Raw genomic sequence first — 56027 nt, 5'->3', positions numbered from 1 at the left:
TCAGAGGTGACATACGAGTACAACTACTGGTGTTGCCCCACCCGCAAGCATGGCCCGTCGATGCGGGCCGAGGAAATCGAACCCCTAGCGGAACAGACATTCTACACCGTGTTCGCACTGGTTCCCGTTCGAGAGCGCATCATTCTGCCTCCGAGCAATCATGCGAACGAAATCGCCAAGCTCGAACGAGAATATGCGCGACTAATGGCCGGAGTAGCCAAAGCTCGCACTCCGGACGAACGACACCGGGTTATGCGCGACGGCGATCAAATCCTGCGAGACATTGACATCCTTCGAGCTCTCCCGGCAGACCCTGGCGGAGTCCGGTGGGTTCCCACCGACCGGACGTGGAACGAAGAACTTGCAGATCTTTCACCAGAGGAACGACGGCTGCGCTGGATCGAGCTAGGATTTCAGTTTGCCGTAAGCAAGAATGCCGACGGCTCTCTGAGGGGAGGTTTCCGATTGCCGGATGGATGGGAAGAAGCAATGCCTGAACTCTTGAGCTACCGGAATCGGATCACAGGAAACGCGATCGTGCCACACACCTATACAACACCGAGCTAAACCGAGCATTGGATAGAATTTCAGACCTCAACAGGGAACCCCTCCGCAAGCGACGGAGGGGTTCCCTGTGTCTACGCAGACTTCTTCGGTTTCCTAATGATCAGCGCTTCACATGCTTCTTCGATCTTCTCGGCCAGTTGGCGGGAATCAACACCTTCAACTGTGACCCACAATGAGCCATCTGATCCCTGCTTGAGCATCAAAGCAATCTGCTTGTTCTCGCCTACTTGAATACTGTCGGTTCGGAGTCCATCAGGAGAATGATCAGACGCCGTGGGGATCACCCCCACGCTCCCCAGGGAGGGAGTTCCGGCCCGCGTCCCCCGATGGCGGTTCCGGGAAGGTTCCTGGGGTCGCCGAGCAACTGCGCGTCTGCCTCCCTGACGATAGTTTGGCCAGGTCAGAGCGGGGAGCCTGGGGCAGGGAGGGGACAGGGAAAGGTCCCTGACTCCCTACCGACTCCCTGTCCTGCTCCCTGCGGTCGCGGCGGGTGAGGGCGTCGGCGATGTCCTCGGCACGGACGACCATCGCCCCGTCGGACTTGCGCGCCCGGATTCCGTGTTGCCCCAAGACTGCGCGCAGGTCTCGCGCAGTCCAGGGCTCGTATTCTGTCGGGTTGAGCGCGACCAAGCGGGCGATGACAACCTGAGTGCGGACACGGGATTCTCCATTGGTAACACGTTGAATGTCGGACAGGTGATCGACCGGCGCAGCCTCGATTTTCAGGGCAGTTCCGGTGATAGTGGCCGCATGTGCGGTCGCGGTGCGCAACGCCAGAGCGCGGGCAACGACTGGCGTAATATCGTCGCGTCCATCCTCGAAGGGAAGGTAGAAGGTCCGCACGAGATCAAACAGGTTATCGGTCACCCCGACCGCGACGCAGGTTCCCCGGTCAGTTCCCATGCGGAGTTCGGTTGCCCGGATTCCGGCCCGATACTTGCCCGAGCCAAGCAGTCCGTCATTGGCGATGTGGTCGGCCACAGCAAATGCCGCCCCGCACGAGACATTGCGAGTGACCTCTTTCGGGATGCTGTCCTTTGTCGGCGACTGTGTAGCCAAGAGCAAGATTATTCCGTACTTGCGGCTACGTTTAATCAGCCGCACGGCCAACTCTTCGGCCTTCTTGCCGAAACGGGGATGCTGGAACAGTTCGTGGCATTCATCAATGGCCATGAGTAGCGGGTGAAGCCCCAACTCTGGCCGGTCCGCCAAACGACGCGAGACCTTCGGCGGTCGCCCGGGTTGGGCACCCAAGACCTTGCCGCGCCGCTCCATCTCGCTCAGCAACGCCTCTAGGGCTGCTACGGCGTCGGCGGCCACCGCATCGTCCAGCCCGACCCGGTAGCGGCTCAGACGCGGCGCTAGGGGCTCGAAATCAGGGCTCTCGCCCATCACGAACACCCACAGCTCGGCCGTAGGGTCCAGTGCCGCGCCCAACAGCAACACGCGCAGTGCGTTGGACTTGCCTTGCCCTGGTCGGCCACCGATCAACCAGGTGGATGCGATCAACGGCGCATTGATCACCAGTCCGCGCTGCGAGAGCCCGAACGGCACCCCGTCGAACACGTCAGCGCCGCCCTCGTGCAACAACGGCCAATCCCCGGCACCACCGGAGAGGGTGCCCTTGTCGGCCACCCACAGGTCCAACACCCCATCCTCAGCCCCGGTGGTCGGCCACGTCTCCAGCGCCGCGCGACCGAGATTGGCGGCAAGCACCTTGCGGCGGTCGGTGACCATCGCGGCCGTCACCCCGAGAGGTAGCCGGACTTGCGCGTACGTGCCGTCGCCGTCCTTGCGGGCAGGCACGGTGTAGACCAACTCGCCGCCGCGCTTGACAAAGGCATTGAGCGGAGCGATCCCGAGATTGGTCAACGCGCGGGAGATCATCCGTTCGTCCACCCACGAATCGGCGTCGTCACGGTCCGGGCGGGTCAACCACCCCGCACCCGGGGTCCGGTCCCGCCCCTCCCACACCGCAGCCACGGCCAACCCGACGCTTGCGACGGCAGGCAGCCACGCCCACGCGACCAGCGCCGCATCCGCCACGGCATCGCGGAGCGCGTAAACGGCTCGCAGCCACCCCGGCAGGTTCTCCCGGTCGGCGAACATGTCGACCAGAGCCAGCAGCAGCAACACCACCACGACTGCTGCCACCGTGACCACCGTGCGCCGCAGCGCAATGCCCAGCTTCGACCATCGCGCGCGGGCATCAGCGCGGATCAACTCCTGCGCCGTGCGCCTGGCGGCCGTGTCCCCGGCCAAGCGCGCGGCGCGGGCATCGGCGCGCAGATCGGCATAGGACAACCAGCGCCAAGCCTTGCCGATCCACCGGCTCACACCGCGCGTCAGGAACCAGAGCAACCGCACCAGATCACGCGGTGCCTTCCGCAGCCGGTACCCGGCCACCGACCGCGCCCGAACGACCCATTCAAGATCAAGTATGGGCCGTCCCGCGGCGGAGGCCCGTCGCGCCCATCGTGACCGCTCTTTCTCCTGCACCACAACGGTTTCAGAATCGACCAGCTCGGCATCAAAGACGTGGGGGACGAGCATCCGCCCATCCTGTTCGTGTCCGTCCTGATCGGTCATCGGCGACCACCGCCTGAACGGCTCCGGCGGGTGTCAATCGTGGTGACCGTCAGCACCCGCACCAGCGTTCCGGCCGCTAACAGCGCGGGCAGCAGCAACGCCCCTGCCTTTACCGCCCAAGAGCTGGACGGATGCGTCAATGCCAACCACTGAACCCCACAGATCATCAGCGCCGACACCAGCGTCCGTCCGGCGAGGGAGAAGAGTCGCGCCCCGGCGCGTACCGACTCAGCCGCTGCTCGCCGCCGCCGCGCCGACACCCGGCACAGCCACAACACGACCACTGCGACGGCCAAGCCGGCTACCGCCTGACCCGGGGTGAGCTGCCACCCATCCATCAAGCATCACCACCCCGGCAGTCATCGCGCCGGTCAAGCCAGGCGAGGAAGACCCCGGCTCGGTCGTCGGAGTCCAGTGGACCCCACACCCCGGATGCCTCCGGTCCGTGGCTGCGCAGGTCCCACTCCAGGCACTCCCGTGCCACTGGGCACCCACCGCAGATCGACGCTGCACGCGCCCGATCTGCGCGAGGGTTCCCCGTCCACTTCGGGACTTCACCGCAGGTGTAAAGCCACCCGCACGTCCCGCGCGAACGCACCTCTCCCACCAATGCCTCATCCGAGACCGACTCGCATACGTCAAGGTCGGCAGCAATCCGCCGCCACCGGTCAAGGTGACTCATCGCGCACCGCCGATGCCGAACTGGACCATGTGCGACAAGACGCCAAGCGGGACCAGCATCCGGCCGCGCCGGTGCACGACGGGCAAAACGCCAAGACGAATAGCGCGGCGCACCTGGCACTCGGTCCGACCAGTAGCAAAAGCCACTTGCCGAACAGAGAGAAAACATGAACGCGAGAACTTCATTGCTGTCACCTCTTGCTTGAGTTGCCCCCGCATGTCTGCGGGCTGTGCCTCAAGTAAGCGGGTGACGAGCGCTTAACTTCTATATCAAGTTTGGAATGTCCTATATCTGCCGAGAAATACCCCAGGTCAGCCCTCTGGCAGATAGATCAACATCCCGAGATTGAATACTCAGGCCACCGGATATTCTCCTGCGGAATACTTGATCTTCCCCACCTCCGACGGCACCTCACCCATGTGCTGCATGCTTCCTGCGCAGGGGTTCGGACAAGCCTGCCATCAACCCTCAAGCGAGTGAACGCCGACGCAACCTTACCCACCGCTGGCAGGGAGTATCCGCCAGATGCATGCCCCATGCCGATCCTGATATAGACACCTTCCGATGGTTGGGGCAAAGATCAATCAGGTCAACCCAGCGGCCGTCCGATCTTGCGGCAGGGTGGAGTGATCATCACGGCATCGCTAACCAGTGGAATCGCACATGTAGCACGCGGGAGGAAGGAGTGCGAGCGCCTAATCGATGTCGTTCTTAATCTAGAGCATGTCGACTGGGAGACAGTGCTGGCGATTGGCGACGTTGAGTACCACCAAACAGCAGATGGCCCGTTTCCAAATCAGCAACTTCGGATAAGCGTAAGTCCATCCAGAGGGATAGCGGCCATTAGCTTCACCGACCACCAAGACCCGGACATGACTGTCGCCAACTCGCACAATCCGAGCCGAACACTCGAAGAGCACCTACTCATCTTCAATGGCGCATCCGGTACCACCTTCCCGGCCGATGCGTGCATCTCTATTCCGACTGCTCGCCGCGCACTTCGAGAATGGCTGGAAACACGAAAGCGTCCCTCATGCATTAGATGGCGTCCAGCGTGAAGGGAAGCAAGCCCGCACAAACTCGCCGACATCGGAGACCCCGTGGAATCTCTACTGTGGATCTTGGGCACTCTCGCCGGGTATGCCGTTCTGAACGCGCTAGCGGTCAACCCGATCTGCAACTGGTACGCCAAGCGTAAAGCGGAATCCGAACGCCAACGGGTCGCCGTCGCGTTCCTACGCCTTTACAGCGGCGTTCCACCGAGGCGGGGGCGATGAACGAGGGTATAGCCGCGCTGGTGGCACTAACTCGACAGGGCTGGACATTCGTCTACCCCACCGACGAGAACGGGGAGATCACTAAGGGTCTCGGCGCTCGATTCTACCCCGGCGCCTGGTGGGACGGCCTAGTCATCTTCGATGAAGACGAGTGCGAGGCAATTCGCGTTAATCCAGACGATGAAGTGACATGGAAGCGCTGCGGGAATGTTCTCGACATGGCACAGGAAGTATCGACCTTGCCTCCCCCGGGCAACCGCTTGGCTCCCAATCTCTCCCAAGGCTGGCACATGCGCGAGGGTCTGTGGAGATTGCAGCGCTAGCAGCGGTTCGCCCGCATAGGTTATTCAACGTGGCCAAGTCAAGCAGAGAGGTTCCGCCGCGCCCGTGCCTATGATGCCCGCGAGGAAGCGCGGCGGCCACGGCCCAGACTCCGTATCCGTCGCCGAACTAGTCGAACGCGAAGCCAACCACGGGCACCCCTTAAGGCTAAACTGGCCCGCCCAATGTCTTGACGCACTCGGAACCGTCCGAGACTGGCAGGGTGACGAGTGGCCAACCGGGGAGTTGCCCGTTTGCACCCCCGAGCTGCCGACACAGCTTGGCGCTCAGCAGGGAAACAGCAACAACGGCAGAAACCAGCGGACCCATCTTGCCCAACCGGCAAGCGCTAAAGTTCCAGCCACACGGCGCTACCAATGGCGGCCGGATTCCGCGATGTTGGAAAGACTCCTGAACGGACTCCGCAACCTCTAAGTTCCTGCGGCTGATCAAGGATCAAAATGAGCAGTTCCACCCCTCTCCCCTTCCACGAAACCGCCACCGGCATTGCGGTGATTGCGGCTTGGCGCGCACGTGGCTGGTCGGTGATCGACACCGACTATGACCTTTGCTTTCTGTCCTACCCACCGACGTTGGGCGGGGCCTTCGACCCCATGCCGTATCGGTTGAAAGACCTCGGCATCGTCAACCTTGAATGCACGTTGAGCGCCCATGACGCCGGGTATCGTGCGGTGATCGAGTTGTTCGGCGTGGACGGAGGTTGCGACCGCCACCGTTCATCGACGGTCACCGAAGACGTGAGCGTCGACAGCATGCCCGAAATCATCGCCCAAGCCGAGAGCACCGCACGCGAGACCGACCGAGATGAATTGTCTTCCTGCTTCTTGTTCGGCGACTGCGCAATCCGCCTCGCACAATAATCCTCCAAGGAACCCCAACAGTGCAAACGTACAGGACGAATCTGCGCCCCCGAATACAGGCATGGTGCCTAGAGGTCCGATTGGCGAAGGTACCCGCCCCTATGGCTCCGAGAGGGTATTGATTCGAGATGGGTGGCAGTATCCGGCCGCCGGAGGTCCGGGATCGAGTGTTGGGCGTACTCCTGCGAGCGGCTCGGACTAAGGCGGGGCTTACACTCGGAGATGCAGAGAGGACCACCGGACTCTCCCTTACCACGTTGAGTCGTATCGAGACCGGAAAGCGGAAGATTGCCGGTGACGAGCTCGGTATCCTGCTGGCACTTTATGGAGTTCCGCACCGAGACCGTGCGCGAATGATCGCCGCGTCCCGTGTGGGCTCCTTGACGGTGTGGTGGCAGGATTGGGGCGACCCAGGGTGGCAGGCTGAAGTTTGGGCGGAGCATCAAGCGCAAGCGGCACAAATAACCGAGTGGTCGATCCTTGCGGTCCCAACGTGGTTGCAGACTCGCGGCTATGCATTGGGAATGCTTGCGGCTAGCGGGATGCCAATTCAGAGGTGTCATGACATCTGGGAGATGCGGCAGCGGCAACAACGGGCCGTAGGTCCGACGGATTACACGGCCTATATCCATCAGAACGCATTGAGATTTTCGTTCGGCGGTGTAGAAGCTTTTATTGAGCAAGTACGCCATCTGCTGGAGATGTCAGACCGGGTTGGGGAATTCGGGTCGTACATTCGGATGCAGCGGCAAGCTTTCTGGCACACTCGTGGGTCTTGCTTCATTTCGAGCGCGAATTGCCGCTTGTCCACGTGCCCCTGCGCGACGAAATTGGAATATTCTTTCAAGCACGCGAAGCGCATGCCTACCTAAAAGAAGCACGTCGACTAAGGGCGGCGGCATGCTCACGGGAGCGAACCCGCGAACTGCTGATAGGTGCCCTGAACGACGCACAACTACGGGGTCGACCTCCATCATGGGCCGCTCGACACCGCTAAGAATTACCTACCCAGGCTGATCTTCGCCAACTCGGCCCATTCGTAACGCTTCGCATCCCGGTTGAGGTCGATTAGCGAGATGGCGTCGATCTCCAGATCGACGCTCATCGAAGGATAGTCGTTAAGCGCGCGGACAAGTTCGGTGGCAGGCCACGCGCTATTGCTGTACGCCAGGGTCACGTGCGGGCGAAAGCCATCAGCCTTCTCTGGAACGTTCTCAGGACCCCATACTTGAGCTATCGCTTTCCTGACTGCTACCCGTACAGCAGCAAGCTGCTCCAGAGGAACAACAGGCATCTGTACGGTCTCAGAATCCGCGTGCGCGGGACCGACCGTGACAGAGATGGGTTGCAAGTTCGCCAATACCGGGCGAACCTCTTCTACAATTCGGTCGACCTCGTTCCGTGAGACCTCATCAACAAACCCCAATCCTTGCACAGTCAGGTGAAGTCCCTCAACGCCCACCTGATCAAGTTGCCCAAAACGATCTAGCAGCGGTCGATAGTGGTCAACAAGCGCGTGAGCGTTTGGCTTAGATTCGAAAGTGAAGTGCCACGTGTAGAATGACCGACCTACTTTCCAGCCTGGCCGCCACCACCAGTGGTCAAGCATTTCCAACGTGTCGGTCACGCTTCCTCCGTCTTCTGTGATTCAATCTCTCGCACGCCGGAATCAGCCTTGAAACTGCGGATTGCCTCTCCTATCTCTAGAGCGCGAGGCTCATTCCCGTTCGGCAACGCAGCGGACATATCGGCAATCTCGGAGACCCGTCGCAGCAGCGGCTTTACTCGGTTCTCGGGTTCCGTTTGCAGAACGGGCCCTAGAGCCTCTTGCGCGCCGTCCAACTCACCGTGGGAGAGATACGCCTTCACCACCTGGCACCGCGCCATTCGTTCCGACCCAAAGTTGCGCAACTGGAGCGGCGCGGTGTCGAACAGCCGAACAGCCTCGGCAGATAGCGCCAATGCGGACTTCGAATCCCCGATCGCTAGATATGTGTCAGACCAGAAGCTTGTCGCTCTAGCTACTGAACAAGTGAAAGGTCCACCCAGAGAGTCGTTGCCGAGAATCAACGCATCGGCATTTCGCTTGGCCTCTTGCAGAGCGGGCGACCAAGAGCCGTGGTCGCCCAGCCGAGCGATGTCCAGCGCAAGTGCACTTGAGAGAAACAGCTTTGCCGATCCTGTCGTCGCATACTTGAGTCCGTCCTCTGCCGCGCGCTTGGCCTGGGCAAAATCTCCAGACCAGAACGACGCCGTGTGCTGACATGCGCGTACCCACGCCTTAAGCTCGTCGGCCTCTGCATTTTCGGCGCATGCCCATGCGGTTCGGAAGTGACTCTTTGCGGCCTGCGATGCCCCCATATCTGTCGACATCCATCCAAGGAGCGACAAACTCCACCCTGCGGCCGTGTACAACTCCACCAATCGGGATGGCTTGCGGCAACCCTCGATCATTTGAAACAAGCGATCGCGCAGCAGCCTTATTCGGTTGAACAGCGGTCCCGTAGGTGCGATCAGATAGTTGTTCGATATCCACCGGATCTCGTCTGAAACCTCTTCAATAGTCAAGTCGCCGACCGCATCGGACTCTGCCCAAGAAAGTAGGCGTGCGGACTCGTTCGCGGCTTCCATGACGGCATCCTCGATTGCGTCGGCGACTCGGATGACGCGGCGGCTTCCCGGCAGATCAAACCATAGTTTGTCGGCGGGAAGGTGCATGATCCTCGCGTACCTGATGAGCGTTCTTAGGTTCTGCTCAGGTTCGCCGTTTTCCAGCCTGCTCACTTGCGCCTGAGTGAGACCACCCAGCCATCGGCCGAGTAGCGCCTGACTCAGCGCCTTGCCGAAAATTCGTAGGTGGCGGGGGTGGTGCCGGTAAGCCTTCAAAACCCGGCCGATGTGCCGACTGTCGAACGCAGCAGTAAATTCGTCGGTCTCAAAGAATTCGCGGTCCAAGTTCGCGGGTGGCGATGACATCTGATCACTGAGTTCGCGGTGGCAACGTCCGCACATGCTTGCGGTGTTGTCGTCAGCCAGCGACGCACTGCACCTCGCGCAACGGCGACGGCCCACCCGACTCGTCTCGCCCATCTCCCGTCCCCACTCAGGCAACAGAGACACCACCCGTTACCAGCGTACATAGACGCAGCGTGGCCGTGCCATCGCAGCAGCCGTGGTGGGAATCAGAACGGTCGGCACCCCTGCTGCTCGGTCAGCTACACTGTTGTGAGTTGACGCGCCTGGTGGTCATCCCAGGTGAGGAACCAGGGCTTGGCGGCGTGCAGGGCGCGCAGGTCCGGGTCGGTCTTGTAGAGGGCGTGCCGCTGCCGGTAGTCGGCGAGGGTCAGCATCTCGTGCGCGGGCACGTGCGGGCGGATCGTGACGCCGCGCGCGCCGTAGCCGCCGACCGGGTACTCGTAGAGGTAGTCGCCGACGTGCAGGACGCCGTCGAGGTCGGCGCGGGCGGCGAGGTGCCGGTAGGCGGCGAAGTGGCCCGCCTGCCAGTTGGAGCAGGACACCAGGCCCAGCTTGAGCCCGGCGACATCGGCGTCGGCGGCGGGCGCGGTGGCGGTGCGCCCGGTCGCGGAGGCGACGCCGTCGACGAGGAAGCGGTAGTGGTAGGCGGTCGCGGGGTCCAGCCCGCCCGCGTCGACCTTGACGGTGTGGTCGCGCTCGGGGCCGGTGGTGACCGCGCCCGCGGAGACGACGGCGGTGAAGGCGGCGTCCAGCGCCACCTCCCAGCGGACCTCGACGGTCGGGCCGAGCCCGGAGCCGGGGGTCGCCTCGGGCGTCGGCGTCACCCGGGTCCAGAGCAGGACCCGGTCGGGCAGCGGGTCGCCCGAGGCGACCCCGTGGGCGAACTGCGGGACCTCGGCCGCGGCCCGGGCGGCCAGGGCGGCGGGGACCAGCAGGGCCCCACCGGCGACGGCGGACGTGCGGAGGAAGGTGCGGCGAGTGGTGGGAGTCACGCCTGCCAGTGGTACACGCGGAAGGTTTCTGTCACACCCGCTACTCGGGTGAAATACCGCCGAACACCGCGCGGCCCTACGGTTGACGCCATGACGGGCAAGTACCTCCTCATCACCACCTACCGCCGCAACGGCCGCGCGGTCCCGACCCCGGTCTGGTTCGCCCAGGACGGCGACGAGCTGGTGATCTGGACGGTGACCGACTCGGGCAAGGTCAAGCGCATCCGCGGCAACCCGCGTGTGGAGATCGCCCCCTGCGACTTTCGCGGCAACCCTCGCGGCGACGCGGTCCCCGCCACCGCCCGCCTGCTCGACGCGACGGAAACCAACCGCGTCCGCACGCTGCTGCGTCGCAAGTACGGCCTCATGGGCACGTTGACCATCCTCGGCAGCCGCCTGCGCCGAGGCGCGGCAGGCACCATCGGCATCGCCGTGCGCCCGGAGTCCCGCGAGGCGGCTCCCGCCGATCCGCCCGCAGGCGCTAGCTGACCGCGGCCAGGGCCTCGGGGAGGGTGAAGTTGCCGTTGTAGAGGGCCTTGCCGATGATCGCGCCCTCCAGGCCGTCGGCGGCGAGTTTGGCCAGGGTGCGCAGGTCGTCGAGGCTGGAGATGCCGCCGGAGGCGATCACGGGGGCGGTCGTGCGGGCGCAGACCTGAGCGAGCAGGTCGGTGTTCGGGCCGGTGAGGGTGCCGTCGCGGCTGACGTCGGTGACGACGTAGCGGGTGCAGCCCTGGGCGTCGAGGCGGGCGAGGGTCTCCCAGAGGTCGCCGCCGTCGGTGGTCCAGCCGCGGCCCGCGACCCGGATGCCCGCCTCGGAGATGCGCACGTCGAGGCCGACGGCGATCTTGTCGCCGTAGCGGTCGATGGCGGCGGCGCACCAGTCGGGGTTCTCGATGGCGGCGGTGCCCAGGTTGACCCGGGCGCAGCCGGTGGCCAGGGCGGCGGCGAGGGTGTCGTCGTCGCGCAGGCCGCCGGAGAGCTCCACGGCGATGTCGAGCCTGCCGACGACCTCGGCGATCAGCTCGCGGTTGTGGCCGCGGCCGAAGGCGGCGTCGAGGTCGACCAGGTGCAGCCACCGGGCGCCGTCGGCCTGCCAGGCCGCGGCGGCGTCCCACGGGGTGCCGTACTCGGTCTCGGTGCCCGCCTCGCCCCGGGTGAGGCGGACGGCCTTGCCGTCGACCACGTCGACGGCGGGCAGCAGCTCAAACGTCACCGCGCCACTATCCCACGCCCCACGCGCCACTAACCCAACCGCCGCTATCCGCGAACGCCACTATCCCGAACGGCACTACCCCAACGGCTATGCCACCGAGACGAGCCAGTTGCGCAGCAGCTGCGCGCCCGCGTCGCCGGACTTCTCCGGGTGGAACTGGGTCGCCGCCAGCGCGCCGTTCTCCGCGGCGGCGACGAACTCGCCGCCGTGGTCGGCCCAGGTCACCAGGGGGGCGACCATCGGCGGCTCGGGGTTGAGCTCCCAGGTGCGCGCGGCGTAGGAGTGCACGAAGTAGAAGCGGGCGCCGCCGAGGCCGTCGAAGAGCACCGACTTCTCCGGCGCGCGGACGGTGTTCCACCCCATGTGCGGCACGATCTCGGCCGCCAGCCGCTCGACCGCGCCGGGCCACTGCCCGCAGCCCTCGGTCTCGACGCCGTGCTCGATGCCGCGCTCGAACAGGATCTGCATGCCCACGCAGATGCCGAGCACGGGCCGACCGCCCGCCAGCCTGCGGCCGATGATCCGCTCGCCGCGGACCGCCCGCAGCCCGGCCATGCAGGCCGCGTAGGCGCCGACGCCGGGCACGACCAGGGCGTCGCACTCGACCGCGGCATGGAAGTCGGCGGTCACCTCGACCTCGGCGCCGACGCGGCGCAGCGCGCGTTCGGCCGAGCGGAGGTTGCCGGAGCCATAGTCGAGTACGACGACACGTGTCACGGGGCCAGCCTAGCCGGCGCTGGCCGTGATCGAACTGTGACCTTGGGCCTGCTTCGGCCGTCACCCGACCGGGTACGTGATCCGCGGGTGGTGGTGGCGATGCGCGATCGGCTGACGCGGTGGGCGCTGGCTTCGGTGCTGGTGGTCTCCGCGATGGTGAACGGCTACCTCGCGGCCAGCGAGGACGTCCTGTGGCCGGTCGCGCTCGCCCTGCTGTGGGTGGGCCTCGCCGCGGCGCTGCTGACGGCCGAGGCCCCGGTGCCCGCCGCGCCGCGGACGACGCGGCGGGCGCCGCAGCGCTCCCCCGCCGAGGTCTAGTCCGATTGAGCGGACTCGTCCCCATTCCGGTAACACCCCCCGCACACCCCGCGACGCAGCACGCGGGCGCCCTCCTTCCACTCCCCCAGCCGAAGGACGGCAGACATGCGTGTGCGGAACCCCCGAAGACGCGCGCTCGCGGCCGCGGCCTGCGCCGCCGCGGCCCTGCCGCTGGTCGCCACCCCGGCGGCCGCGGCCCCCGTGCCGGGCACCGACGTGCTCTACACCCGCGACGCGGACTTCGACCAAGGCGTCCTCCAGGACGTCAACCACGACGCGCCGAACAACGACCAGCTCCAGCTCGACCGGACCACCACGTTCTTCCCCTACGTCAACGTCGCCGCCTCCGCGCGCGGCACGATGGTGCGCATCGACGTCAACACCGGCGAGATCGTCGGCGAGTGGCGCTCGGCCCCCGACGGCCGCGGCCGCAACCCCTCGCGGACCACTGTGGACAGACTCGGCAACACCTGGCTGTCCAACCGGGACGAAGCCGATGGCGGCCAGGGCTCGGTGACCCGGGTCGGCGTCGTCGTCGGCGGGACGCGGGTCGACGGCGCCGGGACGCCCGACCCGGGCGGGGACCACCTCGCCGGTCCCTTCTCCTACAACACCTGCGTCGACCGCGACCTCGACGGCCTGATCGCCACCAGCCGCGGCCTCGGCGACATCCGGCCGTGGGCCAACGCGGGCGGCGTGGACAACGACGGCGGGGTCGACACCGCCGCCGACGAGTGCATCATCAACTACACGCGCGTGGCGGGGAACAACACCCGCACCGTCGCGGTCGACGCGCAGAACGACCTGTGGACTGGCGGGTCGGACACCCAGCACGAGAAGCTCGACGGCGTGACCGGCCAGGTCGTGCCCGGCACGCTGTTCTCCCTCGGGTGCGGCGGCTACGGCGGCCTGATCGACCCGGCAGGCACGCTCTGGTCGGCCCGCTACGGCGCCAACCTGCTGCGCTACGAGACCGGAACCGGCTCCGGGGCCTGCCTCGACACCAGCCACGGCGACTACGGCCTCGGCCTGGACCCCAACACCGGCGAGATCTGGCACACCAACCTCGGCGGCAACCGGATCGCCAAGCTGGCCCCGGACGGCACCCTGCTCGGCGCGTTCGCCCACGGCAACAACTTCGCGCAGGGCGTCGCGGTCGACGGCCACGGCAACGTGTGGGTGGCGCACTCGCTCAACGGCGCGACCACGGTCGGCCACCTGCGCACCGACGGCACCTACGTCGGCAACGTGCCGCTGCCCGGTGGCAACGGGCCGACCGGCGTGGCCGTGGACAGCAACGGCAAGGTGTGGGTCACCAACATCAACACCAACAACGCCCAGCGCATCGACCCCGCGGCGGGTCCGATCGGCGGCGGCGGGTTCCCGGTCGGCGCGGTGGACCTGACGGTCGACCTCGGCGCGGGCGCGGGGCCGTACAACTACTCCGACATGACCGGATCGGTGCTCGGCGAGGTCACCGCGCCGGTCGGCACGTGGTCGGTGGTGCAGGACGGCAGCTTCGCCGACCAGCGGTGGGGCACGGTCACCTGGAACACCGAGCCGCAGGGCAGCGAGCCGCCCGGCACGTCGATCACCGTCGAGGTGCGGGCGGCGAACACCGAGGCGGGGCTGGCGGCGCTGCCGTTCACCGCGGTCGGCAACGACGTGCCGTTCGCGGCGACCGGGCGGTTCATCGAGGTCCGGGCGACGCTGCGGGCGAACGCGGCCGGGGACAGCCCGGTGCTGTCGGACCTGCGGGTCAGGACGGCGCGGCGCAGCGGGGTGTTCTCCTGCCAGGCGACGGCGCTCAACCTGGCCGGGATCGTCGTGGCCAGGGCGAACCCGCCGGACGTGCCGTGCGCCGACGACCAGGCGAGCGTGGCGGATGTGAACCTCAACGCGGGCATCCTCAACGTCCGGGCGCACGCGCTGACCGCGACGACCACGCAGACCCCGGATGATCTGCTGGTGCCGCCCGCGGCTGGTGATGCGTCGACGGCCTCCGCCCGGGTGGAGTACACGCGGATCTCCACGCTGCTGGTGACGATCGAGGTGGGCGTGATCCGGTCGCAGGCGGCGGCGACCTGTGTGGACGGACCAAGTGGACTGGAACCGGTGTTCACCGGGTCGTCGCAGATCGCCAGTCTGCGGATCAACGGGGTCGCGGTGGCCGTCGGCAGCGCACCGCTGACCATCCCGCTGGTGATCGGCACGCTGAGCCTCAACAGCCAGACGATCTCGGGCGGCACGATCACCCAACGCGCGCTCGCGCTCGACACGCTGCTGACCGATGTGGTCATCGGCGAGGCGAAGGCGAACGTGGAGGGGACGCCGGAGACGCCGACCGGCAACCCGTGTAGGTAGGGGCGCGGCGGGGGCGGCGCCTGCCGCCCCCGCTTGCCCGCGGGTGGTCTACTGGGGGGCGAGATGGATGAGAAGACGATGATCCGCCGCTCGAAGCGGCTGGCGAAGCTGCTGCGCCACGACCCGCGCGGGCTGGGCATGGACCCCGCGGGCTGGGTGCCGGTGGCCGAGGTGCTGGCCGCGCTCGGGATGACCCGCGCCGAGCTGGACGAGGTGGTGGCGCGCAACGACAAGGCGCGCTTCGCCTACGACCCGGCAGGCGACCGCATCCGCGCCAGCCAGGGGCACTCGCTGCCGGTCGACCTCGGCCTGACCCCGGCCGTCCCGCCTGCGGTCCTCTACCACGGCACGACGGCGGCGGCCCTGGAGACGATCCGGGCGGAGGGCCTGCGGCCGATGCGCCGCACGCACGTCCACCTGTCCCCCGACGTGGCGACGGCCACCCGCGTCGGCGCCCGCCACGGCCGCCCGGTGGTCCTGGCGGTCGCGGCGGGGGCCATGCACGCGGATGGCCTGCCCCTCTACCGCAGCGCGAACGGGGTCTGGCTCGCCGACCACGTCCCGCCCGGCTACCTCAGCGCCTGACGCCCGCCCGCGCGGCGATCCACTGCGCGCCCGAGCCGCCGAGCGCCATCGCCAGGCCGATCGCGGGCATGATGGCGAAGAACAGCGGGAAGACCGTCGCGGCCGCCTTCATGTCGGCGACGAACTCGTAGCCGCCGTCGTCGGTGGCCAGGATGCTGATGAGGTAGTACAGGCAGATCACCAGCTCCAGCACGACGCCGATGAGGTACGGCGTGCGGGTGGCGCCCGCGGTCAGCTTCACGCCACCGAAGATCAGCAGCACGCAGCCCGCGATCTGGGCCAGGACGACGAGCAGCCCCAGCGCGACGCTCCCGCCCTCGTCCGCGGCCGCGCCGAGGCCCGCGATCAGCATGATGGACGTGATCAGGGTGATGCCCGCCTGCACGTAGCCGAGCACGGCGGCGGTCATGATGGTGCCCGGCCTGGTCAGCGGCGCGTGCTCGGGCGGCGCTGCGGGCATCGCGCCGTAGGGCGGCATGCCGCCGGGGGGCGTCTGGTAGTGCTGCGGGTCGCCTGGCTGGGTGCCGTACGGCTGCGTCATGACTTCTCCTCAATCCCCACCACCGGGTCGGGTGGGCCAGATAGTGGCACAATCGCCACCGCCGCCTCAGCGGTTACGCCAGATCGGAAACCCCGCGCGGGCACTTCGACCGACGTCGAGCCTTCGCCTAGCCTGGGGCGCGTGTCACCCACTCTGCCCGAGCAGCTCACCATCGGCGAGGTCGCCGACCGCAGCGGGATCCCGCACACCGCCCTGCGCTTCTACGAGGAGCGCGGCCTGATCGCCGCCCAGCGCAGCGCGGGCAACCAGCGCCGCTACCCCCGAGCCGTCCTCCGCCGCCTCGCCTTCATCCGCACCGCCCAGCGCGTCGGCCTCACCCTGGAGGAGATCCGCGACGCCCTGGCGACCCTCCCGGACGGCCGCACCCCCACCAAAGCCGACTGGGCCCGCCTGTCCAAGATGTGGCACGCGGAGATCGAGGCCCGCATCGACGCCCTCCAGCGCCTCCGCGACAACCTGACGGGCTGCATCGGCTGCGGCTGCCTGTCCCTGAAGTCCTGCACCTTGATCAACACCAACGACCACCTGGCCGCCTTCGGCCCGGGGGCGCCGCGGCTGAAGGCGTCGTCGGAGGGCGGGATCGGGTAACGCGCCGGCAGCACGAGCGGCACCCAGCCGGGCGGCACGGGTAGCCCTCGAACTCGGGCTGTTCTCAATGGCAGCAGGTGGCGACACCGGACACCAAGCGCTATCAACGTGGCGGTTGCCTACACCCGTTAAGGCGTTCCTACAATTGTTCCTCAACTGCTAACGTGATCAACTCCACTGTCGACACGTGGAGGTGCGCGGGCGGTGAAGATGAGGATGCTTTGCTTGGCGAACTCCCGGAAGCACAGTCACCGATGTGTTGCCGGAGTCGGTGAACCTCCCAGCTGGATTCGACCGATCGGCGACCGCGAGGGCCACGGGGTTACCGAGGAGGAAATCACCACCCAGGATGGGACGCAGCCCAGACCTCTCGACGTGGTGGAGTTCGGCGTAATCAGATATGCACCCAGTGGGCCCCATCGAGAAAATTGGCTCCTGGATTCCAGCACGCCTTGGCGGCGGGTGGGGCGGTGCACCTGGCAGCAGGCAGCAGGCTTGATAACGCGGCAGCCCCTGTGGGTCAACGGGCACCAGAGCCGTGGTGGCATCAACGACTACGTCCCCAACAGCCACGTGGGCCATCTGACGGATTCCCTTCGGCTTATCCTCGCGCGACCTACCATCCACGTGCAGCCAGCCTATGACACGTCCAAGGCGGCAGACGTGCGAGCTACTTTTCACCACGCAGGGCAAACCTACCGATTGAAGGTTACCGACCCCGCCGCAGAGGATAGGTTCCGCACCAAGGGGATCGGCGACTATCAGCTCGGCGATTCGCTCTTGACCATCAGCCTGGCCGAGGAGATGTGGAACGCATATTCGCAGCAGTGGCAGCATTACAAACTGGTGGCTGCCGTCTTAGAAGAAGCTGCTGTATAGTGAGGCCGCGATGAAGTGCGGGCAGCGTTTCCTGACGGTCGGTCACTCCACCCACGAAGGGGAGACCTTTGTGGATCTCCTGCGCGCTCACGGGGTCACCGCCGTGGCGGATGTGCGGTCGGTGCCGTTCAGTCGGCACACCCCGCACTTCAACCAGCGAAGCCTCGAACGCGGCCTAGCCCGGTCGGAGATCAAGTATGCCTTCCTCGGCAAGGAACTGGGGGCGCGTTCCACCGACATCGGCTGCTATCTCGACGGCAGGGTTCAGTACGCGAAACTAGCGGCAACCGCGGAGTTCGCGAGCGGGATCGAACGCCTGCAAGAGGGCGCGAGCAGGGAGCGCATCGCCATCATGTGCACCGAAGGTGAACCTTTGGACTGCCATCGCACGATCCTGGTGGCGCGGGTCCTCGTCGAGGCTGGCGCGGCAGTCGACCACATTCATCCCAAAGGGGACCTCGAGTCGCATGCGGATGCGATGACTCGCCTCATGGCGAAATTCGACCTGGCGGAAGAAGATCTGTTCCGCACCCACGCCGAACGGCTGGGCGAGGCGTTGCGACGCCAGGAGGAGCGCATCGCTTACGTGGACGAGCACTTGAAATCTGGCCAGGGGGACGAGGTATGAAAGTCTATACCCTCGGTTTCACGAAGAAGTCCGCGGCGAAGTTCTTCGGCCTGCTCCGCGCGGCCCGGGTTTCCACCCTCATCGACGTCCGCCTCAACAACGTGTCACAACTGGCGGGGTTCGCCAAGCGCGACGACCTGGAATTCTTCCTGACCGAGCTGTGCGGCATGGCGTATGCCCATCACCCTGAGCTGGCTCCGACCCAGGACATGCTCGACGACTACAGGAAACACGGCTGCGGATGGGCCGCGTACGAGGAGCGGTTTCTCGAGCTCATGGCAGAGCGCCGGATCCAGGACACCCTTGATCGCGACCTGGTGGACAACGCCGTCCTGTTGTGCAGCGAGGACAAACCGCACCAGTGCCACCGGCGGCTGGTCGCCGAATACCTGGCTGACCAGTGGGGCGACACAACTGTCGAACATCTTGTGTAGCGAGCACGGCCTCGCCCCCGGAAGCTAAGGGTTCACAGGGACAGGTACCAGGCCACCGCGCCTCCCAGGGCGAGGGCGGCTAGGAGGCCCAGTACGACTGCGGCGGCCTTGGTCGTCTTCCACATCGTGTAGGCGCCGCCGATGAGGATGCCTGCTAGGGCTACCAGGGCGATGCTGACGAGGGAGGACATCAGAGGATGCCCTTGGTCGAGGGGATTCCGGGGGTTCGGGGGTCGGGTTCGGCTGCGGTGCGGAGGGCTCGGGCGAAGGCCTTGTACTGGGCTTCGGTGATGTGGTGGGGGTCGCGGCCGTGGAGGACGCGGAGGTGGAGGGCGATCTGGGCGTGGAAGGCGATCGACTCGAAGACGTGGCGGTTGAGGACCGTGGGGTAGTTGCCGCCGACGGTGAAGCCGATCATCATGTCGGGTTCGCCGGTGTGGACGCAGTACGGGCGGCCGGAGACGTCGATCGCGGCGTGGGCCAGGGTCTCGTCCATCGGGATCCAGGCGTCGCCGAAGCGGCGGATGCCGGTCTTGTCGCCGAGGGCGGTGCGCAGGGCCTGGCCGAGGACGATGGCGACGTCCTCGACGGTGTGGTGGGCGTCGATGTGGGTGTCGCCGGTGGCCTGGACGGTCAGGTCGAGGGCGCCGTGGGCGCCGAAGGCGGTGAGCATGTGGTCGTAGAACGGGACGCCGGTGGCGATCTCGACCTTGCCGGAGCCGTCGAGGTCGAGTTCGACGACGACCGACGACTCCTTGGTCGTCCGCTCCACCCGGGCGGTGCGGTTGGTCATGGGATGATCTCCTTGCTGGCGGCCAGGAACGCATCGTTCTCGGCCGGGGTGCCGATGGTGGTCCTGAGGTGGCCGTCGATGCCGACGTCGCGCACCAGCACGCCGCGGTCCAAATAGGACTGCCAGGCGGCGGCGCGGTCGGGGAACGGGCCGAACAGGACGAAGTTGGCGTCGCTGGGCACCACGGACGCGCCCAGGCCCGCCAGCGCGGCGGCCACGCGGTCGCGTTCGGACGACAGCAGCCGCACCGAGGCCAGCGTCTCCGGCGCGTGCCGCAGGGCCGCCCGCGCGCCCGCCTGGGTCAGCGACGACAGGTGGTAGGGCAGGCGCACCAGCAGCAGCGCGTCCACCACGGCCGGGGCCGCCGCCAGGTACCCGAGCCGCCCGCCCGCGAACGCGAACGCCTTGCTCATCGTCCGGCTGACGATCACCTTGGTGGGGAACTCCGCGATCAGGTGCGCGGCGCTGTCGCGGGAGGAGAACTCCGCGTACGCCTCGTCGACGACCACCACGCCGGGCGCGGCGGCGACGAGCGCGCGCAGGTCGGCCAGCGGGATCGACTGCCCGGTCGGGTTGTTCGGGCTGGTCACGAACACCACGTCCGGCGCGCGCGAGGCCAGCACCGCGCAGGCGGCGTCGACGTCGAGGGAGAAGTCCGCCCGCCGCGGCGCGGGCACCCAGTCCGTGCGGGTGCCGGAGGCGATGATCGGGTGCATCGAGTACGACGGCTCGAACCCCAGCGCCGTGCGGCCGGGGCCGCCGAACGCCTGGAGGATCTGCTGGAGGATCTCGTTGGACCCGTTGGCCGCCCACAGGTTCGCCGCGGTCAGGCCGACACCGGTCGCCCCCGACAGGTAGGCGGCGAGGTCGGTGCGCAGCGCCACCGCGTCCCGGTCGGGGTAGCGGTTGAGCGTGCCCGCGATCTCCTCCACCGCCGCGGCGATGTCGGCCACCAGGCCCGGCGGCGGCGGGAACGGGTTCTCGTTGGTGTTGAGCCGGACGGGCACGTCCAGCTGCGGGGCGCCGTAGGGCGTGCGCCCGCGCAGGTCGTCGCGCAGCGGCAGGTCGTCGAGCCCCACCGAGGCGCCGGGCGCGGTCACGAGCGGCCCTCGAAGCGCGCGGTGACGGCCTCGCCGTGCGCGGGCAGGTCTTCGGCGGTGGCCAGCGCGACGACGTGCCCGGCGACCGACCGCAGCGCGTCCTCGGTGTACTCCACGACGTGGATGCCGCGCAGGAAGGTCTGCACCGACAGCCCCGAGGAGTGCCGGGCGCAGCCGCCGGTCGGCAGCACGTGGTTGGAGCCCGCGCAGTAGTCGCCCAGCGACACCGGCGACCACGGCCCGACGAACACCGCGCCCGCGTTGCGGACCCGGGCGGCGACCGCGGCGGCGTCGGCGGTCTGGATCTCCAGGTGCTCGGCGGCGTAGGCGTCGACCACGCGCAGCCCGTCGTCCACCGAGGACACCAGCACGCAGCCGGACTGCGGACCCGACAGCGCGGTGGTGATGCGCTCGCTGTGCTTGGTGGCCTTGACGCGCACGGCCAGTTCGGCGTCCACGGCGTCGGCCAGGGCCACCGAGTCGGTGACCAGCACGCTGGCGGCCAGCGGGTCGTGCTCGGCCTGGCTGATCAGGTCGGTGGCCACGTGCGCGGGGTCGGCCCCGGCGTCGGCCAGCACCGCGATCTCGGTCGGCCCGGCCTCGGAGTCGATGCCGATGAGGCCGCGCAGCAGCCGCTTGGCCGCGGTGACGTAGATGTTGCCGGGTCCGGTCACCATGTCGACCGGGTCCAGCGCGGACCCGTCGGTGTCGGTGCCGCCGTAGGCGAGCAGGGCGACGCCGTGCGCGCCGCCGACCCCCCACACCTCGGTGACGCCCAGCAGCGCGGCGGCGGCCAGGATCGCCGGGTGCGGCAGCCCGCCGAACTCGGCCTGCGCGGGCGAGCAGACCACCAGCGACTCGACGCCCGCGGTCTGGGCGGGGACGACGTTCATGACCACGCTGGACGGGTACACCGCCAGCCCGCCGGGCACGTACAGCCCGACCCTGGCCACCGGCACCCACTTCTCGGTGACCGTCCCGCCGGGCACGACCCGGGTGGTGGTGTCGGTGCGCCGCTGGTCGGCGTGCACGCGCCGGGCGCGCTCGATCGACTCCTCCAGCGCCGCCCGCACGGCCGGGTCCAGCTCGGACAGGGCCCGGTCCAGTTCGGCCGCGGGCACCCGGACCGCGGCCGGGCGCACGCCGTCGAAGCGCTCGGTGTAGTCCAGCGCCGCCTCGGCCCCGCGTTCGCGCACCGCTTCGACGATCGGCCGCACGTGATGCAGCACGGCGTCCACGTCGACCTGGGCCCGGGGCAGCGTGGTGCGCAGCTCGGCGGGCGTCGGGACGGCGGAGCGCAGGTCGATTCGGGTGAGCATGGCGTCCTTTCCGGCAGGCCCCACCAGCGTAGTGCGCCGCCGCCGTTCCGCTGCGTGCTGGTCGACCGACTTCACATGCCGCCGACCAGCTCCACCGCCCGGTCGATCTGCTCGTCGTCGACGAAGTAGTGCGGCGAGGCCCGGACGATGGTCTCCAGGCCGCGGCGGGTCATGTCGAAGCGGGTGGAGGCCCGGTCGCTGACGGTGACGGTGACGCCCACCTCGCGCAGCCGGTCGCGCAGCTCGGCGGCGGCGACGCCCGCCTTGCCGAAGGTGACGATGCCGCAGCGGCGCCTGCCCAGGTCGTGCACGGTCACCCCGGGCAGGGCCGACAGCCCGGCGCGCAGCCGCTCGGCGCGGGCGGCGACCTCGGCGGCCACGACGTCCACGCCCAGGTCGAGCAGGTAGCGGGCGGCGGCGTAGAGGCCGAGGCGGCCTGCGACCGAGCTCTCCCACAGCTCGAAGGCGCGGGCGTCGTCGCGCAGCTTGACCTGGTCGGCGTCGACCCACTCGCCGCCGCGCAGGTCGGGCAGGCGCGGGCGCAGCCGGTCGCGGGCGGCGGCGCGCACGACGAGGAAGCCGGTGCCGCGGGGGCCGCGCAGCCACTTGCGGCCCGCGCCGGTGATCACGTCGACGCCGGTCGCGGCGGCCGACACCGGCACCTGGCCAGCGGACTGGCAGGCGTCGAGGAAGACCAGCGCGCCGACCTCGTGGGCGGCGTCGACGACCTCGCGGACGGGGTTGACCAGGCCGCCGTTGGTGGGCACGTGCACCAGGGAGACCAGCTTGACCCGCTCGTCCAGCATCGCGCGCAGGGCGTCGACGTCGACCTCGCCGTCGGGGGTGGAGGGGATGACCTCGACCTTCGCGCCCGCGGTCAGCAGCGGGATGGCGGTGCCGCCGTACTCGGCCTCGGTGACCAGGACGCGGTCGTCGGGCCCGAGGTCGAGCCCGGCGAAGGCGAGCAGCCAGGAGCGGGTGGCCCCGTCGGTGAAGGCCACCTCGTCGGGCTCGCAGCCCAGCAGCTCGGCGAACAGCGGGTAGCCCTGGTCGAGGTCGGCCTCGGCGGCGGCGCGGTAGCCGCCCACCTCGGCCTCCCGGCGCAGGTGGCCGATCACGGTGTCGAGGACCGGCCGGGGCGGCAGGGAGGACCCGGCGCTGTCGAGGAAGACCTGGTCGTGGCAGCCGGGGGTGTCGGCGCGGGCGGCGGCGAGGTCGAAGGCCATGCCGCCACTCAACCACTCAGCGGGGTGCCCAGTCAGCCAGGTTCCACCACGCGCCCCAGGTGTGGTCGGCGGTGGGGCCGTCGACGACGGCCTGGTGGCCGTTCCAGGCGTCGCGGTGGACGTAGGTGTGGCCTGCCTGGGCGAGGATCACGGCGGCCGGGCTGGTCCGGTTGGCGCGCTGGGCGGCGTGCACGGCGACCACGGCGTCGACGGGCTCGGTCGCGGCGCGGGCCTGGTCGAGGGCCGCCGCGGTGGAGCCGCCCGCGTCGTGGAGCAGCGAGCGCAGGGCCGACTCCGGGTCGACGGGGTCGCCCACGACCCGGTAGCGGGCGGCCGACGCGCCGCCGGGCTGCGGGACGACCTCGATGCCGATCTCGGCGGCGGCCTGGGCGAACGCGGCGACCAGCTGGGCGGCTTCGTCGTCGCCCTCGGGGTAGCTGACGGCGAACTGGGCGCGCACGCCCTCGCGGGTGCGCGTGCCGTCGGGCCCTGCGACCCAGCCCGCCGAGGTGAGCACGGTGGCCGCGGTCGCGGGCTCGAAGGCGAACGCGGCGGCGGGCTCGGCGTGCTCGGCCTGCACGTCGGGCACCGGCACCGAGGTGGGCGCGCCGACGCCCGCGAGGACGCCGTCGAGCACGGCCTGCCGGTCGAGGGCGAGGTTGAGGGCCAGCCGGACCGCGGGGTCGCCGGTGACCGGGCCCGCGGGCAGGGTGATCGCGCGCAGGTCGGCGGCGCGGTGGGTGAAAGTGGTCATGCCGTCGGCGCCGTCGAACTCGGCGGCCAGGGCGGCGGGCAGCGGGGCGCCGTCGACGGTGCCGTCGCGCAGGCGGGCGGCGCGCTCGGCCGGGTCGGGCACGAACTGCACGGTGACCTCGGTGATGGCCGGGCGGTCGCGGAAGTAGCCGGGGTTGGCGGTGAGCACCAGGCGCTGGCCGGGCTCCCACGCCGAGACCCGGTAGGGGCCGGTGCCGACGGTGCGGTCGGTGCCCGCGGACTCGCTGGGCTCGATGCCCAGGGTCAGCAGGGCGGGCAGGTCGGGGTAGGGCCGGGCCAGCTCGAACTGGACGGTGGTGGGGTTGACCGGCTTGACCTGCTCGATCATCCAGAACCGGCCCTTGCCGATGACGGGCCGGTAGCTGGCGGCGACGTCGGTGGCGTCCAGGCCGGTGCCGTCGTGGAAGGAGACGTCGGTGCGCAGGCGGGCGGTCCAGGTCCGGCCGTCGGCGGAGGGGACGGGCAGGCTCGCGGCGAGGGCGGGCGCCAGGCCGGTGGGGGTGTGCTCGACGAGGCCGTCGTAGATCTGGGCCGCGCCGTAGGGGGCGTACCCGGCTTGCGGGTCGAGGCTCTTGGGAGCGGTGCCGACGGCGATCACCAGCGACGTCCCGTCCGGGTCGCCGGAGGCGGGGGGCGGCGGATCGCCCGTGCACGCCGCGAGGAGGAGGACGGCGAGCACAATTGACAGCCTGGAGAGCACGGGACCGAATCTATAGGGAGTGGCTGTGCGCGTTGCGCTGTGCCAGATCAGCAGCGGCGATGACCCGGCGGCGAACCTGGCCGCCGTCCGGGCGTGGACGGCCCGCGCGGCCGCGGAGGGCGCCGCGGTGGTGGTGTTCCCGGAGGCGACCCAGTGCCGCTTCGGCGTGCCGCTGGGACCGGTCGCCGAGCCGCTGGACGGGCCGTGGGCCGCGGGGGTGCGGGAGGTGGCGGACGCGCACGGGGTGGTCGTGGTGGCGGGGATGTTCACCCCGGACCCGTCGGGGCGGGTGCGCAACACGCTGCTGGTGACCGGGCGGGGCCAGCACCGCGGCTACGACAAGATCCACCTCTTCGACGCCTTCGGGTTCGCCGAGTCCCGGACGGTGGCGCCGGGCTCTGAGCTGCTGACCTTCGCGGTGGACGACGTGGTCTTCGGGGTGGCGACCTGCTACGACATCCGCTTCCCGGAGCTGTTCCGGGCGCTGGCGGCGTCGGGGGCGGTGGCGATGCTGGTGGGGGCGTCGTGGGGGGCCGGGGAGGGGAAGCTGGAGCAGTGGGAGCTGCTGTGCCGGGCCCGGGCCCTGGACTCGACGTCGTGGGTGCTGGCGTGCGGCCAGGCGTACTCGGGACTCGAAGGCCCGGCGCCGACGGGGATCGGCCACAGCACGGTGGTGGACCCGACGGGCAGCGTGGTCACCCATGCGGGCGCGGACCCGGAACTGGTGGTGGTCGACATCGACCCGTCGGTGGTGTCCAAGGTCCGCGAAACGATCCCCGTGCTGGCGAACCAGAGGCTGTGAGGGTTTGGGGGCGACCGGACCCGGTGCTGCGACCGGCAGGCGCACCGGGACCAGGCGGCGCTCCCGATCGCCGGCGCGGTCGTGCCGGTCCGGCCCTGGAAGGCCGCAAGACGCTCCCGCGAGCGGTATGGAAGGTCGGGGACTTGCGCGGGGCAGCCGGTGGTGCGGTCGGGCCGGGGTGGCTGGTCGGTGGTGGGGCGGGGTTCTCGGGGGCTAGCGCCTGGTCAGGAGGATTCGGGCGCCGCGTTCGGGGATCAGGGTGATGTTGCGGGGGCGGGCGTGTTCGCGGGGGCCGTCGGGGGTGATGGTGTAGCGGGTGAGGAGGGCGCGGAGGACGGTTGCGGCTTCCTGGAGGGAGAAGCCTGCGCCGATGCAGCGGCGGACGCCGCCGCCGAAGGGGATCCAGGTGCCGGATTCCGGGGATGCGCCGAGGAAGCGCTCCGGGCGGAAGGTGTCTGGGGCGGGGTGGTGGTCGGCGTCGGCGTGGACGAGGCCGATGCTGGGGGTGACGATGGTGCCCGCGGGCAGGAGGTGGCCCGCGATCTCGGTGGGCTCGGTCAGCTTGCGGGCGACGCTGTAGATCACCGGGCGCAGGCGCATCGCCTCCTTGGCGACGGCTTGCAGGTACTCGTCGTCGCCGTCGTCGGCGGCTTGGCGGGCGCGGGTCTGGACGTCGGGGTTGCGGGCGAGTTCGTGCAGGGCCCAGGCGAGGGCGGTGGCGGTGGTCTCGTGGCCTGCCAGCAGCAGGGTCATCATGTCGTCGCGGAGCTGGGTGGCCGGGGTGTCGGGGTCGGCGGCGAGCAGGCGGGACAGCACGTCCTGGCGGCCGTCGAGGTCCTGGCCGCGGCGCTCGGCGATCTCGGCGTTGAGCAGCGCGTCGGCCGCGGCGAGGTTGTCGCGCATGGCGCGCCACGGCGGCAGGTGCTGGAGCTTGGGGTAGGTCCAGCCGAAGATCTGGATCGGGCCGACGTCGGCGACCTTGCCGATGCGCGGGCGCAGCCGGGTCAGCCGCTCGCCGTCGGCCATGCCGAAGACCACGCGCAGGATGATCTCCAGCGTCACCGCGTTCATCGGGCCGTGGACGGGGAAGGGCCTGCCGACCGGGAGCCGCTCGGCGGTGTCGGCGGCGAGCTTGGCCATCATGTCGGCGTACCCGCGCAGGGCCGCGCCGTTGAACGCGGGCATCAGGCGCTTGCGGGAGCGCAGGTGGTCGTCCTCGTCGAGGATGAGCAGGGAGTTGCGGCCCATGACCGGGGCCAGGATGTCGTTGCCCTCGCCCGCGTGGAACACCGACGGCGGCCCGGCGAAGACGGCGCGGATGTCCTCCGGGCGCGTGACGACCACGACCGTGCGGCCCATCGCCAGGCGCAGGGTGAACACCGGCCCGTACCGCTGCCGCCACCGCGGGGCGACGCGGTGGCGGGAGTGCATGAACAGCGCCGTCTGCACGGCCCTGGGCAACCTGGGTCCAGCGGGCAGGGTGCTCATCCCCCGGTTTATACATCCGTATAGATCACCGGGTCAACTACGCTTCCCCGGGTGGGCCACCGAGACCAACTCCTCGCCGCGGCGCGGACCCTGCTGCAGCGCAAGGGCTACGCCCGCATCACCGCGCGCGACCTGGTGGCCGAGTCCGGCACGAACCTGGCCTCGATCGGCTACCACTTCGGGTCGAAGGCGGGCCTGCTGAACGCGGCCTTGGGCGAGGTGTTCGACGAGTGGATGGCCCAGCTGTCGGCGGTCGCCATGGCCGACCCGCACGCCTCCCCCGTCGAACGCGCCCACCTGACCTGGGCGACCCTGCTCACGCACCTGGACGACCAGCGCCCGCTGCTGCTGAGCTTCATCGAAGCCCTAGCTCAAGCCGACCGCGAGCCGAACCTCCGCGCCCAACTCGCCGACCTCCAACACCGCCTGCGCACCGGCATAGCCGCCCTGGTCTCCGCCTCCTGCGGCGGCGACCCCACCCCGGACGACCCCCGCTGCACGGCAGTCGCCTCCTTCGTCCTAGCCGCCTGCGACGGCTTGGCCCTCCAATGGGTCATCGACCCCGACCGCTCGCCGAACCCGGATGACCTGCTTCGGGGCCTGCGTGAGTTGTTGACGACTGCTCGGCAGCAGTAAGGGTCAGCGCAGGTCTAGGCCGAGGTCTAGGGACGGCGACGAGTGGGTTAGGGCGCCTACGGAGAGGTAGTGGACGCCGGTTTGGGCGTAGGTTCGGGCTACGGACAGGGTCAAGCCGCCCGAAGCCTCTAGGCGGGTGTTGGTGCCGCGGGCTCTGCGGACTGCCTCGACGCACTCCTCCGGGGTGAAGTTGTCCAGCAGGACCAGCTCCGCCTGCTCCGCCAAGGCTTCGTCCAGCTGGTCGAGGGTGTCGACCTCTACCTCGCAGGGCAGGTCGGGGGCGTGGGATCGGGCGGCGGCCAGCGCCTTGGCGACCGAGCCTGCCGCTACGACGTGGTTGTCCTTGATCAGCACGGCGTCGCCCAGGCCCAGGCGGTGGTTGACGCCGCCGCCGCAGCGGACGGCGTATTTCTCCAGGAGGCGGAGGCCGGGCAGGGTTTTGCGGGAGTCGCGGACGGCCGCGCCGGTGCCCTCCAGCGCCTCGACCCAGGCGGCGGTGGCGGTGGCGATGCCGGACAGGTGGCAGACGAGGTTCAGCGCCGTGCGCTCGGCCGTCAGCAGGCCGCGGGTGTTGCCGCGGATCACCAGCGCAGGCGATCCGGGGACCGCGCGGCTCCCATCCTCCACACTGGACACAACCTCCAGATCCGGCACCACCCGCTGGAACACCGCCAGCGCCACCGGGATGCCCGCGAGGACGCCCGGTTGGCGGGGGGTCAGCTCGGCGGTCGCCACCGCGTCGGCCGGGACGGTGGCTTCGGTGGTGACGTCGGGGCCGTAGCGGAGGTCTTCCTCCAGCGCGGTGGTGATGACCCGATCCAGGTCCAGGTTCATGCGGCGCCTCGCAGGGACAGGGGCCAGGCCAGGACCGGCTGGCCGGACGGGGTGGTGCGGATGAACAGGCGCCGGGCCACGTCATCGCGCTGCGGGTGGTCCGTGCGGACGTGGCAGCCGCGTGACTCGGTGCGGGCCGACGCGGAGGCGATCAGCGCCCGGGCGACCACCGTGAGGGCCGCGTCCTCCACCAGCTCCCGCGTCGCCAGCACTCGATCCACAGAGGACACATCCAGCACCGACCCGACGACCGCAAGACCCTCGGCGTCCCGGCCGATCCCGGCATACCGGCTCATCACCCGCTGCAAGGAATCCCGGGCGGCGACCGGCGCGACCGGCAGCTCCCCATCCACAGCCGGCCGAGCGAGAACACCGGCCGCGATGTCGGCCGTGACCGCCTCGGCCGCGCGAGCGCCGACGACCAGGCCCTCCAGCAAGCTGTTGGACGCCAACCGGTTCGCCCCGTGCAGGCCCGTGCTGGCGACCTCGCCCGCCGCGTACAACCCGACGACCGGGGTACGACCGTCCACAGTGGCCACAACACCGCCGCACGCGAAGTGCGCGGCCGGAGCCACGGGGATCGGCGACACCGACGGATCGATCCCCGCGGCCACGCACGCGGCGTGCACGGTCGGGAAGCGCGACTGGAAGGACTCCAGGCCGGTCGCGTCGAGGAACACGTGGTCGTCCACACCCCCCGGGGCGGACGCCACGTGCCGGGTGATCGCCGCGGCCACCACGTCGCGCGGGGCGAGGTCGGCCAGCGGGTGCACCCCCGCCATCACCCGGTTCCCCAGCGCGTCGACGAGCACCGCGCCCTCGCCGCGCACGGCCTCGGTCACCAGCGGGCAGCGCCCGCGCGCCCCCGCGCCGGTGTAGAGGACCGTGGGGTGGAACTGCACGAACTCGATGTCGGCGACCGGCGCCCCTGCCCGCAGCGCCAGCGCGACGCCGTCACCGGTGGCGACCTCCGGGTTGGACGTCGCCTGGTACAGCTGGCCCAGCCCCCCGGAGGCCAGCAGCACCGCCTGCGCGCCCAGCACCCCCGGCACGCCCGCGCCGTCGAGCACCACCAACCCCGCGACCGCGCCGGAGGTCGTCCGCACGGCGTCGACGGCCACATGCCCCTCCAGCACGGGGATGCGCCCGTCGCGGGTCGCCGCGAGCAGCGCCCGCTCGACCTCCGCGCCGGTCGCGTCGCCGCCTGCGTGCACGACGCGGAAGGCGCTGTGGCCGCCCTCGCGGGTGCGCGCCAGCCGCCCGTCCGGGCCGCTGTCGAACACCGCGCCGCGGGCGATCAGCCGCGCCACCGCGGCCGGGCCGCCTGCGACGATCGCGCGCACGGCGTCGGCGTCGCAGAGCCCCGCGCCCGCGGTCAGCGTGTCCTCGATGTGCTGGTCGACCGTGTCCCCGGTCCCGTCCGGCAGCACGACGGCGACGCCGCCCTGCGCCCAGCGGGTGTTGCCGTCCTCGGCGGCGGCCTTGGTGACGACCAGCACCCGCAACCCCAGTTCGCGGGCCCGCAGCGCCGCGGTCAGCCCGGCGACGCCGGTCCCGACCACGACGAGGTCGGCGCGGGCCGCCCAGCGCGGGCTCACTCGCCGCCGCCGGGCGTGCCGATCTCGATCATCCGCTGCACCGCGCCCCGTGCCCGGCGGGCGGTCTCGGCGTCGACGTGCACCTCGTCGGCGTTCTCGCGCAGGGCGCGCAGCACCGCGGCCGGGGTGATCATCTTCATGTAGCGGCAGGAGGCGCGGTCGTTGACGGCCTCGAAGGTGACCCCCGGCGCGGCCTTGCGCAACTGGTGCAGCATCCCGATCTCGGTGGCCACCAGCACGGTCTTGGCCTTGCTCGCCTTGGCCTGCCCCACCATGTCGCCGGTGGAGAGGATCTTGACCTGCGACTCGGGCACGATGCCCTCGCCCGCCAGGTACAGCGCGGAGGTCGCGCACCCGCACTCGGGGTGGATGTAGAGGTCGGCGTCGGGGTTGGCGGCGGCGCGCGCGGCCAGCTCCGGGCCGTTGATGCCCGCGTGCACGTGGCACTCCCCCGCCCAGATGTGCAGGTTCTCCCGCCCGGTGACGCGCTTGACGTGCGCGCCGAGGAACTGGTCGGGCAGGAACAGCACCTCGCGGTCGGCCGGGATCGACGCCACGACGTCGACGGCGTTGGAGGAGGTGCAGCAGATGTCGGTCTCGGCCTTCACCTCGGCGGTGGTGTTGACGTAGGACACCACGACCGCGCCGGGGTGCTCGGCCTTCCAGGCGCGCAGCTCGTCGGCGGTGATGGAGTCGGCGAGGGAGCAGCCCGCGCGCGCGTCCGGGATCAGGACGGTCTTGTCCGGGCTGAGGATCTTCGCGGTCTCGGCCATGAAGTGCACGCCGCAGAAGACGATGGTGGAGGCGTCGGAGCTGGCGGCGATGCGCGAGAGCGCGAGGGAGTCGCCGGTGTGGTCGGCGATGTCCTGGATCTCGGGCAGCTGGTAGTTGTGCGCCAGCAGCACCGCGTCGCGCTCGCGGACGAGCCTGCGCACCTCGTCGCGCCAGGCGGCGTCCGCCACGACCCCGCCGTAGGGGGTCGGGTCGAGCAGTTCGGCGGTCATCAGGTCCTCCATCCGTTCGGCAGTTTCCGTTCCCGAGGTTTTCGCCTTAGGATCGAAAACATGGCAGATGCTACCACCCCCGACAGCGCGTTGGCCCACGAAGTCCTTGCCGCGGTGCTCCAGGTGAGAGACGGATCACTGCGCGTGCTGCTCTGGGAACGCGCACGGGAACCGCACGCGCACCGGTGGTCACTGCCGGGCGGGCGGCTGGGCGCGGCGGAGGACGTGGAGACCTCGATCCTGCGCCAGCTCGCCGAGAAGGTCGACGTGCGCCAGGTCAGTCACGTTGAGCAACTGGCGGTCTTCAGCGCGCCCGACCGCGTGCCCGGCCCGCGCGTGCTCGCGACGGCCTTCCTCTGCCTGGTCCCATCGCACCTGGACCCCGAACTGCCGCCGGACACCGCGTGGCACGCGATAGACGCCTTGCCACGCACCGCGTTCGACCACGGTGCCATAGCGCTACGCGCCCGCAACCGGCTGCGGGCGAAGATGTCGTACACGAACATAGGTTTCGCGCTCGCGCCACCGGAGTTCACGATCTCGGCGTTGCGCGAGCTGTACTCGGCTGCGCTGGGTTACCGGGTTTCCGCCACGAACTTGCAGCGGGTGCTCGCCCGCCGCGGCCTGCTGGAGGCGACCGGCCAGACGACCAAGCCCGGCCGCAGCGGCGGCAGGCCCGCGGCGCAGTTCCGGTTTGCCGAGACGGCGATGGTCGTGACGGACCCGTTCGCGGTGCTGCGGCCGCCGTCAACCGGCAAAAGCGGCTGAATACCGGACAGCGGACCCGTGCGCTTCGTCGTAGCGTGGTCGCGTGCCCGAGTCGCTTCCGCTGTTCCCCCTGCAGGCGGTCCTGCTGCCGGGAGCGAGCCTGCCGCTGCACATCTTCGAGCCGCGGTACCGGCAGCTGACCGTCGACCTGGTCACCGGGGCGGTCCCGGGCCGGGAGTTCGGCGTGGTCGCCATGCGGCCCGCCAACGACCACGAGGTCACCGATGTCTCGCAGGTGCGCGAGATCGGCTGCACCGCGGCCCTGCGCCAGGCCAAGCGCCTGCCGGACGGCCGCTACGACATCATCACCACCGGCGGCCGCCGCTTCCGGCTGCTCGACCTCGACGCCACGAGCGCGCCCTACCTGCTGGGCACGGTCGAATGGCTGCCCGACACCGCCCTGCCCGACGGCTCCCCCGCCACCGTCACCGCCCTCGCCGACGCCGCCCGCGCCGCCCACCGCCGCTACTGCGAAGCCGCGTGGCAGGACGAGGACTGGTCCGAACCACCCCCGGACCTCGACGTCTGCGAACTCGCCCACGTGATCGCCGCGGACTGCCTGCTGACCCTGGAGGACCGCCAACACCTGCTGGAGGAAACCCGCCCCATCCACCGCCTCCGCTTGGTCCTGCGCCTGCTGAACCGAGAAACCGGCCTCCTCACCCGCTTGCGCGCCGTCCCCGCCCCGCCGTCGGAGTTCACGACGCCGATCAGCTTGAACTAGGGCGGGTTTGCGGGAGGGTGGTAGCGCGCTGATCAGCGCGTTGAACTGAGGTGGGTTTGCGGGAGGAGAGGTCGGCGGTCACGCGCCGCCCACCGCTGCGAACGAGGACGGTTGTGGGGCGCTTGCGGGAGGTGGTGACGCTCCGCGGTCAGCCCTGCTGGCGGTCCGCGCCAACCGCCGCTTGCTCGTGGAAGCTTCCCGCTTGAACAAGGGCGGGCTCGTGGGAAGCGCTTGCGGGACGTGCAACGGCCCCGGCCGATCAGCCTGGACGGCGGGTAATGCGCCGAGCACCGATCTAGGGCGGGTGGTGTGAGGAGGGGGCTGCCTCGCCGACCACCGCTCAACCGCTTGGGTGGTTCGGGGTGTGCTTGCGACACCCCGTTGGCTGCCTCGGTGGGTGGCCTCGCGTGGGTCGCCGCTGGGACTTGGGTGGGGTGCGGTGGACCGGGTGTTAGCCGAGGCGGCGGCTTAGGTCGGGGGTGCTGTTCCAGGCGGCGGCGAGGGTGTAGGTCAGGGCGGTGGTGAGGGGCCAGGCGATGATGGCCCAGGCTGACTCCAGGCGCGGGGCCAGGGCGATGACGTCGCCGACCTGCGGCGCGGTGGCCACGGCGTAGCGGGTTTCGGCCCAGGCTACGCCTACCTGGGTGGCCAGCCAGGCGGCCAGGGCTGAGCCGCCGGTGGCGGCGATGAGGATGACCGGGCCGCGGCGTTCGCGCAGGAGCCAGGTGGCGTAGCCGGTGATCACGCCTGCGGCCAGGGTCAGCAGCAGGAACAGGGCCAGGTCCTCGAAGCGGTGGTAGCTCTCCGCGCGCAGGGCGACGAACTTGCCGCCCTCGACCACCGCCGACATCTGCTCCGGCGCCAGCCTCGACCACGCCCACCCGATGAGCATGCCGAACAACGCCACCGTCGACAGCACGCTGACCGCGGGCAGCAGGTCGCGCTTGACCACCACGCGCGGGCGCGGCGGGGTGGGCCAGGGCAGGTACGCCGGGACCTCTCGGTGCTCCTGCTGCTGCGTCACGAACCCTCCGCACCCGTCACGAGATCGACGGGGAGAAGCCTACGCCGTGGGGTGCAGGTCGGAGAGCTCGCCGTGCCTGCTGCACCGGGCCGTCCAGCCCACGGGCGTCACCTGGACGACCATGCGGCGGGCGCACTCGGCGCAGTAGCGCGGCGGTTCCAGGGCGGTGCGGGGGGTGTGGCAGCCGGTGTGCCCGCCCTCGGCGACCGGCTGCCCGCAGTGCACGCAGAACACGGCTACAGGCTCTCGCTCAGCGCCTTGATCGGCATCTTCAGGTCGTTGAGCATGTCGAGGTCGCGCTGGGCGGGCCTGCCGAGGTTGGTCAGGTAGTTGCCCACGATGATCGCGTTGATCCCGCCCAGCATGCCCTTCTCCGCGCCGAGGTCGCCGAGGGTCAGCTCGCGGCCGCCCGCGAAGCGCAGCATCGTGCGCGGCAGGGCCAGGCGGAAGGCGGCGACGATCCGCAGGGCGTCGCGGCCCTCGATCGGCTCGTAGTCGGCGTACGGGGTGCCCGGCTGCGGGATGAGGAAGTTCATCGGCACCTCGTCGGGCTCCAGCTCGGCGAGCTGGACGGCGAACTCGGCGCGCTGCTCGTCGGTCTCCCCCATGCCGATGATGCCGCCGGAGCAGACCTCCATGCCCGCCGCGCGCACCATGCGCAGGGTGTCCCAGCGCTCCTCCCAGGTGTGCGTGGTGACGACCTTGGGGAAGTGCGAGCGGGCGGTCTCCAGGTTGTGGTTGTAGCGGTGCACGCCCATCTCGACCAGCTCGTCGACCTGCTCCTGGGTGAGCATGCCCAGCGAGCAGGCGATCTGGATGTCGTTGCCGGAGTCGCGGATGGCCTTGATGCCCTCGCGCACCTGCGAGAGCAGCCGGGCGTCGGGGCCGCGCACGGCGGCGACGATGCAGAACTCGGTCGCGCCGGTCGCGCGGGTCTGCTCGGCGGCCTTGACCAGGCCGGGGATGTCCAGCCACGCCGAGCGCACCGGGGTGGGGAAGCGGCCGGACTGGGAGCAGAAGTGGCAGTCCTCGGGGCAGCCGCCGGTCTTGAGCGAGATGATCCCCTCGACCTCGACCTCCGGGCCGCACCACTTCATCCGGACTTCGTGCGCCAGGCCGAGCAGCTCCTCGACGCGCTCGTCCGGCAGGCGCAGCACCTGCAGGACCTGGGCCTCGTCCAGGCCGACGCCGCGCTCCAGCACCTGCTCGCGGGCCACGGCGAGCACGTCGGTGGTCGTGCGCTCGGCGGCTGCCGTCACGGTGGTCCTCCTCGATCCGGGTACGGCCGTTCGAGGCGTCAGTCTGCCGCATTCCGCTGACACCGACAGGCGATGTTGCTCACGCCGGATGGCGGCCTGCGAACTCCTTGGCGTCGAACTCCCCGCCCAGGGCCGGGGCGAGGGCGCGGCGCGCGACCTGCGCGAACTCCTCCGGCGGCAGGGCGGCCGCGCCCGCGGGCAGCGCGCCTGCCAGCGGCGCGTGGGTCACCGAGGGCAGGTCCTCGACGTTGCAGCGGGCGGCGAGGTCGGGTGCGGCGGGCCAGGAGCCGATGACGATGCCCGCGCACGCCACGCCGCGGGTGCGCAGCGCCTCGGCGGTGAGGGCGGCGGCGTTGAGGGTGCCCAGGCCCGCGCTGGCGACGACGAGCACGGGGGCGCCCAGCGACCAGGCGACGTCGGCCAGCGTGCCGCCGTCGGGGTCCAGGCGCACGAGCAGGCCGCCCGCGCCTTCGACGAGCACCAGGTCGTGGGTCGCGGCCAGCTCGCCGACCGCGGCGGCGACCTCCGAGGGGCGCACCGGCGGCATCCCGACGCGGCGGGCGGCGGTGTCGGGGGCGAGGGGGTCGGGGAAGCGGCGCAGCTCCATGCCGGTGACCCCGCCCGCGAGCGCCCGGACGACGTCGACGTCCCCCGGCTCGTCGGCCGACACCCCGGTCTGCGCCGGTTTGAGCACCGCGACCCGCCTGCCCGCGGCCACCGCGAGTGCGGCGACGGCGGCGGTCACGACGGTCTTGCCGACCTCGGTTCCGGTCCCGCTGATCACGAGCACGCTCACGCCGAACTAGGCTAGACCTGGCAATTGGTATGGACCTAAACAGGGGATGGGCGATGGCCGAGGTGACCCTCTACGGAGCCGACTGGTGCGGCGACTGCCGCCGGGCCAAGGCGTGGCTGCGCCGAGCCGACGTCCCCTTCACCGAGATCGACGTCGAACACGACGCCGAGGCCCGCGCGAAGGCCGTCGAGCTGGCCGGTGGGCGGACGAACATCCCGGTCGTGATCCTCCCGAGCGGCGAGGTCCTGGTCGAGCCGACGAACGCCGACCTGGAGCGGGCGCTGGGCTAGGCCGCTGCCGCCGCCACCACTCCGGCGGCGATGGTGGCCACGTCGTCCGAGGTGCTGATGAACGGCGGCATCGTGTAGATGAGGTCGCGGAAGGGGCGGAGCCAGACGCCTGCGTCCACGGCTGCCCGGGTGGCCGTGGCCATGTCGACGGGGTGGTCGAGCTGGACGACGCCGATCGCGCCCAAGACCCGCACGTCGCGGACGCCGGGGAGGTCGCGGGCGGGTTTGAGGCCGCTGATCAGCTCCGCCTCGATCCGCTTGACCGTGCCGCGCCAGTCGGTCGAGAGCAGCAGGTCGATCGACGCCGAGGCGACCGCGGTGGCCAGGGGGTTGCCCATGAAGGTGGGGCCGTGGGCGAGGACGGGCAGTTCGCCGCGGGAGATGCCGTCGGCGACGCGCGGGGTGCACAGGGTGGCGGCGAGGCTGAGGTAGCCGCCGGTGAGGGCCTTGCCGACGCACATGACGTCCGGGCTGATGCCTGCGTGGTCGGCGGCGAAGAGCTCGCCGGTGCGGCCGAAGCCGGTGGCGATCTCGTCGAAGATCAGCAGGATGTCGTTGGCGAGGGTCAGCTCGCGCAGGACGTGCAGGTAGCGGGGGTCGTGGAAGCGCATGCCGCCCGCGCCCTGCACGACCGGTTCCACGATGACCGCGGCCAGCTCGTCGGCGTGCTCCTCGATGACGCGCGCCAGGTGGGCGACGTAGTCGTGGTCGAAGGCGGCGGGCGGGGGGTCGGCGAAGACCTGGACCGGGAGGACGCCGCGCCACAGCGAGTGCATGCCGCCCTCGGGGTCGCAGACGCTCATCGGCTGGAAGGTGTCGCCGTGGTAGCCGCCGCGCCAGGTGAGCAGGCGGGTCTTGCCGGGGCGGTCGGTGGAGCGCCAGTACTGCAGGCACATCTTGACCGCGACCTCGACCGACACCGAGCCGGAATCGCAGAGGAAGACGTGCCGCAGCGGGTCCGGGGTGATCTCGACGAGCCGGGTGGCCAGGCGGACGGCGGGCTCGTGGGTCAGGCCGCCGAACATGACGTGGCTCATCCGGCCGAGCTGGTCGGTGATGGCGGCGTCGAGGACCGGGTTGCGGTAGCCGTGGATGGCCGCCCACCAGGAGGACATGCCGTCGACCAGCTCGCGGCCGTCGGCGAGGGTCAGGCGCACCCCGTCGGCCGAGCGCACGACCAGGGGGTCCTGGGTGCCGGGCATCGGCGAGTACGGGTGCCAGACGTGCGCGCGGTCGGCGGCCAGCAGCTCATCGGGGGTCACGCCGAGTGAGGCTAGTCGACCCCGGCCAGCGCCTTGCGCCGCGCGACGAGGCGGGCGATCTCGCGGCCGTGGTCGGTGGGCACTATCCACTCCCCCGGCGGCACGGTGATGCGCACGGCGGGACCGGGGGTGACCGTCACCCGGACCTCGCCGACCCCGGGCACGGGCAAGGTGGCGCGCCGGGCGACCATCACCTGCTCGACGCTCCCGACCCCCGACAACGCCACCGCGGGCCGCACCGTCTTGAACCGCCCCCCGGCCAACGAGATCCGATCGGTCCCCACGACCAGCTCCAACCCCCGAGCCCCCCGCGCCTGCCACGGCACCTCGACCGGCGAGTCGGCCAGCTCCGGGGTGTAGGGCTCCAGCACGATCGCGCGGGCCTTGTCGGCGACCCACCAGCCGCCCGCCCCCAGCGCTAACGCCGCGGCGACCCCGATGAGCCAGCTCCCGCAACCGACCCCGATGACCGCGCCTGCCGCCACCCCGAGCACCGCCGCCCGCACGGGCCACCGCCGCGGCCGGAACCGGATGGCCCTGAACCACGCCACGCCGACCAGGGCGAGCACCACGGGCAGCACGACCAGCCGCCAGTCCCCGAGCAGTGAGACGACGATGCCTATCAACGGCCCCACCAACGCCACCGCCCCCAGGCGCCCCCACACCCGCCGCAGCCGCGCCGCCACCACCCCGGAACCCTCGTCCTGCCCCCGCACCCGTCGAACGCTACCCCGGCCCCCGACGGTTCGCGGGTCGCCACACCGGATGTCGAGCCTCAATCACCAATCACAGTCCCGGACGCCTGCCGTGCCGCTAGCCCGGAAGGACGGCTGCCTTCGCCGGGCCGGCCCAACGGCCCGTCCGGCGGCTTCCGGGCCTGGTCAGGAGCACGCTTCGCTGCGGGTGAGGGGTCGAGGCAGTGGTCCGGGGGAAGCGGTGCGTGGCGATGCCTGCCCGAGGCGTGCGCCAGGCGGCATGTGGGGCTGGCGGGCGGAGGCTGGCGCGGAGGTTCGGGGGCGGAGGGGGCGGGCTGCGGCCGCGGGCAGCGGCCTTGGCGGGCGCCCGCCTTGGTTAGGTGCGCTTCCGGGGGATGCGGCATGGAGGGGCGAGCGGTGGGCTCATGCCTCCCGGCGAGAGCAGGCACGGACCTGCGAGCAGCACGCGCGGGGTTGGGCAGCAGCGGCAGCGGGCGCGGCGAAGCGCGGCGGGGGCGGGCGCAGCGGGGGCGGGCGCAGCGAGGCGCGGCGGCAGCGAGCGCAGCGGGGGCTGGCACGGCAGCAGTGGGCGCGGCGAGGCGACGGCAGCGAGCGCAGCGGGGGCGGATGCGGCGGCAGCGGGCGCGGCCGGGTGCGGCGGGCGGGGCACGGGCGTGGGTGCGGCGGAACGCGGCACCAGCGGGCACGGCGGGAGTGGGCACGACGGCAGTGGGTGCGGATGGGGGGCACGGGAGCGGGTGCGACGGAACGCGGCGGCGGTGGGCGCAGCGGCAGCGGGCGCGGCAAGGCGCGGGTGCGGTGGCAGCGGGCGCAGCGGGGGCGCAGCGGCGGCGGGGTGGGGCGGCAGCGGGCCGGGTGCGGGTGCGGCGGGGTGCGGGTGTGGGGGTAGGGGGCGGGTGGTGCGCGGTGAGGGTTGGTGGGGTGGGCCACCGGGCCACCGCACCGCCGACGCGCTGGCGGTGCGGTGGCTGGGGGTCAGCGGACGCGGACGGGGAGGGATTCGAGGCCGCGGATGATGGCGCTGCTTCGGTAGCGGAGGGTGGTGGTCGGGGTGGTGGCGAGGGTGAGGGTGGGGAAGCGGCGGAGGAGTTCGCCTAGGGCTATTTCGGCTTCCATTCGGGCCAAGGGGGCGCCGACGCAGTAGTGGATGCCGTGGCCGAAGGCCAGGTGGGCGCCGGGGGCGCGGTGGACGTCGATGGTGTCGGGGTTGGGGAAGCGGGCCGGGTCGCGGTTGGCGGAGGTGAGGGAGAGGAGGACGAATTCGCCCTCGGGGATGGTGACGCCGCTGAGGGTCAGCGGGGCCGTCGTGTAGCGGAGGGTGGCGATGTTGATGGGGCCGTCGTGGCGGAGGAGTTCTTCGACGGCGCCGGGGAGGAGGGTGGGGTCGGCGGTGAGGGCGGCTCGCTGGTCGGGGGTGCGGAGGAGGGCGAGCATGCCGTTGCCGATGAGGTTGACCGTGGTCTCGTGGCCCGCGACCAGCAGCAGGAAGGCCATCGAGACCAGTTCGGTCTCGCTGAGGCGGTCGTTGTCCTCGCTGGCCTCGCAGAGGGCAGTCAGCAGGTCCTCGCCCGGGTTGGCGCGCTTGGCGGCGATGAGCTTGAGCAGGTACTCCAGCATCGACGCGCTCGCGGCCTGCATCTCCTCCGGGCCCGCCGAGGACAGCAGGACCCCGGTCCACCTGCGGAAGTCGTCGCGGTCGTCGTCCGGGACGCCCAGGACCTCGCAGATCACGGTCATGGGCAGGGGGAAGGCGAACGCGGTCAGCAGGTCGACCTCATCAGGCCCCTCAGCCATCGCGTCCAGCAGCGATGTGGTGATCTCGTGGACGCGCTCGCGCAGGCCCTCGACGCGGCGGGTGGTGAACGCGCGGTTCACCAGCTTGCGCAGGCGGGTGTGGTCGGGCGGGTCGGTGTTGAGCATGTGGCTGGCCAGCTCGGCGCCGAAGCCGTCCATCGGCACGTCGCCGTAGTGGCGCTTCACCAGCTCGACCATGCCCCGGTAGTCCTTGCTCAGGGTCGGGTCGGCCAGGGCGGCGCGGACGTCGGCGTAGCGGGTGACCAGCCAGCCCTGCATCTCGCCGGGCAGCTGGGCGCGGCGGACCGGAGCCGCCTCGCGCAGTTGGGCGTACAAGCCGTGCGGATCCTGGACGAACTCATCGCCCACGTTCAGCACGACATCGTGTTCCAATATGGACACCTGAAACCCCCTCAGGGACGATCCCGCCATCCCCAGGGTACCGAAATGATCAGGTGAGGCAGCCCGGTCCGAGCAATGCCTTCAAATCGCCCATCAGCGACGGTGACGGCGTCACGCTCAAACCGTCATCGAGCCGCAGCAGCGTCTGCCGGTGCCCGTTGATGAGCTTGAGGTGCACGACCGTGCGGCCCGGATGCGCGGTGAGCACGTCTTTCAGCTGCGTCACCATCTGCGGGGTGCATTTCGTCGCCGCCATGCTCAACCGGAATGGCGCGTCGGAAACGGTCAGATCGGGCACGGCCAAATCGTTGGCGATGAGCGAGGTGCGGTCCTCCCGCTTGGCCACCCTGGCCTTGACCAGCACAATCGCGTCTTCCAGCACGCTCATGCCGACCACGGCGTAGGTCTTGGGGAAGAATAGCACCTCGATGCCGCCGTTGAGGTCTTCCAGCTGCGCCGACGCCCACGGCTCGCCGTTCTTGTTCACCCTGCGGTTGACCGAGGCGAGGATGCCGCCGACGGTGACCTGCGCGCCGTCGGCGATGCCGCCTTCCAGGATCGCCGCGATCGGGGTGTCGGACTGGGCGGCGAGGATGTGCTCCACGCCGTCGAGCGGGTGGCCGGAGACGTAGAGGCCCAGCATCTCCCGCTCCAGGGCGAGCTGGTGCTTGGACTCCCACGACTCGTCGGGCACGCGGACGTCGAAGACGCTGGTGACGTCCTCGTCGCCCTCGCCGCCCGCGCCGAAGAGGTCGAACTGGCCGACGGCTTCGGCCTTCTTGGTCTCCATCACCGCGTCGATGGCGTCGGTGTGCACCAGGAACAGGCCCTTGCGCGGGTGCTTGAGCGAGTCGAACGCGCCCGCCTTGATCAGCGATTCGACGACCTTCTTGTTGCAGGCCGATGCGTCCACCTTGCGCAGGAAATCCGAGAAGTCGGTGAAGTCACCCTTCTCGTTGCGCGCCCGGATGATCGATTCCACCACGTTCGCGCCGACGTTGCGGATCGCGCCGAGTCCGAATCGGATGTCCTCGCCGACCGGGGCGAAGTCGCGGGCGGACTCGTTGACGTCCGGCGGCAGCACGGTGATGCCCATCTTGCGGCATTCGGCGAGGTAGACCGCGGCCTTGTCCTTGTCGTCGCGGACGCTGGTGAGCAGCGCGGCCATGTATTCGGCCGGGTAGTTGGCCTTGAGGTAGGCCGTCCAGTAGGAAATGAGGCCGTACGCGGCCGAGTGGGCCTTGTTGAAGGCGTAGTCGGCGAAGGGGACCAGGATGTCCCAGAGCGTTTTGATCGCGTCGTCGGGATATCCGTTGTCCTTCATGCCCTTGGCGAAGTTGACGTACTCCGCGTCCAGGACTTCCTTCTTCTTCTTGCCCATCGCCCGGCGGAGCAAATCCGCTTGTCCGAGCGTGTACCCGGCGAGCTTCTGGGCGATGGCCATGACCTGCTCCTGATAGACGATCAGGCCGTAGGTCGTGCCGAGGATGTCCTCCAGGGGCTCGGCGAGCGCCGGGTGGATCGGGGTGATCTCCTGCTGGCCGTTCTTGCGCAGCGCGTAGTTCGTGTGCGACTTGGCGCCCATCGGGCCGGGCCGGTAGAGCGCGCCGACGGCCGAGATGTCCTCGAAGTTGTCCGGGCGCATCAGGCGCAGCAGGTCGCGCATGGGCCCGCCGTCGAGCTGGAACACCCCGAGCGTGTCGCCGCGGGAGAGCAGCTCGTAGGTCGGCTTGTCGGTGAGGTCCAGCGTCTCCAGGTCCGGCACCGGCTTGTTGTTGCGCTCGATGTTGTGCAGCGCGTCGTCGATGACGGTGAGGTTGCGCAGGCCCAGGAAGTCCATCTTCAGCAGGCCGAGCGCTTCGCAGGTCGGGTAGTCGAACTGCGTGATGATCGCGCCGTCCTGCGGCCGCTTCCACAGCGGGATCGACTCCATCAGCGGCTCGGCGGAGAGGATGACCGCGCAGGCGTGCACGCCCGCGTTGCGGATCAGGCCCTCCAGGCCGCGGCCGGTGTCGATGATCTCCTTGACCTGCGGGTCGCTGTTGTACAGCTCGCGGATCTCGGTGGCCTCGGCGTAGCGCTTGTGCTGGGGGTCGAACAGGCTGTTGAGCGGGATGTCCTTGGCCATGACCGCGGGCGGGTACGCCTTGGAGATGCGGTCGGCGATGGCGTAGCCGGGCTGGCCGTAGAGCACCCGCGCGGAGTCCTTGATCGCGGCCTTGGCCTTGATCGTGCCGAAGGTGATGACCTGGGCGACCTTGTCCGAACCCCACTTCTCGGTGGTGTAGCGGATGACGTCGCCGCGGCGGCGCTCGTCGAAGTCGATGTCGATGTCGGGCGGGCTAACCCGGTCGGGGTTGAGGAAGCGCTCGAAGATCAGGCCGTGGGCCAGCGGGTCGAGGTCGGTGATGCCCAGCGCGTAGGCGATCAGCGCGCCCGCGGCCGACCCGCGGCCGGGGCCGACCCGGATGCCGTTGTTCTTGGCCCACTGGATGAGGTCGGCGACGACGAGGAAGTACGCCGGGAACCCCATCTGCTGGATGACGCCGATCTCGAACTCGACCTGCTTGCGGTGCTCCTCGTCCACGCCGTCCGGGAAGCGGCGGTGCATGCCCGCCCAGACCTGCTCGCGGAAGTACTCGTCCTCGGTCTTGCCGTCCGGGATGGGGAAGCGCGGCATGAGGTTGCGGAACTCGAACATGCCCGACGGATCGACCTTCTCGGCGATCAGCAGGGTGTTGCGGCAGCCCTCCTGCCACGGCTCGGAGGCGTCGACGGCGCGCATCTCGTCGGGCGACTTCAGGTAGTAGCCGTCGCCGTCGAAGCGGAAGCGGGTCGGGTCCTGCAGGGTGCTCGCGGTCTGCACGCACAGCAGCGCGTCGTGGGCGTCGCGGTCGCTGCGGTAGGTGTAGTGCGAGTCGTTGGTGACGACGAAGGGGATGTCGAGCTTGCGGGCGATGTCGACCAGCCCGCTGCGGACCCGGCGCTCGATCTCGATGCCGTGGTCCATCAGCTCGACGTAGAAGTTGTCCTTGCCGTAGATGTCGCGCCAGGCGCCCGCGGCCTCCAGCGCCTCGGCGTCGTGGCCCAGGCGCAGCCGGGTCTGCACCTCGCCGGAGGGGCAGCCGGTGGTGGCCATCAGGCCCTCGGCGTGCTCGGCGATCAGCTCGCGGTCCATGCGGGGCCACTTGCCGAGCTGGCCCTCCAGGGAGGCCCGGCTGGAGAGCTTCATCAGGTTGGTCAGGCCGGTGGCGTTGCGCGCCCAGATGGTCTGGTGGGTGTAGGCGCCGGAGCCGGAGACGTCGTCGCCCTTCTGGGACGGGTCGCCCCAGCGGACGCGGTCTTTGTTGAAGCGTGACCCGGGCGCGAGGTAGGCCTCGATGCCGAGGATCGGCTTGATGCCCGCGGCGGTGGCCTGCTTGTAGAAGTCGTAGATGCCGTTGGTGTGCCCGTGGTCGGTGATCGCCACCGCGGACATCCCCAGCCGCTCGCACTCGGCGAACATGTCCTTGAGCTTGGCCGCTCCGTCGAGCATCGAGTACTCGGTGTGCACATGCAGGTGAGCGAAGGAGTCAGCGGCCACCCGGGCACCCTATTACTGACGGCCCGCCCCCCGCGGCATTGGGGCCGGGGTGTCATCGAACTGTTCGACGAGCAGGATGGCGACGTGCGGTTTTCCCCTACGACACAGGAGAAACTGGCCGACGAGACCGCGGAGTTGATCATTGTGTCCGGTCGCGGGGAGTGGTCGCGCGCCCTGGTCGACGGTGCTCCGCCGACGTCCCCGGGAGCGCTTGCGGACGCGGTGGCCGACCGGCTGCGGGTGCTGGGCAGACCGGTCGTGCGGGTGCGGGCGGGCGACTTCCTGCGTCCGGCGTCCCTGCGGTTCGAGCGCGGCCGGGAGGACCCGGACGCCCGCTACGAAGGGTGGCTGGACGAGGGCGCGCTGCGGCGGGAGGTGCTCGACCCCCTCAGCCCGGGCGGCAGCGGCCGGGTGCTGCCATCGCTCTGGGACGCGGTGGCGGACCGGGCTACGCGGGCGGGGTATGTGGAGGTGCCCGCGGGCGGGGTGGTGGTGGTCGACGGGGAGTTGCTGCTGGGGCGGGGGCTGCCGCACGAGGTGTCGGTGCATCTGTCGATGACTCCGGCGGCGTTGGCTCGGCGGTTGGAGGAGGCGTGGGCTCTGCCTGCTTATGCGCGTTATGAGGTGGAGGTGGATCCGCTGATGACGGCAGATATCGCGGCGCGGGTGGACGACCCCCGCCGTCCGGCTCGGCGGGTGGGGTGAGGGGGCGGTGGATGGGGTGGCAGGTCGGTGGGGGGTGGGCGAGTGGATGGGGTGAGGGGTGGAGCCGGTGGATGGGTGGCAGGTCGGTGGGGGTGGAGCCGGTGGATCGGTGGCAGGTTGGCGGGGTAGGGCCGGAGAGTGGGGGTGGCAGGTCGGTGGGGCGGCGGGTGAGGTTGCGGGGGCGGGCGGTGCTGGGTGGGGTGGCGGGCGGACGTCGCCGGGCGGGGAGGTGAGCGGGGCTGGCGAGAGGGGATCGGGCGGGCCGCGGGAGGCGGGCGGTGCTGGGCAGGTGGCGGGTGAAACGCTGCTGAGGGCTGGGGGTTGGGGCAGGTGCGAGCGGCGCTGGGGTGGGGCGCGAGCGGTGCCGGGCGGGGTGGCGGGTGAACGCCCCCGGTGAGCGGCGAGGCGGGGCTGGCGAGTGGGGTTCGGTGGGCGCGGTGCGCGCTCGGAGGTGGTGTGCGCTCGGGCGCGGTGCGGGCAGGGGCGCGGTGCGGGCTCGGGGTGGTGGCCGCTGTGGGCGATCGGGTGATCACCGAGCGGGGTTGGGGTCGTGTTGTCCGTTGGCTTCCGGGGCGGTTGCCTGGGGGACCGGGTAGCGTGCGCTGCGTGACGGATGCTGTTGACGCTCGCCTGCTCGGCGTGGTCGCCGAGATGGGGCGGGCGGCCGTGCACGAGGTCGCCGGGCGGCTGGGGATGGATCCGCGTGAGGTGGCCTCGCGGCTGGTGGCGCTGTCGGCGTCGGGGCTTCCGCTGCTGGTCGGGGTGGAGTGCGACGCGAACGGGCTGCGGGCTGCGTTGGCGCGGATGCAGCCGGGGTACGGGTACGCGCCCGGCTACCCCGCGCAGCCGTATCCGCAGCACGCGGCGAATCAGAACTTGCCGAGTGGGGCCTATCCGGGAGTGCCCGGCGGTCCGCAGACGGCCGGTCCCGGTGGCAGCGCGCCGCAAGGCTTTCCCGGGCAAACCGGCCCGGACGGCAGCCAGCAGGCTGGCTACGGGCAGATGGTCCCCGGTGGCAACGCGCAGCAGGGCTTTGTCGGGCAAGCCAGTCCGGACGGCAGCCAGCAGGCCAGCTACGGGCACATGGTCCCCGGTGGCAACGCGCAGGGCTTTGCCGGGCAAGCCAGTCCGGACGGCAGTCAGCAGGCTGGGTACGGGCAGATGGTTCCCGGCAGCCCGCCGCAAGGCTCTCCTGGGCACCATCCGCAGGGGATTCCTGGGGGGAATCCGCAGCAGGGGGGTTCCGGGGGGCAGGGGTTCTACGGCAGCGGTCCCACCGTTCCCAGCAGCGGTCCGCAGCCTGCCATCCCCGGCACCGGACTCCACTCTCCCGGCAACGGCCCACACTCCCCCGGCAGCGGTCCGCACTCCCTCGCCCCTGGCAGCGGCCCACACTCCCCTGGCAGCGGTCCGCACTCCCTTACCCCGCCCAGCGGCCCCCACCACATCGCCCCGGGCAGTGGGCCGTACGCGGTCGGGCCGTATGCGCCGCCTAGTCAGCCGTTTCCTGCGCAGCAGTTGCCGCCGCCCGATCCCGGTGATCCGATCAACACCTGGGGGCCGCCGCAGACCTCCACCTGGGCGCGTGGTGATCAGCCGCCCAACAGCATGGAGCGGACGCAACCCGCCCCCCGGCCCGTGCTGCGGCGGGAAGGCGTCGCGGGTGAGGCGTTGGAGACCGAGGGGCTCGAAGGCGAGCGGCTGACGATCAAGTTGATCGAGGTCGTCGATCCGGCCGACTACCTGTTCACCGCTGCCGGCTACACCCTGCAACCAGGTGAGCGCTCCGTCGTCGTCCACACCGAGCTGGTCAACCGCGGGCCGGTGAAGTTCGCTGGGCTGCCGGACCTCTACCTCGTCCTCGTCGCCGATGACGGGCAGGAGATCGGCAAGGCGCCTGTGTCCCTGTCGTCGCGGCCTGCGCATCGGATCGGGGTCGCGCCCGGGGAGACCGCTGGGGGGCACACCGTCTACGTGGTCCCCGAGGACATCGCCATCACCGCCGTCCGCTGGACGCCGCGGCCCGATGAGGAGTCGCGGGCGCTGACGTGGCGGGTGGAGCCCTAGGAGCGGCCGAACAGCCTGCCCAGCAGGCCCGGCTTGCGCGGCTCCTCCGCCGGTTGGGCCGGGATCGGGCTGGTGGGCGGCTCGCGGTCGTAGGCCACCGGGGGCTCGTCGGCGGGGGCGCCGATGACCGGCGGGGCGACGCCGCCGTCCAGGATGCCGCCGGGGGCGAACGGGGCGTCGTCGTGGGGCGCGTTCATGGGCGTCCTCCGCGGGGGTCGGTTCAGCCCAACCTAGCCGACCCGCGGTCAGGATTCGATGCTGAGAATCTCCAGCGCGGCGGCCAGATCGGCCGGGTATTCGCTGGTGAACGACACCCAGCGGCCGTCGGCGGGGTGGTGGAAGGCCAGGGTGCGGGCGTGCAGCCACTGGCGGGTCAGGTTCAGCCTGCCTGCCAGGACCGGGTCGGCCCCGTAGGTCAGGTCGCCGACGCACGGGTGGCGCAGGGCCGAGAAGTGCACCCGGATCTGGTGGGTGCGGCCGGTCTCCAGCTTCACGTCCAGCAGCGACGCGGCCCGGAACGCCTCGATCGTCTCGTAGTGGGTGATGCTGGGCTTGCCGCCCGCCACGACCGCCCACTTGTAGTCGTGCCGCGGGTGCCGGTCGATCGGCGCGTCGATGGTCCCGACGCTGGGGTCGGGGTGGCCCTGCACGAGCGCGTGGTAGCGCTTCTCGACCGTGCGCTCCTTGAACGCGCGCTTGAGCACGGTGTAGGCGTGCTCGCTCTTGGCCACGACCATCACCCCGGTCGTGCCCACGTCCAGCCGGTGCACGACGCCCTGCCGCTCGGCCGCCCCCGAGGTCGACACGCGCACGCCCGCCGCGGCGAGCCCGCCGATCACGGTCGGCCCGGTCCAGCCGGGGCTGGGGTGCGCGGCGACGCCGACGGGCTTGTCGACCACGGCGATGTCGTCGTCCTCGTGCAGCAGGACCATCCCCTCGACCGGGATGGCCTGCACCTCGACCGGCCGCTCCGGCTCGGGCAGGGTGACCTCCAGCCAACTGCCCGCGACCAGCCGGTCGGACTTGCCCGCCGGGGCGCCGTCGACCAGCACGTCACCGGCGTCGGTGAGGGCGGCGACGACCGTGCGGGACAGGCCGAGCAGCTTGGCCAGGCCCGCGTCGACCCGCATGCCGTCGAGCCCGTCGGGGACGGGCAGGGTGCGCGCGTCCCTCACTTCTTGACCACCTTGCCGTCGTAGTCGCGGCCGCGGAGGGTGAGCAGGACGATCAGGATGCCGCCGATGGTGATGGCCGAGTCGGCGGCGTTGAACACCGGGAAGACCTCGGCGTTGGGCGCGAACACCGAGATCATGTCCACCACGTGCCCCTCGAAGAAGCCGGGCGCGCGGAACAGCCGGTCGGTGAGGTTGCCCATCGCGCCCGCGAGCACCAGGCCCAGGCCGATGGCCCAGCCGGTGGAGCGCAGCTTCGGCAGCACCCAGATGATCCCGATGACGACGCCGGTGGCGACCAGCGTGAGCAGCCACGTCATGCCGGTGGCCATCGAGAACGCGGCGCCGGGGTTGCGGATGAGCTGCAGGTAGACCAGCCCGCCGAGCACCTCGACGGGCTCCTTGTGCTCCAGCGTGGCGACCGCGATGACCTTGGTCACCAGGTCGACCGAATAGGCCAGCAGGGCCGTCGCGATCAGCCACAGCCCGCGCCACGGGAGCACGGGGTCGGCCGCCGGTTCCGGCGTGGTCTCGGTCGGGTGTTCGCTGCTCACCCGCCCATTGTCCAACGCCGGGCTCAGGCGGCGAGGAACCGGGGCAGCGGACGCGGGTCGGGCACCGGGCTCCAGCGGCCGTCGACCACGGCGTACTCCGCCCGCGGCCCGCGCGCCACCAGCAGGCGCAGCGCCCGGCCGAGGCGGTCGACGTGCTCGGGCGCGGTCCCCAGCCCGACGCTGGCCCGCACCGCCTGGGTGCCGCCGCACGCGCGCCCGGCCAGCCGCCGGACGGCGATGTGGGCGCAGAACGCGCCGTCGCGCACGCCGATGCCGTGCTCGGCGGACAGCACGGCGGCCGCGAGCCCGGCGTCCACGCCGTCGATGGTGAAGCTGACCACGCCGACCCGGTCGTGGTCGGGGCCGAAGATGGCCAGCTCGGTGGCGCCGGGCACGTGGGCCAGCGCCGTGCGCAGGCGGGCCAGCAGGGTCTCCTCGTGGGCGACGACCGCGGGCCAGGACGCGGCCAGGGTCGCGCAGGCGACGGCGATCGCGTGCACGCCGACGACGTTGGGCGAGCCCGCCTCGTGCCGGTGCGGGGCGTCCGACCAGGTCACGGCGAAGCCGTCGGCGACGGTGCGGGTGGCGCCGCCGCCGATGAGGTAGGGCTCGGCGCGCTGCAACCAGTCGGCGGGGCCGATGAGGGCGCCGACGCCGAAGGGCGCGTAGAGCTTGTGGCCGGAGAGCGCCACGTAGTCCACGCCCAGCGCGGTGACGTCGACCGGGCGGTGCGGGGCGAGCTGGGCGGCGTCGAGGACGACCCGCGCGCCGTGGCGGTGGGCGACCTCGGCGAGCGCGGCGACCGGCCAGACCTCGCCGGTGACGTTGGACGCGCCGGTCAGCACGACCAGGCCCGCCCGCAGCCCGCTCAGGGCGTGGTCGAGCACGTCGACGGTGTCCTCAGCGCGGTCGGGGGTGCGCAGGTGGTGGGCGTCGCGCCAGGGCAGCAGGGCGGCGTGGTGCTCGGTGTCGAACAGCACGACCGGGGTGCCCTCGGGCAGGGCGCGGGCGAGCAGGTTGAGGCTGTCGGTGGTGTTGCGGGTGAACACGACCGCCGAGTCCGGCCCGGCGCCGACGAACCGGCGCAGGGTCTCGCGGGCGTTCTCGTAGACCCGGGTGGAGACCTTCGACGGGAAGCCCGCGCCCCGGTGCACGCCCGCGTACCAGGGCAGCAGGTCGTCGACGGCCGCGCGCACGGCGGTCAGGCTGGGGGCGCTGGCGGCGTGGTCGAGGTTGGCGTAGTCGATCAGCTTGCCGTCGATCAGCGGCACGCGCTGGCCCGCGCCGACGACGGCGGGTAAGTCGGCCTCGGGGTGGTGCGCGGCTACCCCCATGACTACCTCCTCGGGCATGACGACATCCCGACGGTAGCGAGGAGCGGGTCACGCGCCTTATCCCAGAAGGCTCATGCCGTCCCGGTCTCGCCCCGCCACCGGGCGTAGCGGCCTGCGCGGTCGACCGCCCGAAGGCGCGTCTCGGCGGCGTCGCGCACGGATTCGGTGGTGACCACGAGGACGTGGTCGTCCTCCTGGAGGCGGGTGGTCTGCTCGGGGGTGAACGCGGTGCCGCCTCTGGTGACCAGGCTGACCATCGCGCCGGGTGGCAGGCGCAGTTCGGCGATGTAGACGCCGTGCAGCTTGGAGCCCTTGGGGATGGTGATCTGGAGGAGGTGGGCGTCGAGCTCGTCGAGGCTGGCGACGTCGACCTGCACCTCGCGGGGGTGGGCGCCGGAGTCGAGGCGGAGCAGCCGGGCCAGCGGTTGGAGCGTGGTGCCCTGCAGCAGGGTGAGCACGATGACGAGCACGAACACCGCGTCGACCAGCCGTTCGGCCCCGGGTCTGCCCTGGGCCATCGGGATCATGGCGAGCACGACCGGGACGGCGCCGCGCAGCCCGGCCCAGGAGAGGAAGACCTGCTCGCGCCAGGGCATGCGGAACCACGACACCGACAGCGCGACCGACACCGGGCGGGCGATGAAGGTGACGACCGCGCCCGCGACCAGGCCGGGGATGATCGCGTCGAGCAGCCTGCCGGGGCTGGCGTAGAGGCCCAGCAGCACGAACAGCCCGATCTGGGCGAGCCAGCCCAGGCCCTCGGCGAAGGAGAGCGTGTCCGAGCGGTGCGGCAGCCGGGCGTTGCCCAGGACGACACCACAGAGGTAGGCCGCGAGCAGGCCGGAGGCATGCGCGAACTGCCCGCCCGCGAAGGCGAGCACGCACACCGAGACCGCGGCCAGCGGGTAGAGGCCGGTGGCGGGCAGCGCGGCCCGCCGCAGCGCGCCCGCGCCGAGCCAGCCGAGCGCCCCGCCGATGAGCGCGCCGACGACGAGCTCGTAGACCATCAGCGCCGCGGCGTCCCACCCGATCGGCTCGGTGCCGACGAGCAGGACGACGGCGATGTAGCAGGGGGCGTCGTTGATGCCGGACTCCAGTTCGAGGGAGCCCGCGAGCCTGCGGGTGATGGGGAGCCTGCGCAGCACGCTGAACACGGCGGCGGCGTCGGTGGAGGCCAGCACGGAGCCCCAGAGCAGGGCGGTGCGCCAGTCGAGGCCGAGGAGGTAGTGCAGACCGGCCCCGGCTATGCCGATGCTGATGAGGACGCCTGCGGTGGAGAGGGCGAGGCCGGGTCCGACGGCGGGTTTGATGTCGGCCCAGCGGGTGGTGAGGCCACCTTCGACCAGGATGAGCACGAGCGCGGCGAGGCCGAGGGACTGGGTGAGCCCGGCGTCGGAGAACTGGATCCCCAACCCGGTCTCGCCGAGCAGCACGCCGATGCCGAGGTACAGCAGCAACGACGGCATCCCCAACCGCACCGCCACCCGCACCGCCACCGCGGCGACGAGAACCACGGCCGCCCCCACCCCCAGCGCCGCGGTCAGCTCGCCCACCCGCACCCTCCAAGCCCCACCGCGGCCTCGGACGGAGCCCATCCCCGCCGGACCGCATTTTTCCACCCCAGGCAGGTCACCGGCCTGATGTGCGTCGAACTCGCTTTGTGGTGGGGGGTCGGGGGGTGGGCGGGTTTCCGGGCTGACCTCGGCACTTCTGCTGATCGGGGCCGGTCACCGGTGATGATCACCACACGCTGGTGCTTCCAGTCGCCACCGGGCCCAACGTCCGGCCGCGGCGGTGAGGGCCGCGCGATGCGGCAACGGGTTGTCGCGCGCCAGGAGCTCCCAGATCCCCCAGATGGCCACCGCGAAGGCGGTGCGCGTCGGCTCGTCGGTGGCGGACCAGGCTGGGATGGTCTCGGCCCATCGCTCGGCTTCGGCGGGGCTGTGCCCGGCGTGGACGAGCCGCGGGACCAGGAAGGCGATGTCGACCGCGGCGGTGGCTTTGCGTGACCAGGCCCAGTCGACCGCCTTGGGGCCGGTGTCGCTGACGAGGATGTTGAGCGGGTGCAGGTCGGTGTGGACGAGGTCGTCGCCGTTGACCAGCTCGATGGCTCGCAGCTCCCAGTGGATCAGTTCGTCGAGGTGTTCGCGCGCCCACGGGTCCAGGCCGTCCTCGGCCAGGCGTCGCCAGGCGGCGAGCCTGGCCCACTGCTGGGCGAGCCGGGGGGCTTGGGCTGGGCAGCGGGCGAGTTCGGTGGTCAGCGTGGTCGCCAGCTCGGCGATGCCGGGCAGGTCGGCGGACCCCGGGGAAAGGTCCGCGTGCCTGCCGGGGACGTGGTCGAAGCCGAGCAGCAACCAGCCGCCCACCTCGGTGTGCCACCGCAGGCGGGGGGTGATGGTGGTGGGCAGCCATGCGTTGATGCCAGCCTCGTGCCGATGCATCGCCCCGCGCTTGCCGTCGATCTCGATGCCCTTGCAGAACACCATGCCTTCGGCGAGGTGCAGGACCGCAGAGAAGTCAGAGTTGCGCCCCGCCCCCGGGCTGACCACCCGCCGCACCGACCCGACCTCACCTTCGATCGCGGCGCGGATGAGGGCGGGCAGACCTTCCCAGAAGCGGCGGACCACAGATCTTCTCGGGTCAGGTGGGCGGTGGCGGGTCGTCGTAGCAGCCGTTCTTGCAGTGGCTGCATTGGGCGGAACAGCAAGGTGTGCCACCCGATCAGTTCCTCGGAGACCAGCGAGCGCCCGGTCCGGCGCTCGGCCATCACACCGGTCAACGTTCCGCCAGTCGGTCACCGCCCCCTGGTCACGAGCAGCAGGACGCCTGCTCACCGGCGCTGGCCGCGTCTACGGCGATGAGGCCGAGGAGCACGAGCGTGGTGGCCGCGCGCTCCACCGTCGCTCGCATTGATTGTGCATAGGTCGCATTATCAATGCATAACCGACCCATGGGGAGTTCGCCATGAAGCTGACGTTCCTGGGGAGCACGTCGTCGCAGGGGCAGTGTCCGAATTTGTATGCCACCGATCGGGGTACGTATGTGGTTCAGGGCTACCGGATCACCGATCCGGAGGCGCTGGCAACGCTGCGGGAGCGCGGTCTGCCCGAGACCGAGACCGCCGTGGAGGTTCCGGCTGCGCTGCTGGGCTTCGCGCCCGGGTCGGCATGAGCGAGCTGGTCACCGGGGATGACTTCGCCGAGCTGTTCGCGCGCTTCACCAGGTCGGCGTTCCGGTGGGAGGCCCGGCCCACCTACTGCGAGCCCTACGAGGTTGAGCCGCTGCGGCGGTGGCGGGCGGGTGAGCCTGACGACCTGGGCTGGATGGCCGGGTGGCTCGACGGCATCCGGGCCGCCACGGCGGCCGGGCGGCGCTTCGAGCGCGTGCGGCTCTACACCGAGCCGCTGACGGAGTACCTGCGCTGGCAGCAGCACGTCACCCCGGCCAACGTTGCCGCGGGCGAGGACATCCGCGTGATCATTGAGGACCAGGCCCACGCGCTCGGCCTCCCGTCGCACGACTTCTGGCTGTTCGACGGCCTGCTGGTCGCCCGGATGCACTTCGGGGACGACGGGCGGTGGCGCGGCGCGGAGCTGAGCGACCAGCCCGATACCGTGGCCCGGCACCGGGCGTGGCGTGACCTCGCCTGGGAGCACGCCACGCCCTATCAGCAGCACCGCCAGTCCACGAGGAGTCCGTGACCGACCTCGACCAGCGCCGCGCCGAGTTCGGCGAGCGGCTGCGCCAGCTCCGCGAACGCGCCGGGCACGCCTCCGGCGCGGCGTTCGCCCGCCACCTCGGCTGGGCGCAGTCGAAGGTCTCCCGCATCGAGACCGGCGCGCAGCTGGCCACCGACAACGACGTCACCGCGTGGATCGAGGCCACCGGCCTGACCGGCGAGCAGGCGGCGGAGCTGGCGGCCGACGCGCGGGAGCTGCGGCTGGCGGCGGCGAGCTGGAAGCGGCAGGCGCGCGGCGGCCTCCAGGACCGCCAGCAGCACGCCGTCACGATCGAGACCGCTGCGGCCGTCATCCGCGCGTTCGAGACGGCGGTGGTGCCGGGCCTGCTCCAGACCGCCGACTACGCCCGCCACGTGCTCCTGGTCAACGCCGAGATCGCAGGCCGCTCCCCCGACGTCGACGAGGCCGTCGCGGTGCGGATGCGGCGGCAGGCCGTGCTCTACGACCAGACCAAGACCATCGAGATCATCATGACCGAGTCGGCGCTGCGCTACCCGCTCTGCCCACCCGAGGTCATGGCCGGGCAGCTCGACCGCCTGGCCACCCTGCTGGACATCACCACCGCCCGCATCGGCGTCATCCCGCTCGGCGCCCGACTGCCGGTCGTGCCCCTGACCGGCTTCTGGATCATCGACGACCAGGTGATCGTCGAGACCAGCGACACCGAACTGGTCGTCCACGACGCCGACGACCTGGCCCTCTACCACCGCATGACCGACGCGCTGTGGACCGTGGCCGTCGAGGGCCAAGCCGCCCGCGAGCTCATCCGCCGCATTCCGGGCGCACCCTGAGGAACGCATGTCCCGCCTGCCCGGACGGCGGGTGGTCATTGGTCCAGCAGGCGGGCTAGGAGTTCGTCGTGGTTGCCGGGGATTTCGATGATCTTGTCGCGGCCGCGGGCGCCGGTGATGATCTCGATGTCGCGGGGGCGGAGGTTGAAGGTGGCGGCCAGGGCGCGGCGGACGGCTTCGTTGGCCTTGCCTTCGACGGCGGGGGCGGCGACGGCCACGACCAGGGCGTCGCCGTGGCGGCCGCCGACGGCGGGGCGGCGGGCGCCCGGCTTGACGCGCACCCGGAATCGCACCTGGCCATCCTGTCACTCCCCCTTCGGCGGACGTTATTGCCCACTCGATCACCCGGGTGGACGCACCTGACCACCACGGAAAGTTGCAGTGCGCAAGGGGCCGAACGGCGGTCTAGCATGGGCCGATCCGCTGCGCGAAGGGAGGTCGATGACCACCGCACGCTGGAGCGCCCGCCCCCGGACCGTCACCCTGCCGAGGCCGACCACCCCGCACTCGACGCTCATCGCCCGCGGATCGCTCATCGGTCTGGTCGCCCTGGCCGCCGCGGTCCGGGTGGCCGCGCTCGGCGGGCCTGCGCAGGTCGGCGAGATGGCGCACGTCGTCGGGGTGCACACGCTGCGCGAGCTGGACGCCCTGCCCGAGGGCGCGCCGGTGCTCGCCCTGCTCCAGCTGGCCCTCTGCACCGGGATGACCGGCGCGTTCGCCCGGCACGGCAGCGAGCTGGCGGCCGTCCGCGAGCCGATGGTGCTCGCCGCGGTGGCCGTGGGGGTCGGGATCTGGTGGCTGGCGCGGCGGATGGGGTTGTCGCGGTGGACGGCGGGGGCGGCGGTCGCGCTGGTCGGGGTGTCGCCGCTGGCGGTCGCCGCGCAGGTCGGGGTGCGGCCGCAGAACCTGGCCGCGGTCTGGGCGGTGGCCGCCCTGGTCATCTTCTGGACCCCGCGCCGCCACCGCTCCATCACCCCCGACCTGTGGGCGACGGCGTTCCTGGTCATCGCCGTGCTGACGGCCCCGGCCGCGCTGGCGCTGGCCCCCACCGCGGGCTGGCTGATGTGGCGCAGGCGCAGACGGCGGCTGTCGCTCATGGTCGGCTCGCTGTTCGCGCTCGGGGTGGGGATCGGCTGGTCGTCGACGGCCGCGGCCCCGGCGGTCGGGCCGGACTGGCTGGCGCTGGACCCGGTGCTGGCCGCCGCAGCGGTGTTCGCGGCCGTGGCGGCGCTGTTCTCCTACCGGCTGCGACCGCTCGCCGTGGGCGTGCTCGGCCTGATCGCCGCAGGCTCAGTCGTCCTGGCGATCCCGTTCGCCGCCCTGCTGCTCGCCGGAACCATCGAGTGCGGCCTAACCCACCAGGCCCGCACCGGCCGCCACACCCTCAGCCACCCGTACCGCACGCCGACGGCCGCCTTGGCTTCGACGGTCTTGGTGGCGGCGGTCTGCGTGTGGGTGTTCTAGGTCTGCTCCCGCCGCCAGCTGGGTCAGTGTCCTTTGTGGCCTAACCTGGGGTCAGGATTCGGTATGTCGGCAGTGGTTCGGTCAGCCAGGCTTCTGCGAAGGCCAGGCCGGTGACTCGTTCTAGGGCGTGGAGGCTGCTGGAGCGCAGGTGGGCCAGGGTGAAGTCTTCGGGTTGCGCCCAGGCGGGCAGCAGGTCGTTGGCTCCGGCGGGGTAACCGATGAAGGTGGGGTCGAAGCGGGCCACGAGTTGGCCGTTGGTGGACTGGATGAACTGGTGGGCGCTGGGGCTCCAGTAGATGGAGAGGAAGCGGCCGGTGGGGCTGCTGAGGGCGCATTGTCCTCGTCGGCGACGTCGGTGCCTGCGAATGCACTGTGGCGACCTTGCTGGGACGGGGGCAAGGCGCACGCGGGTGGAGGCGGAGGCGCACCGGGAGCGCGGTGGGGCGGACGCGAGTGGAGCGGGCGCGGGTGAAGGTGGAGGTGCGTGGGGGCGGGGCGCACGCCAGTGGAGGCGGAAGCGCACCGGGAGCGCGGTGGGGCGGACGCGAGTGGAGGCGGAAGCGGCGCGCGTGAAGGTGGAGGTGCGTGGGGTAGAGCGCACGCGGGTGGAGGCGGAGGCGCGCAGGGAGTGGGGTGGACCGGACGCGGGTGGAGGTGGGTGAGCGGAGGGGGTGGGCGGGAGGGGGTGCGCGGGAAGGGGTGGGCGGGAGGGGGTGCGCGGGAGGGGGTGCGCGG

58 protein-coding genes and 1 pseudogene (1 of these 59 cut by a window edge) are annotated in these 56027 nt (G+C 70.8%); 24 read left to right on the top strand and 35 right to left on the bottom strand.

Annotation, left to right across the window (positions count from 1 at the left end):
• Positions 1–567: the 3' end of a recombinase family protein gene (locus ACWEPX_RS03425; protein WP_451895473.1), read on the top strand. It extends 1005 nt beyond the left edge of the window; only the last 567 of its 1572 coding nucleotides appear in the window; its start codon lies off the left edge, out of view; its stop codon occupies positions 565–567.
• A 71-nt stretch (positions 568–638) separates the two neighbouring features.
• Here the strand turns inward: ACWEPX_RS03425 and ACWEPX_RS03420 are convergent, their stop codons facing one another.
• From ACWEPX_RS03420 to ACWEPX_RS03410, 3 genes are all read right to left on the bottom strand, one after another.
• On the bottom strand, positions 639–851 hold the full coding sequence (locus tag ACWEPX_RS03420) for a hypothetical protein (protein ID WP_451895472.1): 213 nt from the start codon (positions 849–851) through the stop codon (positions 639–641).
• A complete protein-coding gene (locus ACWEPX_RS03415; protein WP_451895471.1) occupies positions 832–3156 on the bottom strand; it encodes a hypothetical protein in 2325 nt (774 codons plus the stop codon). The genes ACWEPX_RS03420 and ACWEPX_RS03415 overlap by 20 nt, the downstream gene beginning before the upstream one ends.
• Before the next feature lie 337 nt (positions 3157–3493).
• Positions 3494–3838: a WhiB family transcriptional regulator gene (locus ACWEPX_RS03410; RefSeq protein ID WP_451895470.1), complete on the bottom strand. Its 345-nt coding sequence runs from the start codon at positions 3836–3838 to the stop codon at positions 3494–3496.
• Positions 3839–4464: 626 nt separating this feature from the next.
• Here ACWEPX_RS03410 and ACWEPX_RS03405 point away from each other — a divergent pair.
• The 4 genes and pseudogenes from ACWEPX_RS03405 to ACWEPX_RS03390 all read left to right on the top strand — a co-directional run bounded on the left by ACWEPX_RS03405 (position 4465) and on the right by ACWEPX_RS03390 (position 7314).
• Positions 4465–4896, top strand: coding sequence for an Imm1 family immunity protein (locus tag ACWEPX_RS03405; RefSeq protein ID WP_451895469.1), 432 nt, complete (start codon positions 4465–4467; stop codon positions 4894–4896).
• A gap of 215 nt (positions 4897–5111) precedes the next feature.
• On the top strand, positions 5112–5438 hold the full coding sequence (locus ACWEPX_RS03400) for a hypothetical protein (protein ID WP_451895468.1): 327 nt from the start codon (positions 5112–5114) through the stop codon (positions 5436–5438).
• Between the two features lie 459 nt (positions 5439–5897).
• Positions 5898–6317 carry a hypothetical protein gene (locus ACWEPX_RS03395; protein WP_451895467.1) on the top strand — a complete coding sequence of 140 codons (420 nt, stop codon included), beginning with the start codon at positions 5898–5900 and terminating at the stop codon, positions 6315–6317.
• A gap of 128 nt (positions 6318–6445) precedes the next feature.
• Positions 6446–7314: pseudogene (locus ACWEPX_RS03390) on the top strand (Scr1 family TA system antitoxin-like transcriptional regulator).
• A gap of 3 nt (positions 7315–7317) precedes the next feature.
• On the opposite strand, the gene ACWEPX_RS03385 reads toward ACWEPX_RS03390, so the two are convergent.
• The 3 genes from ACWEPX_RS03385 to ACWEPX_RS03375 all read right to left on the bottom strand — a co-directional run bounded on the left by ACWEPX_RS03385 (position 7318) and on the right by ACWEPX_RS03375 (position 10285).
• Positions 7318–7944, bottom strand: a complete 627-nt coding sequence (locus ACWEPX_RS03385) for a 2'-5' RNA ligase family protein (RefSeq protein WP_451895466.1) — start codon at positions 7942–7944, stop codon at positions 7318–7320.
• Positions 7941–9440, bottom strand: coding sequence for a helix-turn-helix transcriptional regulator (locus tag ACWEPX_RS03380; protein ID WP_451895465.1), 1500 nt, complete (start codon positions 9438–9440; stop codon positions 7941–7943). The genes ACWEPX_RS03385 and ACWEPX_RS03380 overlap by 4 nt, the downstream gene beginning before the upstream one ends.
• Before the next feature lie 92 nt (positions 9441–9532).
• The gene (locus ACWEPX_RS03375; RefSeq protein ID WP_451895464.1) at positions 9533–10285 is read right to left on the bottom strand and encodes an alkaline phosphatase D family protein; all 753 of its coding nucleotides are present in this window, start codon (positions 10283–10285) and stop codon (positions 9533–9535) included.
• 90 nt (positions 10286–10375) lie between these two features.
• On the opposite strand from ACWEPX_RS03375, the gene ACWEPX_RS03370 reads away from it, so the two are divergent.
• On the top strand, positions 10376–10774 hold the full coding sequence (locus ACWEPX_RS03370) for a PPOX class F420-dependent oxidoreductase (RefSeq protein WP_451895463.1): 399 nt from the start codon (positions 10376–10378) through the stop codon (positions 10772–10774).
• Here the strand turns inward: ACWEPX_RS03370 and priA are convergent.
• Positions 10767–11498, bottom strand: coding sequence for a bifunctional 1-(5-phosphoribosyl)-5-((5-phosphoribosylamino)methylideneamino)imidazole-4-carboxamide isomerase/phosphoribosylanthranilate isomerase PriA (gene priA, locus ACWEPX_RS03365; RefSeq protein ID WP_451895462.1), 732 nt, complete (start codon positions 11496–11498; stop codon positions 10767–10769). The two genes, ACWEPX_RS03370 and priA, sit on opposite strands and share 8 nt — an antisense overlap.
• A gap of 87 nt (positions 11499–11585) precedes the next feature.
• The gene (hisH, locus tag ACWEPX_RS03360) at positions 11586–12215 is read right to left on the bottom strand and encodes an imidazole glycerol phosphate synthase subunit HisH (protein ID WP_451895461.1); all 630 of its coding nucleotides are present in this window, start codon (positions 12213–12215) and stop codon (positions 11586–11588) included.
• A 99-nt stretch (positions 12216–12314) separates the two neighbouring features.
• Here hisH and ACWEPX_RS03355 point away from each other — a divergent pair, with 99 nt between their 5' ends.
• The 3 genes from ACWEPX_RS03355 to ACWEPX_RS03345 all read left to right on the top strand — a co-directional run bounded on the left by ACWEPX_RS03355 (position 12315) and on the right by ACWEPX_RS03345 (position 15482).
• Positions 12315–12533 (top strand): hypothetical protein, encoded by a 219-nt coding sequence (locus tag ACWEPX_RS03355; protein ID WP_451895460.1) that lies wholly within the window; start codon positions 12315–12317, stop codon positions 12531–12533.
• Positions 12534–12638: 105 nt separating this feature from the next.
• The gene (locus ACWEPX_RS03350) at positions 12639–14897 is read left to right on the top strand and encodes a hypothetical protein (RefSeq protein WP_451895459.1); all 2259 of its coding nucleotides are present in this window, start codon (positions 12639–12641) and stop codon (positions 14895–14897) included.
• Positions 14898–14960: 63 nt separating this feature from the next.
• Positions 14961–15482, top strand: a complete 522-nt coding sequence (locus ACWEPX_RS03345) for an RNA 2'-phosphotransferase (protein ID WP_451895458.1) — start codon at positions 14961–14963, stop codon at positions 15480–15482.
• On the opposite strand, the gene ACWEPX_RS03340 is transcribed toward ACWEPX_RS03345, so the two are convergent.
• Positions 15472–16023 carry a hypothetical protein gene (locus ACWEPX_RS03340; RefSeq protein ID WP_451895457.1) on the bottom strand — a complete coding sequence of 184 codons (552 nt, stop codon included), beginning with the start codon at positions 16021–16023 and terminating at the stop codon, positions 15472–15474. The two genes, ACWEPX_RS03345 and ACWEPX_RS03340, sit on opposite strands and share 11 nt — an antisense overlap.
• A 141-nt stretch (positions 16024–16164) precedes the next feature.
• Here ACWEPX_RS03340 and soxR point away from each other — a divergent pair, with 141 nt between their 5' ends.
• The 4 genes from soxR to ACWEPX_RS03320 all read left to right on the top strand — a co-directional run bounded on the left by soxR (position 16165) and on the right by ACWEPX_RS03320 (position 18573).
• A complete protein-coding gene (gene soxR, locus ACWEPX_RS03335) occupies positions 16165–16632 on the top strand; it encodes a redox-sensitive transcriptional activator SoxR (RefSeq protein ID WP_451895456.1) in 468 nt (155 codons plus the stop codon).
• A gap of 210 nt (positions 16633–16842) precedes the next feature.
• On the top strand, positions 16843–17511 hold the full coding sequence (locus tag ACWEPX_RS03330; RefSeq protein ID WP_451895731.1) for a dual OB domain-containing protein: 669 nt from the start codon (positions 16843–16845) through the stop codon (positions 17509–17511).
• A gap of 10 nt (positions 17512–17521) precedes the next feature.
• Complete coding sequence (locus ACWEPX_RS03325) at positions 17522–18139, top strand: DUF488 domain-containing protein (protein ID WP_451895455.1); 618 nt, start codon at positions 17522–17524, stop codon at positions 18137–18139.
• Positions 18136–18573, top strand: a complete 438-nt coding sequence (locus ACWEPX_RS03320; protein ID WP_451895454.1) for a DUF488 domain-containing protein — start codon at positions 18136–18138, stop codon at positions 18571–18573. Before ACWEPX_RS03325 ends, ACWEPX_RS03320 begins: the two co-directional genes overlap by 4 nt.
• Before the next feature lie 32 nt (positions 18574–18605).
• Here the strand turns inward: ACWEPX_RS03320 and ACWEPX_RS03315 are convergent, their stop codons facing one another.
• The 6 genes from ACWEPX_RS03315 to ACWEPX_RS03290 form a co-directional block, all read right to left on the bottom strand.
• Positions 18606–18764, bottom strand: coding sequence for a hypothetical protein (locus tag ACWEPX_RS03315; RefSeq protein WP_451895453.1), 159 nt, complete (start codon positions 18762–18764; stop codon positions 18606–18608).
• On the bottom strand, positions 18764–19366 hold the full coding sequence (hisB, locus tag ACWEPX_RS03310) for an imidazoleglycerol-phosphate dehydratase HisB (RefSeq protein ID WP_451895452.1): 603 nt from the start codon (positions 19364–19366) through the stop codon (positions 18764–18766). Before hisB ends, ACWEPX_RS03315 begins: the two co-directional genes overlap by 1 nt.
• A complete protein-coding gene (locus tag ACWEPX_RS03305; RefSeq protein ID WP_451895451.1) occupies positions 19363–20466 on the bottom strand; it encodes a histidinol-phosphate transaminase in 1104 nt (367 codons plus the stop codon). Before ACWEPX_RS03305 ends, hisB begins: the two co-directional genes overlap by 4 nt.
• Positions 20463–21785 carry a histidinol dehydrogenase gene (gene hisD / locus ACWEPX_RS03300; protein WP_451895450.1) on the bottom strand — a complete coding sequence of 441 codons (1323 nt, stop codon included), beginning with the start codon at positions 21783–21785 and terminating at the stop codon, positions 20463–20465. Before hisD ends, ACWEPX_RS03305 begins: the two co-directional genes overlap by 4 nt.
• A gap of 71 nt (positions 21786–21856) precedes the next feature.
• Positions 21857–23011: an aminotransferase class V-fold PLP-dependent enzyme gene (locus ACWEPX_RS03295; protein WP_451895449.1), complete on the bottom strand. Its 1155-nt coding sequence runs from the start codon at positions 23009–23011 to the stop codon at positions 21857–21859.
• Between the two features lie 16 nt (positions 23012–23027).
• Positions 23028–24485 (bottom strand): ABC transporter substrate-binding protein, encoded by a 1458-nt coding sequence (locus ACWEPX_RS03290; RefSeq protein WP_451895448.1) that lies wholly within the window; start codon positions 24483–24485, stop codon positions 23028–23030.
• 25 nt (positions 24486–24510) lie between these two features.
• On the opposite strand from ACWEPX_RS03290, the gene ACWEPX_RS03285 reads away from it, so the two are divergent.
• Positions 24511–25287, top strand: a complete 777-nt coding sequence (locus ACWEPX_RS03285) for a carbon-nitrogen hydrolase family protein (RefSeq protein ID WP_451895447.1) — start codon at positions 24511–24513, stop codon at positions 25285–25287.
• 213 nt (positions 25288–25500) lie between these two features.
• Here the strand turns inward: ACWEPX_RS03285 and ACWEPX_RS03280 are convergent, their stop codons facing one another.
• Positions 25501–26775, bottom strand: coding sequence for a cytochrome P450 (locus ACWEPX_RS03280; RefSeq protein WP_451895446.1), 1275 nt, complete (start codon positions 26773–26775; stop codon positions 25501–25503).
• A gap of 51 nt (positions 26776–26826) precedes the next feature.
• Between ACWEPX_RS03280 and ACWEPX_RS03275 the strand changes: the two genes are divergently transcribed.
• On the top strand, positions 26827–27411 hold the full coding sequence (locus ACWEPX_RS03275; RefSeq protein WP_451895445.1) for a TetR/AcrR family transcriptional regulator: 585 nt from the start codon (positions 26827–26829) through the stop codon (positions 27409–27411).
• A gap of 3 nt (positions 27412–27414) precedes the next feature.
• On the opposite strand, the gene nadC is transcribed toward ACWEPX_RS03275, so the two are convergent.
• The 3 genes from nadC to nadA are packed head-to-tail and all read right to left on the bottom strand — an operon-like array spanning position 27415 to position 30847.
• Positions 27415–28245, bottom strand: a complete 831-nt coding sequence (gene nadC, locus ACWEPX_RS03270; RefSeq protein WP_451895444.1) for a carboxylating nicotinate-nucleotide diphosphorylase — start codon at positions 28243–28245, stop codon at positions 27415–27417.
• Positions 28242–29843, bottom strand: coding sequence for an L-aspartate oxidase (locus ACWEPX_RS03265; protein WP_451895443.1), 1602 nt, complete (start codon positions 29841–29843; stop codon positions 28242–28244). Before ACWEPX_RS03265 ends, nadC begins: the two co-directional genes overlap by 4 nt.
• Positions 29840–30847, bottom strand: a complete 1008-nt coding sequence (nadA, locus tag ACWEPX_RS03260; RefSeq protein ID WP_451895442.1) for a quinolinate synthase NadA — start codon at positions 30845–30847, stop codon at positions 29840–29842. Before nadA ends, ACWEPX_RS03265 begins: the two co-directional genes overlap by 4 nt.
• A gap of 60 nt (positions 30848–30907) precedes the next feature.
• Between nadA and ACWEPX_RS03255 the strand changes: the two genes are divergently transcribed.
• Together ACWEPX_RS03255 and ACWEPX_RS03250 are read left to right on the top strand one after the other, a co-directional pair.
• On the top strand, positions 30908–31615 hold the full coding sequence (locus tag ACWEPX_RS03255; RefSeq protein ID WP_451895441.1) for an NUDIX hydrolase: 708 nt from the start codon (positions 30908–30910) through the stop codon (positions 31613–31615).
• Between the two features lie 43 nt (positions 31616–31658).
• Positions 31659–32339 carry an LON peptidase substrate-binding domain-containing protein gene (locus ACWEPX_RS03250; protein WP_451895440.1) on the top strand — a complete coding sequence of 227 codons (681 nt, stop codon included), beginning with the start codon at positions 31659–31661 and terminating at the stop codon, positions 32337–32339.
• A 451-nt stretch (positions 32340–32790) separates the two neighbouring features.
• On the opposite strand, the gene ACWEPX_RS03245 is transcribed toward ACWEPX_RS03250, so the two are convergent.
• The 4 genes from ACWEPX_RS03245 to bioD form a co-directional block, all read right to left on the bottom strand.
• Positions 32791–33363, bottom strand: coding sequence for a DUF2567 domain-containing protein (locus ACWEPX_RS03245; protein WP_451895439.1), 573 nt, complete (start codon positions 33361–33363; stop codon positions 32791–32793).
• 39 nt (positions 33364–33402) lie between these two features.
• A complete protein-coding gene (gene bsaP, locus ACWEPX_RS03240; protein WP_451895438.1) occupies positions 33403–33597 on the bottom strand; it encodes a biotin synthase auxiliary protein BsaP in 195 nt (64 codons plus the stop codon).
• 2 nt (positions 33598–33599) lie between these two features.
• On the bottom strand, positions 33600–34622 hold the full coding sequence (gene bioB / locus ACWEPX_RS03235) for a biotin synthase BioB (protein ID WP_451895437.1): 1023 nt from the start codon (positions 34620–34622) through the stop codon (positions 33600–33602).
• Between the two features lie 79 nt (positions 34623–34701).
• Positions 34702–35418: a dethiobiotin synthase gene (gene bioD / locus ACWEPX_RS03230; protein WP_451895436.1), complete on the bottom strand. Its 717-nt coding sequence runs from the start codon at positions 35416–35418 to the stop codon at positions 34702–34704.
• A gap of 53 nt (positions 35419–35471) precedes the next feature.
• Between bioD and ACWEPX_RS03225 the strand changes: the two genes are divergently transcribed.
• A complete protein-coding gene (locus tag ACWEPX_RS03225; RefSeq protein WP_451895435.1) occupies positions 35472–35708 on the top strand; it encodes a glutaredoxin family protein in 237 nt (78 codons plus the stop codon).
• On the opposite strand, the gene ACWEPX_RS03220 is transcribed toward ACWEPX_RS03225, so the two are convergent.
• From ACWEPX_RS03220 to dnaE, 4 genes are all read right to left on the bottom strand, one after another.
• A complete protein-coding gene (locus ACWEPX_RS03220) occupies positions 35705–36970 on the bottom strand; it encodes an adenosylmethionine--8-amino-7-oxononanoate transaminase (RefSeq protein ID WP_451895434.1) in 1266 nt (421 codons plus the stop codon). The two genes, ACWEPX_RS03225 and ACWEPX_RS03220, sit on opposite strands and share 4 nt — an antisense overlap.
• A gap of 11 nt (positions 36971–36981) precedes the next feature.
• Positions 36982–37686, bottom strand: coding sequence for a hypothetical protein (locus tag ACWEPX_RS03215; RefSeq protein ID WP_451895433.1), 705 nt, complete (start codon positions 37684–37686; stop codon positions 36982–36984).
• Between the two features lie 975 nt (positions 37687–38661).
• Positions 38662–39873 carry a cytochrome P450 family protein gene (locus tag ACWEPX_RS03210; protein WP_451895432.1) on the bottom strand — a complete coding sequence of 404 codons (1212 nt, stop codon included), beginning with the start codon at positions 39871–39873 and terminating at the stop codon, positions 38662–38664.
• Between the two features lie 58 nt (positions 39874–39931).
• Positions 39932–43465 (bottom strand): DNA polymerase III subunit alpha, encoded by a 3534-nt coding sequence (gene dnaE, locus ACWEPX_RS03205; protein ID WP_451895431.1) that lies wholly within the window; start codon positions 43463–43465, stop codon positions 39932–39934.
• 84 nt (positions 43466–43549) lie between these two features.
• Between dnaE and ACWEPX_RS03200 the strand changes: the two genes are divergently transcribed.
• Both ACWEPX_RS03200 and ACWEPX_RS03195 read left to right on the top strand, forming a co-directional pair.
• Positions 43550–44170 carry a uridine kinase gene (locus tag ACWEPX_RS03200; protein WP_451895430.1) on the top strand — a complete coding sequence of 207 codons (621 nt, stop codon included), beginning with the start codon at positions 43550–43552 and terminating at the stop codon, positions 44168–44170.
• A 606-nt stretch (positions 44171–44776) separates the two neighbouring features.
• Entirely contained in the window at positions 44777–46237 is a 1461-nt protein-coding gene (locus ACWEPX_RS03195) for an AsnC family protein (protein WP_451895429.1), read from the top strand.
• Here ACWEPX_RS03195 and ACWEPX_RS03190 read toward each other — a convergent pair.
• The 6 genes from ACWEPX_RS03190 to ACWEPX_RS03165 form a co-directional block, all read right to left on the bottom strand.
• Positions 46234–46434 carry a hypothetical protein gene (locus ACWEPX_RS03190; RefSeq protein WP_451895428.1) on the bottom strand — a complete coding sequence of 67 codons (201 nt, stop codon included), beginning with the start codon at positions 46432–46434 and terminating at the stop codon, positions 46234–46236. The two genes, ACWEPX_RS03195 and ACWEPX_RS03190, sit on opposite strands and share 4 nt — an antisense overlap.
• 48 nt (positions 46435–46482) lie before the next feature.
• Positions 46483–47367 carry an RluA family pseudouridine synthase gene (locus tag ACWEPX_RS03185; protein ID WP_451895730.1) on the bottom strand — a complete coding sequence of 295 codons (885 nt, stop codon included), beginning with the start codon at positions 47365–47367 and terminating at the stop codon, positions 46483–46485.
• Positions 47368–47408: 41 nt separating this feature from the next.
• Complete coding sequence (gene lspA / locus ACWEPX_RS03180) at positions 47409–47963, bottom strand: signal peptidase II (RefSeq protein ID WP_451895427.1); 555 nt, start codon at positions 47961–47963, stop codon at positions 47409–47411.
• A gap of 23 nt (positions 47964–47986) precedes the next feature.
• On the bottom strand, positions 47987–49297 hold the full coding sequence (locus tag ACWEPX_RS03175; RefSeq protein ID WP_451895426.1) for an aminotransferase class V-fold PLP-dependent enzyme: 1311 nt from the start codon (positions 49295–49297) through the stop codon (positions 47987–47989).
• 71 nt (positions 49298–49368) lie between these two features.
• On the bottom strand, positions 49369–50892 hold the full coding sequence (locus ACWEPX_RS03170) for a potassium/proton antiporter (protein WP_451895425.1): 1524 nt from the start codon (positions 50890–50892) through the stop codon (positions 49369–49371).
• A 132-nt stretch (positions 50893–51024) separates the two neighbouring features.
• Positions 51025–51924, bottom strand: coding sequence for a phosphotransferase family protein (locus tag ACWEPX_RS03165; protein ID WP_451895424.1), 900 nt, complete (start codon positions 51922–51924; stop codon positions 51025–51027).
• A 337-nt stretch (positions 51925–52261) separates the two neighbouring features.
• On the opposite strand from ACWEPX_RS03165, the gene ACWEPX_RS03160 reads away from it, so the two are divergent.
• From ACWEPX_RS03160 to ACWEPX_RS03150, 3 genes are read left to right on the top strand one after another with little or no spacing between them, the layout of a single operon-like run.
• The gene (locus tag ACWEPX_RS03160; protein ID WP_451895423.1) at positions 52262–52468 is read left to right on the top strand and encodes a hypothetical protein; all 207 of its coding nucleotides are present in this window, start codon (positions 52262–52264) and stop codon (positions 52466–52468) included.
• Positions 52465–52998, top strand: coding sequence for a DUF6879 family protein (locus ACWEPX_RS03155; RefSeq protein WP_451895422.1), 534 nt, complete (start codon positions 52465–52467; stop codon positions 52996–52998). Before ACWEPX_RS03160 ends, ACWEPX_RS03155 begins: the two co-directional genes overlap by 4 nt.
• On the top strand, positions 52995–53828 hold the full coding sequence (locus ACWEPX_RS03150) for a helix-turn-helix domain-containing protein (RefSeq protein WP_451895421.1): 834 nt from the start codon (positions 52995–52997) through the stop codon (positions 53826–53828). The genes ACWEPX_RS03155 and ACWEPX_RS03150 overlap by 4 nt, the downstream gene beginning before the upstream one ends.
• A gap of 35 nt (positions 53829–53863) precedes the next feature.
• Here the strand turns inward: ACWEPX_RS03150 and ACWEPX_RS03145 are convergent, their stop codons facing one another.
• Entirely contained in the window at positions 53864–54121 is a 258-nt protein-coding gene (locus ACWEPX_RS03145) for a DUF167 domain-containing protein (protein WP_451895420.1), read from the bottom strand.
• 148 nt (positions 54122–54269) lie between these two features.
• Here ACWEPX_RS03145 and ACWEPX_RS03140 point away from each other — a divergent pair, with 148 nt between their 5' ends.
• A complete protein-coding gene (locus ACWEPX_RS03140) occupies positions 54270–55292 on the top strand; it encodes a hypothetical protein (RefSeq protein WP_451895419.1) in 1023 nt (340 codons plus the stop codon).
• Between the two features lie 40 nt (positions 55293–55332).
• Here the strand turns inward: ACWEPX_RS03140 and ACWEPX_RS03135 are convergent, their stop codons facing one another.
• Positions 55333–55536, bottom strand: a complete 204-nt coding sequence (locus ACWEPX_RS03135; RefSeq protein ID WP_451895418.1) for a hypothetical protein — start codon at positions 55534–55536, stop codon at positions 55333–55335.
• Positions 55537–56027 lie beyond the last annotated feature (491 nt).

This window comes from Actinokineospora sp. NPDC004072 (assembly GCF_053604195.1).
Note: the sequence above shows the minus strand (reverse complement) of the source record. Positions and strands in the feature narration are given on the sequence as shown.

Bases quoted from the DNA above. Each gene is read 5' to 3' on its own strand.
- ACWEPX_RS03415 (WP_451895471.1), bottom strand. From the start codon at position 3,156: ATGACCGATCAGGACGGACACGAACAGGATGGGCGGATGCTCGTCCCC.
- ACWEPX_RS03410 (WP_451895470.1), bottom strand. From the start codon at position 3,838: ATGAGTCACCTTGACCGGTGGCGGCGGATTGCTGCCGACCTTGACGTA.
- ACWEPX_RS03400 (WP_451895468.1), top strand. From the start codon at position 5,112: ATGAACGAGGGTATAGCCGCGCTGGTGGCACTAACTCGACAGGGCTGG.
- ACWEPX_RS03395 (WP_451895467.1), top strand. From the start codon at position 5,898: ATGAGCAGTTCCACCCCTCTCCCCTTCCACGAAACCGCCACCGGCATT.
- ACWEPX_RS03370 (WP_451895463.1), top strand. From the start codon at position 10,376: ATGACGGGCAAGTACCTCCTCATCACCACCTACCGCCGCAACGGCCGC.
- ACWEPX_RS03355 (WP_451895460.1), top strand. From the start codon at position 12,315: ATGCGCGATCGGCTGACGCGGTGGGCGCTGGCTTCGGTGCTGGTGGTC.
- ACWEPX_RS03350 (WP_451895459.1), top strand. From the start codon at position 12,639: ATGCGTGTGCGGAACCCCCGAAGACGCGCGCTCGCGGCCGCGGCCTGC.
- ACWEPX_RS03345 (WP_451895458.1), top strand. From the start codon at position 14,961: ATGGATGAGAAGACGATGATCCGCCGCTCGAAGCGGCTGGCGAAGCTG.
- ACWEPX_RS03340 (WP_451895457.1), bottom strand. From the start codon at position 16,023: ATGACGCAGCCGTACGGCACCCAGCCAGGCGACCCGCAGCACTACCAG.
- ACWEPX_RS03330 (WP_451895731.1), top strand. From the start codon at position 16,843: ATGAGGATGCTTTGCTTGGCGAACTCCCGGAAGCACAGTCACCGATGT.
- ACWEPX_RS03325 (WP_451895455.1), top strand. From the start codon at position 17,522: ATGAAGTGCGGGCAGCGTTTCCTGACGGTCGGTCACTCCACCCACGAA.
- ACWEPX_RS03320 (WP_451895454.1), top strand. From the start codon at position 18,136: ATGAAAGTCTATACCCTCGGTTTCACGAAGAAGTCCGCGGCGAAGTTC.
- ACWEPX_RS03315 (WP_451895453.1), bottom strand. From the start codon at position 18,764: ATGTCCTCCCTCGTCAGCATCGCCCTGGTAGCCCTAGCAGGCATCCTC.
- hisB (WP_451895452.1), bottom strand. From the start codon at position 19,366: ATGACCAACCGCACCGCCCGGGTGGAGCGGACGACCAAGGAGTCGTCG.
- hisD (WP_451895450.1), bottom strand. From the start codon at position 21,785: ATGCTCACCCGAATCGACCTGCGCTCCGCCGTCCCGACGCCCGCCGAG.
- ACWEPX_RS03295 (WP_451895449.1), bottom strand. From the start codon at position 23,011: ATGGCCTTCGACCTCGCCGCCGCCCGCGCCGACACCCCCGGCTGCCAC.
- ACWEPX_RS03280 (WP_451895446.1), bottom strand. From the start codon at position 26,775: ATGAGCACCCTGCCCGCTGGACCCAGGTTGCCCAGGGCCGTGCAGACG.
- nadC (WP_451895444.1), bottom strand. From the start codon at position 28,245: ATGAACCTGGACCTGGATCGGGTCATCACCACCGCGCTGGAGGAAGAC.
- nadA (WP_451895442.1), bottom strand. From the start codon at position 30,847: ATGACCGCCGAACTGCTCGACCCGACCCCCTACGGCGGGGTCGTGGCG.
- ACWEPX_RS03255 (WP_451895441.1), top strand. From the start codon at position 30,908: ATGGCAGATGCTACCACCCCCGACAGCGCGTTGGCCCACGAAGTCCTT.
- ACWEPX_RS03225 (WP_451895435.1), top strand. From the start codon at position 35,472: ATGGCCGAGGTGACCCTCTACGGAGCCGACTGGTGCGGCGACTGCCGC.
- ACWEPX_RS03190 (WP_451895428.1), bottom strand. From the start codon at position 46,434: ATGAACGCGCCCCACGACGACGCCCCGTTCGCCCCCGGCGGCATCCTG.
- ACWEPX_RS03185 (WP_451895730.1), bottom strand. From the start codon at position 47,367: ATGCGGGTCGACGCGGGCCTGGCCAAGCTGCTCGGCCTGTCCCGCACG.
- ACWEPX_RS03175 (WP_451895426.1), bottom strand. From the start codon at position 49,297: ATGGGGGTAGCCGCGCACCACCCCGAGGCCGACTTACCCGCCGTCGTC.
- ACWEPX_RS03170 (WP_451895425.1), bottom strand. From the start codon at position 50,892: ATGGGCTCCGTCCGAGGCCGCGGTGGGGCTTGGAGGGTGCGGGTGGGC.
- ACWEPX_RS03160 (WP_451895423.1), top strand. From the start codon at position 52,262: ATGAAGCTGACGTTCCTGGGGAGCACGTCGTCGCAGGGGCAGTGTCCG.
- ACWEPX_RS03155 (WP_451895422.1), top strand. From the start codon at position 52,465: ATGAGCGAGCTGGTCACCGGGGATGACTTCGCCGAGCTGTTCGCGCGC.
- ACWEPX_RS03140 (WP_451895419.1), top strand. From the start codon at position 54,270: ATGACCACCGCACGCTGGAGCGCCCGCCCCCGGACCGTCACCCTGCCG.